Source organism: Mesorhizobium sp. B2-9-1 (assembly GCF_006439455.1).
Classification (GTDB): domain Bacteria; phylum Pseudomonadota; class Alphaproteobacteria; order Rhizobiales; family Rhizobiaceae; genus Mesorhizobium.
On sequence record NZ_VFTP01000002.1, the window covers coordinates 283855 to 340220 of the forward strand.

Sequence of the window (56366 nt, forward strand, 5' to 3'; positions counted from 1 at the left end):
TCCATTCTCCGGATTCGATCCGGAGGGTGTTGGAAATGACGAAAAAGAAATATGCGGCGCCTTTGCTGCGCAAGGCTGGAAAACTGTCCAGCGTGGTGGCCGTGGCGTCACCGGCGTTTTGAGGCGTTCGGGCTTCGGTTTTGGCTGAAGCTGGCTACATCCCCCAGCGCAGCGCCGCCGTGTGTACCGGCGCGTCCCAAAATGCCGACGTTTCGTCGTCCAGCATGGTCAGCGTGATCGAGCATCCCGCCATGTCGAGCGAGGTCACATAGGACCCGACCAGCGAGCGGACCACTGTCACGCCCTGCCTCTCGAACATCCTGCGGGCGCTGTTGTACATCAGATAAAGCTCCATGGACGGCGTGCCGCCGAAGCCGTTGACGAACAGCAGCGCCGGTCCTTTGGCGCGATCGCCGAGGTCGCCGGCAATCGCCGCACAGACCTCCTCGGCGATGGCGTCGGCGCTCTTCAGCGCGTCGCGCCGCCGGCCGGGCTCGCCGTGGATGCCCACGCCGAATTCCATCTCGCCGTCGCCGATCTCGAAGGTCGGCCTGCCGGCGGCGGGCACCGTGCCGCTGGTCAGCGCCACGCCCATCGAGCGCGTCGCGGCGTTGACGCGGTCGCCCAGCGCCTTGAGCGCGGGCAGCGGCATGCCTTGCTCGGCGGCCGCGCCGACGATCTTTTCCACCACCAGCGTGCCGGCGACGCCGCGCCGTCCGGTCGTGTAGGACGAGTTCTCGACCGCGACGTCGTCATTCGTCACCACCTGCAGCACGCCATCCGCCATCTCTGCCGCCATGTCGAAATTCATCACATCGCCTTCGTAGTTCTTGACGATGAACAGGCAGCCGGCGCCGGTATCGACGTCCCGCACGGCCGCCAGCATCTGGTCGGGCGTGGGCGAGGTGAAGACCTGGCCGGGGCAGGCAGCGTCCAGCATGCCGTGGCCGACAAAACCGCCATGCAGCGGCTCGTGGCCGGAGCCGCCGCCCGAGATCAGCGCCACCTTGCCCGGCTTCAACGCCCTGCGGCGGATGAATTTGTGCTCGTCGCCAAGCACAAGGATATCGGCATGGGCGGCTGCGAAGCCATCGAGGCTCTCGGTCAGGACCGTGTCCACCGAATTGATGAATTTCTTCATGGCAGTCCTCCCGACGTCTTAGTTTACGCAATTCCGAACGGAAAACCGCTGGACACTTTTCCTGGAATTGCTCTTGCTCAGCCGCTGCCCTTGCCGGCGATGCTGGTTATTTTCTGGATGAATTCGTTGATCGCCCGGTCGAGCGCGGCGTTCTGCCTGTCGTCGCCGAAATCCGGCACGATGAGCGAGACGTGGCGCGTCTTGCGCGGCCCCGAGGCTACGGGCGCCTTGCCGGGATGCGCCTGGTGATAGGCGGCCATGAATTGGTCGCGCTCGGCCTGGCTGAAATGGCAGACCGAAAAGATCGACGGCAGATGCTTTGACGGGATCGGGATCGAATAGGCCGGGCTGGAGATCTGGGTGACGAAGCTGCGGTGCTTGCCGAGCGCGTCGGCAAGCCGCTGGCGCATGCCCGACGGACGCTGGTCGATCACCTGCGACAGGATCGTCTTATAGGCGCGGATCGCCTCCTCCGAGCCTGTTTCCGATATCTTCTCGGTCCTGGCCATGCCGCGTCTACACCGCAACGTCTGCGATGGCCGCCTTGGCCATGGCGAGTTGCGCAGGGGCGACCGACAGGTCGCGCAAGCCGGCCTCGAGCAGGGCCGGGATGGCTGCCGGATCGCCGCCCGCGTCGCCGCATAGGCTGACCGGAATACCTCTCTCACGTCCGAAGGCGGTGACCGCAGCGATCAGTCGCAGCACCGCCGGGTTGCGGACGGAGTTGAGATGCGCGACCGCCGCGTTGTCCCGCGCGGCCGCCATCACGTATTGCGTCAGGTCGTTGGAGCCGATCGAGAAGAAGGCGACATCGGCGAAGGCTTCCGGCGCCAGCGCGACGGACGGCACCTCGACCATGATGCCGAGCGGCGGAAGCCTGTGCGCGACGCCCTGCGCGGCAAGCGCGGCTTGTTCTTCCGCGAACAGCGCGGCGGCTTGGCTGTACTCCTCGGGCGTGGCGATCATCGGGAACATCACCTTCAGATTGCCGTGGATGGCGGCGCGCAGCAATGCCCGTATCTGCACGCGAAAAATGTCGCGCCGCTTAAGCGAAAGCCTTATGCCGCGCAGACCGAGAAACGGGTTGGTTTCCTCGACGGTGAAACCCGGCACCGGCTTGTCGCCGCCGGCATCGACGGTGCGGATGGTCACCGGCTTGTCGCCTGCCCATTCCAGCACGTTGCGATACGCACGGTATTGCGTCTCCTCATCCGGCACTGTCTTACCGAACAGGAACTCCGTGCGCATCAGGCCGACGCCGTCGCAGCTTTCGATTTCGATGCCGTCGACATCGGAAGGGTAGGCGATGTTGACCTGGACGCGCACGGAGGTGCCGGCCTTGGTCACCGCCGGCTCCGTCAGGAATGTCCGCGCAGCGCCCTGGCGATCGGCGAAGGTGGAGGCGGACTGCCGGAAGGCTTCGATCTCGGCCGGCGAGGGCGAAATGACGATTCCGCCGCGTTCGGCATCGAGCAGCGCGACACCGGTGCGCGTTTCAGCCTCGTCGCCAAGACCGACAACCATCGGCACGCCACGCGAGCGCGCCAGCATAGCGACATGGCTGGCGGTGCTGCCGCGCTTGAGCGCGATGCCGCCGCCCTTGCTCCAGTCGGTTTCGAGGAAGCGCGTCGGCGCGATGTCGTCGCCATAAAGGATCGCGCCCGGCGGCGTCGCGGCCTCGCTGTCCTCGCTCAACGCCCGCAGCACCTGGTCGCGGATGTCGCGCAAATCCGCGGCGCGGGCACGGAAATAGTCCTGGTCCGACGCTTCGTAGCCGGCGATCTCGCTGTCCAGCGCCGCGCGCCAGGCGGCGTCCGCCGGCTGTCCGGAACCGATCGCCGACAAGGCCGGACCGCTCAGCGCGTCGTCCTCCAGCATGGCGATGTGGAATTCGAGAATGCCGGCGGCGTCGCCATTGGCGGTTTCGACCAGCGCCGCCAGCCGGCCGACGGCCTTGCCGATTGCGCTCACCAATGCGGCTTGTTCTTCGTCGGCGCTCGCCTTGGCCATGTAGCTCGCCGGAGGCTGGTCGAGGTCGAACAGCGGGCCTTCGGCGTAGCCGGGAGAGGCGGGGATACCCTCAACCCGCATGGCTCGCATTCCTTGCGGACCTGGCGACATTCAGATCGGTCTCAAGCGGACCGGGCATGATCCGCGTCCTCGTCGAAGTCACGCTGCACCAGATCGACCAGCGCCTTCACCGCCTGGGTCGCGCCGTCGCCCTTGGCGCGGATATGCAGCATGGTCCCTTTCGGCGCCTTGGCCGCCATCACCTTGACGATGCTCTTGGCGTCGAACCAGGGGCCGTTGGCCGCCACCGCCACTTCCACCTCGGCCGCGAACGACTTGGCGAGCTTGGTGAACTTCACCGAAGGGCGCGCATGCAGCCCCACCGCGTGGGTGATCAGGACCGTTGCTTCGGCGGATGCGGACATTCAGTCGGTTCCCGTTCGTTCACGACGGCGACAATTCATGCGCCGTCGCCACCACTTCCTTGAGCGAGGCGCCGCCGGAGGATTCGGTCGCCGCCATCACCGCGCCCTCGACGATCGGCGCGTTGCAGACGACTATTCTGTGGGAGCGCGGCTCGCCGATCATCTCGACCGCCATCTCCGAGTTGGTCTCGGCGCCGCCGAGATCGACCAGTATGGCGACGCCCGCGTCCGACCAGGCCTTGTCGATCGCGTTCATGATCGCCTCGACGCTGGTGCCGAGGCCGCCATGGCCGTTTCCGCCGCACCATGCAAGCGGCACTTCGTCGCCCACCATCTGGCGCACCATGTCGGCCGTGCCCTCGGCGACCAGGGGCGAATGCGACACGATGACGATACCGACATTGCTCATCAAATGCCCTCGACAGTTTCGGCGACTGCGCGCACCAGCAGCGCGGTCGAGCGCGCTCCGGCGTCCATATGCCCGATCGAGCGCTCTCCCAGGAAGGAGGCGCGCCCGCGCAGGGCCTTCATCGGCACAGTGGCCTCCGCGGCCTTGTCGGCTGCGTCGGCGATTTCGCTTGCCGACTTGCCTTGCGCCAATGCCTCATACACCGGCGCCAGCACATCGAGCATGGTTTTTTGGCCAACTTGAGATTTACCCCGCGCGGCAACCGCCTCGATCGCCTTGCCGAGTGCCGCGGCCAAGCCGCTTCGATCGGGTGCTGCCGGCAATTCCTTGCCGAGCGCCATGAACAGCGTGCCGAAGAGAGGCCCGGACGCGCCGCCGACGGTCATTACCAGCTTGGTGCCGACGGCCTTCAGCGCCTCGGGCAGCGGTTTTGCTGAAAAGGCGTCGGCCTCGGCGCGCACGGCCTCGAAGCCGCGCTTCATGTTCAGCCCGTGGTCGCCGTCGCCGATCGCCTGGTCGAGCGCGGTCAACTCCTCGGCATGCGCCGCGATCGTATCGGCCGCCGCCGCGATCAATCGGGAGAAATCGGCTGCGGCCATTTCCTGTCCTTCATGCCGGGGCGAACAGAGCCGCCACGGCGGCGAAAACTTCGGCGACCGCGAAGGCGCCGGGATCCGCGACGTCAAGCTGTCTGCCGATATAGGCGGAACGCCCGGCCTTCGCCTTCCGCATCGCGGCGGTTGCCTCGGCGCCTTGCCGCGCTGCTTCTGCCGCTGCTTCCGGCCCGCTTGCGTCCAGAGCTTTCAGCGCCGGCTCCAGTGCATCGACCATCGTGCGGTCGCCGATCCTGGCGCCGCCATAGAAGGTCATCCGGTCGAGCCCGGCAAGCAACGCCTTGCCGAGCGACGCGCCGGTGCCGAGCGATTGCGACGCGGCGGTGAAGAAGATCGACAACAGCACGCCGCTGGAGCCGCCCATCGACGTGCCCAACGTATCGCCGATTGCGGCAAATGTCGCGGCCCTGTCGGCGAGCGGCAGCGTCTCGATTCGCTCGAGAATGCTGCGCGCTCCCGTCGCCACGGTCGAGCCGGTGTCGCCGTCGCCGGCCTTGGCGTCGAGCGCATTGAGCGGCTCTTCGAGCGCGATCAGCTTTTGGCAGACGGCTTTGATCAGCCGCTCGGCGGCCGCATCGCGGCTAGCGGGCTTTGTGGCTGTGCCTATCCCAGGCTTGGCCATCGCGATGACGACCGGCTGCCGAACCGGCTTTGCCGGCAGCCAGGCATGCGGGCCGACCGGCGCCAGCAGCGCCGCCTCGCGCTCCGCGTCGAGCCTGAGCAGCGACAGCGAGAAGCCGTTCATGTTGAGCGCCGTCATCAAATGTCCGGGGCCGACCGTCAGCGCCACGGCTTTCGCCAGCGGTGAGGCGAGCACCGCATTGGCGATCAAGGACATTTCGAGCGGCGGCACTGAGCCGAGATTGTTGATCAGCAAGGCGTAGCGGCTGCCGGGGTCGAGCCGCGCCGCGAGGCGTTCGGCCATGACAGCGACAAATGCGCCGGCGCTCTGCAGCGCTATGCGCTCGACGCCCGGCTCGCCATGGATGCCGAGGCCGAGCTCGCCATCATCCGCGCCGAAGCGCTCCTCATGCGCCTGCCCCGGGATCGAGCAGGAGGAAAGCGAGATGCCGAGCGAGATGATATCGGTTGCCGCCGTCCGCGCCGCGGCAGCGACCGATGCAAGGTCATGGCCGCTTTCGGAAAAAAATCCGGCGATCTTGTGCACGAACAGCGTGCCGGCAACGCCACGCGGCTGCGCGATGTCGGGCAGCGCGATGTCGTCGCCGACGATCACCATCTCGACCGCAAGGCCCTCGGCGCGCGCCTTCTCGGCGGCGAGGCCGAAATTGAGCCGGTCGCCGGTGTAGTTCTTGACGATCAGCAGGCAGCCGGCGGGGCCGGTCGTCGCGCGGATCGCCGCCAGCACCGCCTCGACACTGGGCGAGGCGAAGATCTCGCCGGAGACGGCCGCCGTCAGCATGCCGGCGCCGACGAAGCCGGCATGCGAGGGTTCATGCCCCGCGCCGCCGCCCGAAACGATCGCCACCTTCGTCTTGTCCCACTCGGCGCGTAGCACGACCTTGATCTCGGGATAGCCGTCGAGGCGGGCCAGCGCGCCCGAACCCGTCGTGGCGAGAAAGCCGTCGAGCGCCTCGGTGACGATCGTGTCCTTGCGGTTGAAAAAGTGCTTCATGGATTTGGTCCAGTCCGTATCTGCGGTCGTCAATCGGTTTGCAAATTTGTCGTGCGAGCTGACTACATCAATCTTTGCCCGTCCGAGCCGAAATAGAGCGGCGCCATGTAGCGAATCGTCACTCTGTCCCCCTTTGCGAGCGGCGTGTCAGGATCGGTGAGCGTCACCAGCTTCTTCGGCCCCACCGCCACATGCAGGTGATTCTGATCGCCGAGATGCTCGACCCAGTCGACGACGCCGTTGGCATGTCCGTTCGCTGCCTTCTCGATCGCGAGATGCTCGGTCCGCGCGCCGATCGTCGTCGTTCCGGTCGGGGCGCCGCCGTCGGGCAGCAGTCCGGCCGGCAGAAGGTTGATCGCCGGCTGGCCGAGGCGCGCCGCGACATGAAGGTTTGCCGGCTCAGAATAGATCGCGCGCGGCGTGCCGATCTGCACCAGCATGCCGTCGGCGAGGATGCCGATGCGGTCGGCCATGGTCATCGCCTCGATCTGGTCGTGCGTGACATAGAGCATGGTGGCGCCGAGCTCGGACTGGATGCGCTTGAGCTCGAGCCGGAGATCGGCGCGCAGCTTGGCGTCGAGCGAGGACAGCGGCTCGTCCATCAGGTAGATCGCGGGCTTCCTCACAAGGGCGCGGCCGATGGCGACGCGCTGCATCTCGCCGCCGGACAATTTCGTCGAGCGGTTGTCGAGCTTGTGGTCGATGCGCACCATGCGCGCGACTTCCTCGACGCGCCGCCGCACAGCCTCTTCGGGAAACCGCCGCGCCGGCGAGCGCAGCGGGAAGGCGAGATTGTCGAACACCGAAAGATGCGGATAGAGCGAATATTGCTGGAAGACGAAGGCGGTGTCGCGTTCGGCCGGCGACAGCGCCGTCGCGTCTTGGCCGCCGATGTGGATCGTGCCGCTATCCGGCCGTTCCAGCCCGGCGATCAGCCGCAGCGTCGTCGTCTTGCCGGCGCCGGTCGGCCCGAGCAGCACGACGAATTCGCCGTCCTTGATCGCGAGGTCGAGATCGTTGATCGCGACGGTGTCGCCAAAACTCTTGGTCACGCCCTGGATACGGACATCAGCCATGGCGCGCCTCCGCTGCCTGATCATGCATGGCGGTCCTGACCGCGCGGCCGGAACCCTTCTCGAACAGCGACAGCCGGGCGCCGTTCAGCGCCAGCCCGACCTGTTCGCCAGGGCTGAGATGGATGCCGGCCGGCACCCGCGCCTTGATGATGCCGTCGGCCGTCTCGACCGCAACGATCTGCGTGGTGCCGAGATATTCGGTGCCGTAAATCGCGCCGCGCAGCTTCGAGCCGTCGTCAAAGCGGATATGCTCGGGCCGGATGCCAAGCGCCATGTCGGCGGGCGCGACGTCCTCGCGGACTTCCGGCACCGCCACCTTTGCGCCCTGCACGACGATCTCCTTCGCGCCCCTGGCGAGCCCGCCGCCGAAGCGCAGGAAATTCATTGGCGGCGAGCCGATGAAATCGGCGACGAACATGGTTGCGGGCCGGTCGTAGATTTCGCGCGGCGTGCCGAACTGCTCGATGACGCCGTGATTCATCACCGCAATTTTGTCGGCCATCGACATCGCTTCCATCTGGTCGTGCGTGACATAGACGGTCGTTGCGTGGATGCGGTTGTGCAGCTCGCGCAGCTCATGCACCATCAAATCGCGGAATTCGGTGTCGAGGGTCCCAAGCGGCTCGTCCATGAGGAAACATTTCGGCCGCCGCACAATGGCGCGGCCGAGCGCGACGCGCTGCCGGTCGCCGCCGGCAAGGCCGGAGACGGACTTGTCGAGCAGATGGTCGATGCGCAAGAGCTTCGCCGTCTCCTCGACGCGGCCGCGGATCTCGGCCGACGGCATGCCCTGCGCCAAAAGCGGAAAGCCGATGTTCCGGCGCACATTCATATGCGGGTAGAGCGCGAAGAGCTGGAAGACGAAGGCGATGTCGCGCTCGCGCGCCCGGCGCATGGTGACGTCCTCGCCGCCAAGCAGGATCTTGCCGCCGGTGGGCAGTTCAAGCCCGGCGATCATGCGCAGCGTCGTCGTCTTGCCGCAGCCTGACGGTCCGAGCATGACGAAGAACTCGCCGTCCTCGACGACGAAATTGGAATCCTGGACGGCGACGAATGCGCCGAAGGCCTTCCTCAGATTCTGAACACGGATCTCGGCCATCGTTATTCCGGGAATTTCGAGACGATGATGAACATCACCGTGCCGGCAAGCATGGTGACGAAGGAATAGGTATAGAGCGACAGCGCGAAGGGCTGGAACAGCATCAGGAAGCCGATCGCGATGATCGCGGTCGCGATGTTTTCCATCAGGCCGCGCCTTGCCCAGACGGGCCATGAGGAGCGCTTGGTGGCAACAGAGCGGTTCATGCGTTCCTCCCTTCCTTCCCGTTCAAGGGGAGAAATGGTTGCCAGGTGGTTCCCCCACTCCGTCGCTGCTTCGCAGCGCCACCTCTCCCCCCTCCGGAGGGAGAGGAAGGGAGTCTGGCTGAATGAAGTTCGCGCCCTTCCTCTCCCCCGTCGATCGGGGGAGAGGTGTCGAGCGAAGCTCGACGGAGTGGGGGTCGACTTATTCCCACACTAGTCATTTGCGCACCGCGCCGAAGGTGATGCCGCGCAGCAACTGCTTGCGCAGCAGGATGGTGAAGACGAGGATCGGCACCAGGAAGATGGTCGTGCCCGCCGCCACTGCCGGCCAGTCCTGGCCGCCTTCGCCGATGATGGTCGGGATGAAGGGCGGAGCGGTCTGCGCGGTGCCGGAAGTAAGCAGCGCTGCGAAGGCATATTCGTTCCAGGCAAAGATCAGGCAGAAGATGGCGGTCGCGGCGATGCCGGTGGTCGCCTGCGGCAGCACAGTGCGCCAGAAGGCCTGCAGCCGCGTATAGCCGTCGATCATCGCGGCCTCTTCATATTCGCGCGGGATCTCGTCGATGAAGCCCTTGAGCAGCCACACGGCCAAAGAGACGTTGACCGCGGTATAGAGCAGGATCATGCCGAGCGCGGTGTCGGACAGGCCGAGCTCGCGATACATAAGATAGATCGGGATCGCCACCGCGATCGGCGGCATGAAACGCGTCGACAGGATGAAGAACAGAAGGTCGTCGGCCAGAGGCACCTTGAAGCGCGAGAAACCATAGGCCGAGAGCGTGCCGAGGAACACGGCGCAGAAGGTCGAGCCGAAGGCGATGATCAGCGAATTGACGAAGCGCGGCAGGAAGTTCGACGGCCCGGCGATCACCATGTTGCGCTTGCGCACGGTCTCGTCGCAGAAGCCGGTCGCCGGTCCGAGCGACTTGATATAGTCCGGCGTCTGCCTTGTGCGGGTCGTGAACAGGTTGCAATAGCCCTCGATGCTCGGCTGGAAGACGATCTTGGGCGGATAGGCGATCGAATCCGGCGGCGTCTTGAAGCTGGTGGCGAAGATCCACAGCAGCGGCACGATCGAGATCAGCGCATAGGCTATGATGATCGTGCCGGCGATCAGCTTCGCGTTCGACGAGGGCGCAACGACGGAATGGGCAGTGGTCAGGCTCATCTCTGCTTCACCTTGTTGAGCGCCTTGACGTAGATGTTGGCCAGCCCGAACACCGCAACGAACAGGATGATGGCGAAGGCCGAGGAATAGCCGGTGCGCCAGCTTTCGAAAGCCTGCCGCTTCAGCGTGATCGAGGCGACTTCCGTGGTCGAGCCGGGTCCGCCGCCGGTGAGCAGGTTGACCATGTCGAACATCTTGAAATTCTCGATGCCGCGAAACAACACCGCCAGCATGATGAAGGGCAGCGCCATCGGCAGCGTGATCGACCAAAACTGCCGCCAGTTGGAGGCGCGGTCGACCTCGGCCGCCTCATAGATGTATTCGGGAATGGAACGCAGGCCGGCGAGGCAGATCAGCATCACGTAAGGCGTCCACATCCAGGTGTCGACGATGATGATCGCCCACGGCGCCAGCTCGACATTGGACAGCATCTGCACATTCGTCGGCGGAATGCCGGTGACGAATGAGACGACATAGGAAAACAGCCCGATCTGCGGCTCGTAGAGGAAGCGCCAGAAATTGCCGACCACCGCCGGCGACAACATCATCGGTACCAGGATGATGGTGGTCCAGAAGCCGTGGCCGCGAAACTTGCGGTCGATCAGCCAAGCCAGCGTGAAGCCGATGACGGTCTGCAAGAGGATCGTCCAGAACACGAAATGCGCCGTCGTCTGCATGGCGATCCAGATGTCCTGGTCGCCGAGGATGCGCTGGTAATTGGCGAGCCCAAGGTTCTTCACCGCCTCGTTCGGCCGGTTGGCGCGGAAATTGGTGAAGGAGAGATAGATCGCCCAGAACAGCGGGAAGATGTTGATGGCCAACAGCAAAAGGATCGTCGGCGAGATGAACAGCCAGGCGAGGCCCTTGTCGCTGATGCCCCGGATCTTCTTGGCCAACGGTTCCGGTGTTGCCCGGGCAACGTTGTCCGCAGTCCGATCGAGCATGGTAAGTCCTGCTTCGGTCACGGGTAAGTCTCGACTGTGGAATTTATCTGAACTGCGTCCCGTGCCAAGGGCGGCACGGGACGCTGCGGTTGGGCTCGGGAGGAGCCTACATCTTGCCGTCGTCCTGGAAGACCTGCGTCCAGTCCTTGACCAGCCCGTTGAGCGCGTCCTTGGGCGAGCCCTGGCCGGCCACGACATAGTCATGGAAGCGCTTCTGCGAGGCCTGCAGCAGCGGCGCGTAGCTGGGTTCCGCCCAGAAATCCTTCACGATTGCCATCGAGTCGAGGAAGGCCTGCGCATAGGGCTGGCTGGACGGGAATTTCGGATCCTTGACGACGGAGTTCAGGCAGGAATAGCCGCCGAGCGACCACCACTTGGCCTGCACGTCTTTGTTGGCGAACCACTTGATGTATTTCAGCGCCGATTCCTGCTTGTCGGAATAGGAAACCACCGAAATGCCCTGGCCGCCGAGCTGCGCGAACTGGTCGCCGTCGGGACCCTTCGGATTGACGAAGTAACCGATCTTGTCGCCGCCGACATTCTCGTCCTTCTGCAGACCGGGCCAAGTGAAGGCGAAGTTCATGTGCATCGCCACCTGGCCGGATTTGAAGGCGTCGACACCTTCGCCCATGTAGCTGTTTGAGGCGCCGGGCGGCGTGCAGCAGTCATAGAGCGACTTGTAGAATTCCAGCCCCTTCACCGATTTCTCGGAATTGACGAAGCCTTCCATCTCGTAGGGCTTCTTCGGGTTCTCATATTGGAAGCCGTAGCTGTAGAGCACGTCCATGGCACCCATGGTGATGCCTTCCGAGCCGCGCTCGGTATAGATGGAGGCGCCGTAGACGGTCTTGCCGTCGATCTGCCGCTTCTGGAAGAATTCGGCGATCTGCTTCAGCTGGTCGAAGGTGGTCGGCGGGGCGAGGTCCCAGCCATACTTCTCCTTGAATTCCTTCTGCAGCTCGGGCCGCGAGAACCAGTCCTTGCGATAGGTCCAGCCGACGACGTCGCCCATGGCCGGCAGGGCCCAGTAGTTCGGCGTGTTCTTCGGCCATTCCGAATAGCCGACCACGGTCGCCGGCACGAAGTCGTCCATGCTGATCTTCTCCTTGTCGAAGAAGTCGTTCAGCTTCACGTAATGGCCGTTCTCGGCGGCGCCGCCGATCCACTGGCTGTCGCCGATTATCAGGTCGCAGAGCTTGCCATGCGAGTTGAGCTCGTTGAGGAAGCGGTCGGCGTAATTGGTCCACGGCACGAACTCGAATTTCATGCCGATGCCGGTTTCCTTGGTGAAGTCCTTGGACAGTTCCACGAGCGCGTTGGCCGGATCCCAGGCCGCCCAGCACAGCGTCAGGTCTTCCGCATGCGCGACGTTCGAGACGGCTGTCGACGCAAAGATCGCCGAGGCCAGTCCCAACGCCAGTTTCAAGGTCGATTTCATGCCTTACCTCCCATTTGCGAAACGCGTCCGGATGACGGTTTCAAGAGCCCTCGACCCTCGCTCCTCCGAGGGCCCAAACACGGCGGGCGAACGCGCCGTCCGATGTTTAGTAATTTGTTTAGTGATGCGCTTTTTACTAAACAACGCAAGCGAATTCGTTGCTGCGCCGCAGCATGGCGAAACGCGTCATTGAAATCGTTGGAAAATGATCGCCGGACCTGCGTGCTGCCGACGTCAGCTGGCCGCGTTGGCGGGGCCCGGACTTGTCGTCACCGGCCGGATCGGCGGCGCCGGCGGCAGGAGCGCGCGTATGTCGGCGAAGGGGAAGGTCGGCTCGAAGCGAAAGGCCTCGGCCAGCGCGCCGGGTGCGCCGTTGCACTGTCCGGCGCGAAACTCGTTCTGAAGGCGCGCCCTGTGCACATAGTGCTCCGGACCCTGCGACTGGTGCGCGAGGATTGCTTTCGCCTTGATGTCCCAATGATGCGAGATTTCGACATAATGCGTCGGCGAAAAGCCGGTGCCGCCGAGCGTATCGGCATGCAGCACCGGCACCGCGAAGGATGCGGCGAGCCGCACGCCGTCGGACAGGGCGCGGTGGTCGCCGTGATAATCATAGGGCGCATGGGTGATGGCGAGGTCGGGCTTCGCCTCGCCGATCAGTGCCTTCAGCGCCGCAATGAACGCGGCATCGGCGACGAGCTCCCCGTCGGGAAAGTCGAGGAAGCGCGGCTCGACGCCGAGCAGGCCCGCCGCCTTGGCCGCTTCCTTGTGCCGCAAGCGGGCAAGCGCCTTGGGGTCGCCCATGCCGCCTCTGGCACCATCGGTGGCTATGGCGAAAGTCAGTTCTGCGCCTTGCGCGGCATAGGCGGCCAGCGTACCGAACATGAATATCTCGATATCGTCGGGATGTGCCCCCAGCGCCAGTATCTTCACGTCTTTCTCCCGGAATGGAATCGTGCCGAACGGAATCCTGCTCGCTCTTCTCGCTTACGCAAACTATTCGTTCAGCGACGCCGTCATCAAGGGTCTGGGCGGGCAGTTCACCGTCTTCGAGATCGGCTTCTTCATGACCTTGTTTGCCGGCTGTTTCCTCTTCTTCACCCGGCCGAAGGAGGAGCGCTGGCGCGATTTCTGGCGCACCGGGCGGCCCTGGGCCGTGCAGGCACGCGCCTGGGCCGGCATCGCCTCGGGCGTGCTCAGCGTCTATGCCTTCACCAGCATTCCGCTGGCGGAGGTTTATGCGCTGCTCTTCCTGGCCCCGTTGCTCGTCACCGTGCTTTCGACCGTCATCCTGAAGGAGGAGGTCGGCCCCTGGCGGTGGCTTGCCGTGGTCTCGGGCTTCGCCGGTGTCATGCTGGTGGTGAGGCCGGGCTTCCGCGAATTGCATCTTGGCCATCTCGCCGCCTTCGCCAATGCCTTCGTCGCGGCGACCATCGTCATCCTGATGCGCTCGCTTGCCCAGCAGGAAAAGCGCACGACCATGCTGGGCTCGCTGATCGGCTATGGCCTGCTCTTCAACGGGGTCGGCGCGGTCGCGACGTCATTTGCGCTCCCCAATCTGTGGCAATTGGGCTGGCTGGTCCTGGGCGGCCTGTTCACCGCCGGCGGCCAGTTGCTGCATCTCCTGGCGGCCAAATACGCCCCGGCCAATCGCATCGCCCCGACGCATTATTCGCAGATCGTCTGGGCGGTTATTCTCGGCGCGATGTTCTTCAGGGAATATCCCGACGCGATGACGCTGGTCGGCCTTGCCGTCGTCGGCGCCTCGGGCCTCCTCACCATGGTGCGCGAGGAAGTGCGGCTTGGCACAGTGCGCTGGAACCCGTTTACGCGTGCGCGGCTTTGACCTGCATGGGCCCGACACGTTGCACGGCGACCGCGACCGCTGATATGCGGGCAAAATGACGACGAAACCCTTGCCGGACCTTCCGGTCACAGCCGTGCTGCCGGCGCTCGGCGAAGCGCTCGCGCGGTGCAGCAGCGCCGTGCTGGTGGCGCCGCCCGGCGCCGGCAAGACAACGCTGGTGCCGCTGGCGCTGCTCGACGCGCCTTGGCTCGGCGAGGGCCGGATCGTGCTCCTCGAGCCGCGGCGGCTCGCCGCCCGCGCCGCCGCGCGCCGCATGGCCGAATTGCTGGGCGAGGAGCCCGGCGGCACGGTGGGCTACGCCATGCGCATGGAGAACCGCACCTCGGCGCGTACCAAGATCCTGGTCGTCACCGAAGGCGTGCTCTCGCGCATGATTCTCGACGATCCGGAGCTGCCCGGCGTCTCGGCGGTGATCTTCGACGAATTCCATGAACGCTCGCTCGACGGCGATGTCGGCCTGGCGCTGGCGCTCGACGTGCAGGGCGCGTTGCGGCCGGACCTGCGTCTGCTGGTCATGTCGGCGACGCTCGACGGCGCGCGCGTGGCGAAGCTTTTGTCGGAGGCGCCGGTGATCGAAAGCGAGGGTCGCGCTTATCCGGTCGAGATCCGCTACGAAGAACGGCCAGCCGGAGTCGCGATTGAGGACGCCATGGCCAAAGCCGTGCGCGCGGCTTTGGCCGGCGAGCCGGGCAGCGTGCTTGCCTTCCTGCCCGGACAGCGCGAGATCGAGCGCACCGCCGAGCGGCTCGCGGGCAACGTCGCGGCCGACACCGACATCGTTCCGCTCTATGGTCAGCTCGACAACAGGGCGCAGGACGCGGCGATCAGGCCGGCGCCGGCCGGCCGCCGCAAGGTGGTGCTGGCGACCTCAATCGCCGAGACCTCGATCACCATCGACGGCGTGCGCGTCGTCATCGATTCCGGCCTGTCGCGGCTGCCGCGCTATGAGCCGGCGAGCGGCCTGACCAGGCTTGAGACGGTGCGTGTCAGCAAGGCTTCGGCCGACCAGCGCGCCGGCCGCGCCGGCCGCACTCAAGCCGGCGTGGCGGTTCGCCTGTGGCGGGCCGAGCAGACCGCGTCGCTTCCCGCCTTCACGCCGCCGGAAATCCTTGAGGCCGATCTGTCTGGATTGCTGCTCGACTGCGCCGCCTTCGGTGTCGCCGATCCGTCGAGCCTCTCCTTTCTCGATCCGCCGCCGGCCCCGGCGCTCAACGAGGCGAGGGAGCTGCTCAAGGCGCTGCATGCCATTGACGATGCCGGCAGGCTGACCGAGGCGGGCGCCGCCATGCGCAAGCTGGCGCTGCCGGTGCGCCTGGCGCATATGGTGGCCGAAGCGGCGAAGAGCGGCCACCCGCTCGAAGCAACGACGCTTGCCGTGCTTTTGACGGAGCGTGGGCTGGGCGGCGACAGCGCCGATCTGGAGCGGCGTCTGATCCGGTTTCGCGGCGAGAAATCCCCTCGCGCCAATGCCGCGCGGCAATTGGCGGAGCGTCTGGCCGGGCAGGCCGGCGGAGACAGAAGCGACGCGCCGGCCGGCGCTGGCTCGCTCCTCATCCATGCCTGGCCGGATCGCGTGGCAAGGGCGCGCGGCGAGCGCGGCCGCTTCGTGCTCGCCAATGGTTCGGGCGCCATGATCGATGCCGCGGATGCGCTCGCCAATGAAACCTGGCTTGTGGTCGCCGACCTGCAGGGCAAGGCGCAGAACGCCCGCATCACCGCCGCCGCGCCGGTCGGCGAAGTCGATATCCGCACCGCCCTTGCCGACCGCATCGAGACAAAGCGTGAGACGAGTTTCGACCGCGAGCGCCGCGCCGTGCGCGTGCGCGAGACCGCGCGTCTCGGCGCCATCACGCTTTCCGAGCGCATGCTGCCCGCGCCGTCCGGCGCCGATGCCGACCGCGCTATTATCGATGCCTTGTGCGAGCACGGCCTGTCGCTGCTCGACTGGGGCAAGGAAGCGGAGGCTCTCCGCCAGCGGCTCGGCTGGCTGCATCGCGGCTTGGGGGCGCCCTGGCCCGACGTTTCCGATGAAGCGCTTGTCGAGGGCCTCGACGATTGGCTCCTGCCGTTTCTCTCCGGCGATGCCTATTTCGGCGCCGTCAAGCCGGCGATTTTGTCGTCGGCACTGATGGCGCTTGTCCCGCACGACCTGCAGCGCAAGGTCGACGCATTGGCGCCGACCCATTTCGACGCGCCGTCGGGCAGTCACGTGCCGATCCGCTATGACGGCGAATGGCCGGTGCTTTCGATCCGCGTGCAGGAACTGTTCGGCCTCGACCGTCATCCGGCGATCGCAAACGGAACCGTTCCGCTGACGCTTGAATTGCTCTCGCCGGCGCACCGCCCGATCCAGACGACGCGCGATCTCCCCGGCTTCTGGCGCGGCTCCTGGGCGGATGTGCGCGCCGACATGCGCGGTCGCTATCCAAAACATGTCTGGCCGGAAAACCCGCTGCTGGCCGCCGCCACCAGCCGCGCCAAGCCGCGCGGGACGTAGTGGCAGGCTCACGGCAGTGAACCGCATACCTTTGCGATTGGCGCAGACGCTCATCACGTCGTCATCCACGGGCGGAGCAAGGAGCGGAGCGACGCGCGCAGACCCGAGGATCCATTCCGGGACGTCGACGCGTTGCCACGGTTCAGAATTCCGCTCCGCTGCGCTCTACGATCGAGGTAACGGAACGGATCCTCGGATCTGCGCTCCGCTTCGCGTTGCTCCGCCCGTAGATGACGAAGTCGCGAAGCCTCAGCCAATGGGCCGAGAAAACGATGAAATACCGGCTGCCAACCGGCCAAGTCGCTCTTATGGGGCTACTAGCGCTTACCCTCTCGCGGCTATAATCGTAAGTCGATGATCAACATTCTGCGCGCGCCCGATACCCAGCAAAGCCAGCGGTTGCGGCTCAACACGCTGATCCGTCTGCGCTGGCTGGCCATCGTCGGCCAGAGCCTGACCGTGCTTGTCGTCGCCTATGGCCTGAAATTCCCGCTGCCGGTGTCGATGTGCTTTGCGCTGATTGCCTGCTCGGCCTGGATGAACCTGTGGCTCACCTTCCGCTATCCGGCGGCGCATCGCCTGACCCCGCTTTCGGCCTTCGCGATCCTCACCTTCGACGGCGTCCAGCTCACCGGCCTGCTCTACATGACCGGCGGCCTCACCAATCCGTTTTGCGTGCTGCTTTCCGTGCCGGTCGTCATCTCGGCCGCTTCGCTGCCGCTGCGCATGACCGCGGTGCTGGGCGCGCTGATTATAATTGCCGCCACGCTGCTGGTGTTTTTCCACCTGCCGCTGCCCTGGTACGAGCACGCGCCTCTGCCGATGCCGTTCATCTATGTCGCCGGCATGTGGATGGCCGTCTTCGCCTCGATCGCCTTCACCGCCATCTATGCCTTCCGCGTGGCGGCGGAAGCGCGCCTGCTCGCCAACGCGCTGGCCGCCACCGAGCTCGTGCTGCAGCGCGAGCAGCATCTGTCGGCGCTGGACGGGCTGGCGGCTGCGGCCGCGCACGAGCTCGGCACGCCCTTGGCCACCATCACCGTCGTCGCCAAGGAGATGGAAAAGGCGCTCGGCAAGGACCCGAAATACGGCGAGGACGTGAAGCTCCTGCGCTCGCAGAGCGAGCGCTGCCGCGAAATCCTGAAGCGGCTGACCAGCCTTTCCTCGGAAGGCGAAGCGCACCTGTCGCGCATGCCGCTAACCTCGCTGGTCGAGGAGGTGACGGCGCCGCATCGCGACTTCGGCATCTCGATCCGGCTGCGGCCCGGCGAGCGCATCGGCCCCGAGCCGGTCGGCCAGCGCAGCCCCGGCGTCATCTATGGGCTCGGCAACCTGGTCGAGAATGCCGTCGATTTCGCCCGCAAGTCGGTCACCGTCAGCTGGAGCTGGGACAATGAGAAGGTCATCTTCTCGATCACCGATGACGGGCCGGGCTTTCCGGCCGAGATCATCGACCGCATCGGCGAGCCCTATGTGTCGACGCGCCAGGGCACCGAGGCCGGCGGCGGCCTGGGGTTGGGGCTGTTTATCGCCAAGACCTTGCTGGAACGGTCGGGCGCCACCATCGATTTCCGCAATTCGAGCGGGCTCGGCGAAGGCGCGGTGGTGCAGATCGCCTGGCCGCGCGGCGTCTTCCTCAACCAGGACCAGGCCTCGGCCACAATGTTCGACAATGCCTGAACCTTGGTTGGATAGCGTAAACCTTGCATTTACCGCATGGCAGCTCTGTTGCCGGCTCTAAAAATTGGACATTGCTCTTGCAGGACTGTATCTGCGTAAAAGTGAGGCATGTCGCCCAAAACTGTGCAGCGATTTCAGGAAGTCGACATGCCCGGAAACAAGGATTTGAAGGGCCTTCGCCAGAATGGGTCTCGGCGCGGCGCGCTTTGGATCGGTAGGATGCCGATAAGATGAACGGAGACGAAACGACGGGCGCAATGGTCGAGGGCGAGGACACCTCCTTGCTCATCGTCGAGGACGACAAGCCGTTCCTCACCCGGCTTGCCCGGGCCATGGAGACCCGGGGTTTTGTGGTCGAGACGGCGGAGAGCGTCGAAGAGGCGGTCGCCAAGGCGCGCGCTCATCCGCCGGCTTATGCCGTGGTCGACATGCGCCTCGGCGACGGCAACGGCCTCGATGTCGTGGCAGTCATCCGCGAAAAGCGCAACGACGCCCGCGCCATCATCCTGACCGGCTACGGCAACATTGCCACGGCGGTGACCGCGGTGAAGCTCGGCGCCATCGACTACCTGTCCAAGCCCGCCGACGCCGACGACGTCTTCGCCGCGCTTACCCGCACCTCCGGCGAGCGCGCCGCGCCTCCGGAAAACCCGATGTCGGCCGATCGCGTGCGCTGGGAGCACATCCAGCGCGTCTACGAAATGTGCGACCGCAACGTCTCCGAAACGGCGCGCCGCCTCAACATGCACCGCCGGACCCTGCAGCGGATTCTGGCAAAGCGCGCGCCGCGTTAAACGAGCGTCGTCAATCCTCGGGTCTGCGCCGCGTCGCTTCGCTCCTTGCTTCGCCCGTGGATGACGAAGCGACGGGCGTTTCGGCCAACTTCCGAAGCAGGCGATCTGTCAATGTGAACTCGAACGCTTGCTTCGCCAGCCGGGCTGCGCATCATTAGGTTATAGGTTTCCGGCCGTCAGGTCGGGGTGACGGGACGGAGCGACCATGCAAGATAAGCGGCCGAAATCGATCCTGCGTGAATTCCTCGACGGCGAGGCCGCCGGCGGCATCATCCTGATGGTGGCCGCAGCACTTGCGCTGATCGTCGCCAACTCGCCTTTGGCCGAAACTTATTTCGCCGTCCTGCACGCCTATCTCGGGCCGCTCAGCGTATCGCATTGGATCAATGACGGGCTGATGGCGGTGTTCTTCCTGCTGGTTGGGCTCGAGATCAAGCGCGAGATGCTGGACGGACAGCTTTCGACCTGGCCGCGCCGCGTGCTGCCCGGCATCGCCGCCGCCGGCGGCATGGTGGCGCCGGCGCTGGTCTATGTCTTGATCAATCGTGACAATGCGGCAGCGCTCTCCGGCTGGGCGATCCCCACCGCCACCGACATCGCCTTCGCGCTCGGTGTGCTCTCGCTGCTGGGCAGCCGCGTGCCGGCCTCGCTGAAGGTCTTCCTCACCGCTCTGGCCATCATCGACGATCTCGGCGCCGTCATCATCATCGCGCTGTTCTACACCAGCGGCCTGTCGCTCGCTTATCTGGCCGCCGCCTTCGTCGTCATCGCGCTGCTCGTCGTGCTCAACCGAATGCAGGCCATGAAGCTCTGGCCGTATCTCTTGCTTGGCGCATTGCTATGGGTGCTGGTGCTCAAGTCGGGCGTGCATGCGACGCTCGCCGGCGTGGCGCTGGCGCTCACCATCCCGCTGGAGCGGTCTCCCGGCATCAGCCGCGATATCGAGCATTCGCCGCTGCACCGGCTGGAACACGGCTTGCATAGGCTGGTGCCTTTCCTCGTCATCCCGATCTTCGGCTTCGCCAATGCCGGCGTCTCGCTCGGCGGCCTGAGCCTTGCAGCACTGGTTGAGCCGCTGACGCTTGGCGTCGCCGCCGGTCTGGTGCTCGGCAAGCTGGTCGGCGTCTTCGGCTCCTCGGCCCTGGCCATCCGGTTTGGCCTCGCCGACCTGCCGGCCAATGCCGGCTGGCTGCACATGCTGGGCATTTCGCTGCTTTGCGGCATCGGCTTCACCATGAGCCTGTTCATCGGCCTGCTCGCCTTCGCCGGCGACCCGGCGCTGCAGGACGCGGTGAAGGTCGGCATCCTCGCCGGCTCGCTGATTGCCGCCCTCTTGGGCGCCGCCATCCTGCTCATGGCGCCGGCGGCGAGTGGGGTGGACGAAGAGGTGGACTAGGTCAGGCCGCGACGCCCGTCTTCTCACGCAGCCCGGCGCTACTCGCTCTCGCCATCCAGCGCCGGCACCGCCACGCCGGCAAGCTCGGCCGCCAGCAGCCGCGCGGCGCCCGCACGGGCAATCCGCAGCATCAGCGCCTTGCGCGTCGCTGCCGCCATGCGGTGCTCGGGTGCATCGCGCAGGATCTCCGCGCCATAGCCGTCGGAGAGGATGAAGCCGCATTCCTCGGGAAAGATGTCCTGTGGAACGCCGGGATGGGTGGCGAAGAAGAAGCGGTCGGAATGCAGCCGGTAGTCCGGCCATTTGCGGTCGACCCTGAAATCCTCGATCGAAGATTTGATCTCGATGATCCAGATATCGCCCTGCCTGGTCAGCGCCACGAGATCGGCGCGCCGCCCGGTGGCCAAAGACAGCTCCGGCAGCACATGCGCGCCCATTTCGGTGAGCAGCCGCTGCACGCCGCGCCGCACCAGCATGGCGCGCTCCGACTGGCGGCCGTCGATCAACGGGTTAAGGGGAATCGGGGAAACGAGTGGCATGGGAGGCACCATGCCAGATTTTGTTCACGGTTTGAACCCGCCCGTCAATCGTTGTAGTCGATTATAAGGTGGCAGACCGGCAGATTGGACTCGTGGCGTACGAAGTTATATATTTGGGCCACTTGGCGACATGCTCGCACAAGGTTGATGGCCCACTATCAGTGATGACAGCTTCTGTCAGTTGGGCTGGCAATGTGGAAAACTTATAACCTCTTTACCGGTTGATAAGCAGGCCCGCTTATGGTCTGAGTAACGCAGATTCGTTACGAAAATTCGGGAGATTTGCCATGACCGCTGCGCTCGAAACTCTGGTTGCAAAAGCTCAAAAGATTCAAATGACTGAGGGCCAAATGCGTGAGCAGAGGCTGAGCTTTGTTTACGGCAACACGCACATTGAGAATGACCGGATTACCCGTGAGATGGTCGCCGCTGCCGACGAGAAAGTTTCCCGAGAGGAAGCCGCTAAAGCCCGTTAATGAGCGAGGATCGTCACAGCCAAGCCGACCCCGTTGAACTCATAACGGACCCCACCGAAAAGGCCCAGCGCGAGGCCGAGAATGGGGTCCGGCAGTTCAAAGAGGCGTTAGAAATAATCCGGTCATCCATTGGGGATCACGGAGGCAAGTTCCGGCTTACGCAATCAATAATTTTGCGCCTCCATCAAAAGGCGTTGGAGGGGATTCACCCTCTAGCCGGAACCTACAGAAATTCGCCCGTCTACATAGGCAAGAGCAATCACTTCCCGCCGGCACACACTGAGGTGCCTGATTTGGTCGCTGAAATGTGCGCCTACGTCAACGATAACTGGCATATGTCCGGGATCTACCTAGCGGCCTATTTGCTCTGGCGCATGAATTGGATTCATCCCTTTGCAGACGGCAATGGGCGAACGGCGCGGGTTGTGTCGTATTTGGTACTAAGTGTAAAACTGGGCAGCCTTTTGCCTGGAACTCCGACGATCCCGGATCAGATCGCCGCAGGTAAAACGCCCTACTATAAAGCTCTTGAAGGGGCTGACGACTCGTGGAAGCGAGGCATTGTTGCTATTGCCGATATGGAAGCGATGCTCGAAGGCATGCTTGCGATGCAGCTTCTGAAGGCTACTGAAGAAGCCGCGATATAGGCTAACCACCCGCGATCTACCTCGCGCTTCCGTCGCACCAGTTCCTTTATCTGCTCATTGGTGAGTTTCGGCGCATGGGCGATTCTGTTGACCACAGCCTCAAAGGCTTCGTCTAACTGGTCGGTTTTCAGTTCGCGCGCGGCTTCCTCGAATTTCTCGCGTTGGGTTTCGATCTCTCACCCATCAATCTCTCACCCATCAATCGTCCTCTAGGACCAATTTCTGAGCCTCTAGCAGCTTGATCAGCTTGCCAATCTCTTTGGGCCCCATTTCGCCCTTCACCATAAGCCGAACGTTTGTTTCTTGGCCAACTCGATTGCGCATCCACTCAACCTCCCCCTGTTCCGGTGCCGCAACATGGGCATCTTGGGCGTAGGCAAAAATGGGGGCAGACGGTGGGGCGGGAACTGCCTTGGATTCTACGATAACTTCGCCCATGGGAATTCCTGTCTGGCTTCCCTCTACCGCGATCCAATTTCCGTCATCGGAAACCAAACGCACGCGGAGAGGCTTTGGCAGTTGAAGCGCTCCCTGCGATTCCCACTGGACGAAATCGCCGACCTTCGCTCCGCCAAACGTCTTGCCTTCGGTCGTTACCGGGGTTTGCACGTTCGGTAGATCTAATTCTTCACCAGCATCGGCCGAAGCGCCACCACTTTCGAAAGCTTGCTCTTGCTCCAAATATCGGCAAGTTTCCATGTATGAGGCCACAACCGGGCCTATGGCACGGTCGAGGAAATTTTCTCGCATAAGCCACGATTTAAGAGCGCCTTCAGATGGGTGACCGTCGGGAAATCGATCCCGTATTTCGGAAAAAATATCTGGCTTGTAAGCGGCCTCTAGAAGGGCCTTCTTTCGCGAGCTGTCAGAATCGGGGTGCAGAATGTCCACAGCTAGCTGCGTCACCCGCGTCTGCCCTTTCCCGGCCTTTTCCAGTAGACCGTAGTGAGCAAGCGAGCCAAGCGCCTTGTCTGACGCTCCGCTTAGCCCACTATAACCCATGTGCTTAACGGCCACTTCGCGATCTATGGCATTGCGGCGGTCCGCCGTGTGAATACTGCGGGTGTGGGCCAATGCCTTCGGCAGGCTCATGTTCGGGTATCCCGGGCTCTGTGCGCGTGCCATCTGCGATAACTCCTTGTTGGGAGTTGGCTTATAGCAGAAGCAATCGTTCTAAGCAATTGGAGCAATCGTCGGCAGCTTTGTGCGGAGAGCGTAGCTTAGCAATCGAAGCTGTGGGATCGCCTCGGAGGCTGCGATAGGGCATATTCCGATTCGGCCATTTCCGGCCCGGAGAGGAAAAACGGTGTCTACCAGGAGAGTTCCCCTAGCCTGTGTCACGGTCCACGGACACGGCACGGGATAAACGAAGAGGCTCTACAACCGGCAGGGTCGCAGAGCCTCGAAGTGGGCCCACCAAGTCGAAACTGGGAGCGGCGGTGAAGATATCACCGCCGCTTTCGTTTGTGAATCCCTTTGAGTTTTTGCCGGGGGCTGGCGGGTTTCGAATATCGCCAAAGCGGAAGTTCAATGAATGCTGCACCCCTACTGCGAGTCCCCCGCTCGAAATTCATCCGCCAGAAGCCTGGCCAGGTGGTCGCGGCTCAGGCTCAATGTCTCTTTCAGGAACCACAGAAAATTGCTCGGGCCGTCGGTCGGCAGGCCGTTTTCTTCGGCCTGGGTGATGACCGCGCGCTGGCGCTCGATCCGCTGTTCGATCTCGCGGATGTGCTGCTCGACCCGTTCGATGTCATCCTGGATGGCCATGGCCGGCAATCTCATTGTAGGCGATCATCAAAATAGCACCAAACCAGAAATGCATGGAGCGTAAAGCCAAGCGGGTGTTTGAGCCGTGGTCCAGAGAAGACTTAGTTCTTGCTGATCGAATCCCTTGGCAGCAATCTCGCCGTGAAAGGAATTTCCCCATGACCCGCGACCACATGCTCGCCCACCTCCGGTCCGCCGATGCCGTCGCGCGCGAGGCGGCGGCGCATGGGCATCATCCGTTCGGCTGCGTGCTGGTCGCGCCGGACGATCGCATTTTGATGCGACAGGGCAATCTCGACACGGTGCGCCATGCCGAGACCGAGTTGGCCCGCCGCGCCGCGGCGGCCTATGAGCCGGAGTTCCTGTGGCAATGCACGCTGGTCTCGACCTTCGAACCATGCGCGATGTGCGCTGGCACGATGTATTGGGCGAATATCGGACGCCTGGTCTACGGGGTCGAGGAAACCAGCCTCCTGGCGCTCACCGGCGATCATGCGGAGAATCCGACGATGAACCTCGCCTCGCGCACCGTCTTCGCCTCCGGCCAGAAGCGGATCGAGGTGTTCGGCCCCTTTCCCGAAATCGCGGACGAGATGCTCGCTCCGCACCGCGATTTCTGGAAGCGCTGAGGCAGTTTCTCAGAAGCCGGTGCTTCCCGCCTCGTTGAATCGGTAGACGAGCGAGAACGAAAGCGTCTGCACCGTTGGCTTGAACGCGATCGCGTTGTCCGGAACGCCGGTGGGAACGACATACATCTGCGCGTTTTTACGGCTGTAGTTGGCGAAACGGTATTCGGTTTTCATGGACCAACCGGGGGAGGAGATACCGGTGAAGTCGAGCGAGTTTTCGATGCCGGCGCCTACGAACCAGCCGTCGTAGTGTTGTCCGGCGACATTGATGGCGGGCGGCAGCGGAAGCGGGTTCAGGCCTGAACCGGTGAACTCGGCATGGCTGTAACCGCCATCGACATAGATCAGCGCGTTTGGCGTTGCGAGCACGCCGAGACGAAGACCGGCAGCATAGTTCAGCCTGTTGCTCGTGGTGCCGTAATATTGCTCGAAGGGCGCCCTTATCGTGCCCCTGATGTCGCCGAACTGAACGTCGGCGAAGACGCCGGCCACCCAACTGGGAGCAAATTGCCAGTCGAAGCCGCCACCTACCGTGCCGAAGCCGCCGTTGCCCGAGGTGCCCTCGGATGGTCCGGGCGCGGGAAAGCCCCCGAAATCCGTGTACTGATCAGCGCTCCACCATCCGAACCCGCCGCCTGCTGAAAGATAGAACCCGCTCCAGTCCCGGGCCGGTTCTTGCGCCGCGGCGTTCATGTCGGCCGCCATTGCCGCCGGCGGCAACATGCTCACGATGACGATTCCAGCCGCGCACAAAAGTCTCATGCAAAAGTCCTCGAAGTTTGATCCTGGCCCGTGCAGCCATGGCTGATTTCGCGGCTACCGTCTTGGACCGACGGGCTCCGGCATTGGATGGGCGGGCTGGGTTTGAAAATCGATTCGCAATGTGGCGCCGCTGCAACGAGCGCCGACCCAAATGATCGCGGCTTGGACCGGGTGGCTCTGGAATTGGACTGGGCGGCCTGATTGCCTCTTTTTTTGCCGATCCGAGTCTGTGGCGGCCGTGCTAGGCTGAAGGCGGGGCAAACAGATTTCCGTCAAATGCAGAAGATTGATTTTTCGTCGGACAGCTTGCCAGCGCATCTGAGCGACAAGGATCGCTTTCGCCTCTGGCGCGACATGTGGATGGAGCAGCTTGGCGATGCCGAGATCAGGCATGCCGAGGACAAGCGGTTCGCGACGGCGACCAAGATGCGCTTCCTCGGCGAGCTTCGCGTCGGCCTGTTCGAGACCACGACCGAGTACTATGTGCGCACCCGCCGGCATGTCGCCAACGACCGCGACGATATCTTCGTGGGATTTTACCGCAGCCCCAAGCCGCAGATATGGTCGGTTGCCGATTGCGACCTGTCGCTGCAGCGGGGCAACGGCATCGCCTACAACGTCGCCCAACCCTGCCAAAGTTTCACGAACGGCGTCACTTCCTGGATCTTGGCCTCCATCCCCCGCGCCTCGTTGCTGAGACAGGTGCCGCGTGCCGACGACCGCCCGGTAACGCGGCTCGACCCGGCAAACCCCGCCGTGCGGCATCTGGAACGCACGATCGATTTCCTGCTTCAATCCGACGAGGTTGACGCGGAGCCGGCGCTGTCGCGGCAGGCCGGGGCGGCGCTGGCCGACCTGATCGTGCTGGCGCTGGGGGCCAAGGGCGATGCCGCGGAAATCGCGACCGGCCGCGGGCTGCGCGCGGCGCGGCTGCGCGAGGCGGTGGCAGTGATCGAGGCACGCTTCGCCGACCCCGGCCTATCGACGGAGATGGTCGCTCGCGCCGTCGGGCTTTCGCGTCGATATCTCAACACGCTTCTGCTCGAGAGTGGCAGCACCTTTGCCGAGCGCGTGCTGGAGCTTCGGCTGCGCAAGGCATGTGCCATGCTGTCGGACATCCGCAACGACGCGACCAAGGTAAGCGACATCGCGCTCGCCGCGGGGTTCAACGACGTGTCCTACTTCAACCGGCGGTTCCGGGCCCGCTTCGGCGCTTCGCCCACGCAATATCGCGGCGGGTAGTTTCTGTCAGGCGGATACCTGGTCCGCCGCGCCCGCCATGTCGTCCAGGATTGGGCAGTCCGGGCGGTCGTCGCCGTGACAGGCGTGGATCAGCTTCTGAAGCGTCGAGCGCATCGACTGCAATTCGCGTACCTTTTCCTCGATCGCCCTGACATGGGCGGCGGCGATCTCGCGCACATCGTGGCTGGCGCGGTCGCGATCCTGATAGAGCGCCATAAGCTGCCTGCAATCGTCGATTGAGAAGCCGAGATTGCGCGCACGGCGCAGGAAGGCGAGCCGGTGGATATCGTCGCCGGAATAATCGCGATAGCCATTCTCGGCCCGCGCCGGGCGGATCAGTCCGATCTCCTCATAGTAGCGGATGGTCTTGGCCGGCAAGCCGGAACGCTCGGCGGCATCACCGACATTCATGGCGCTCTCCTCGCATCGCAGGCGGCTCTCCGAGTCGCCCCATTGATTTTGCTTCACAATCCTGTAAGGCCTGTTGCGAAAATGCCGCAGTCGGGCACTTACCGGCGCGTAAGGTCCTGCATATAAGCAGTGCGCGCTTGGCAAGCAAAAGAAATGCCAGCATGAATGGTGGCAACAAAGCGGCCGACTCGTGCCGCTGGTATAGAGGCGGGGCGTCGGACCTTTTCATGCGCTTGAAGTCATTTGCAATCCTCGCCGCTCTTGCGCTGTCGACCGCGATCAGCGGGTGCAGCACCATCGGTGGGCAAATGTTCACCAACAACTATGGCGCGATGACCGATGCCGGCTATCAACTGCCGCGCATCCCGATCGAGAAGGTCCCCGCCAGGTACCACCGCCAGGAAGTGCGGTACGACTCGTCGGAAAGGCCGGGCACGATCATCGTCGATACGCAGAACAAGTTCCTCTATTTCATCGAGGGCGACGGCATGGCGATGCGCTACGGCATCGGCGTCGGCCGGGAGGGTTTTGAGTGGCACGGCACAGCCCATATCGCGCTGAAGCGCGAATGGCCGACCTGGACGCCGCCCTCGCAGATGATCAAGCGCCAGCCCGAACTCGCCAAATTCGCCAGCGGCATGGAGCCGGGCCTGAAGAACCCGCTCGGCGCGCGCGCCATGTATCTCTTCAACAAGGGCGGCGACATGGGCTACCGCCTGCATGGCAGCCCGGAATGGTTCTCGATCGGCAAGGCGATGTCGTCGGGCTGCATCCGGCTGATGAACCAGGACATTATCGACCTCTACGACCGCACGTCGGTCGGCGCCAAGGTCATCGTGATGTGATCACGAAGGCCGAGGCCAAAAGCTTTCGCAAGCGGACCGTCTAGGCAACAACAAGACGTCCAAAAACAGAAAACCGGGCTGTTGGGGCCCGGTTTTTTGTTTTTGCGTCTTGGATCGGAATTCGCTTCGCCGCACGACGCGGCCGGCGAAGTGGGTTCTCAGGCGACCTGCTCGACCTGCTGTACTTCCGGAACAAAGTGGCGAAGCAGGTTCTGGATGCCGTGCTTCAGCGTTGCCGTCGATGACGGGCAGCCGGCGCAGGCGCCCTTCATGTGCAGGAACACGGTGCCATTCTCGAAGCCGCGGAAGGTGATGTCGCCGCCGTCCTGGGCGACGGCCGGGCGCACGCGCGTGTCGAGCAGTTCCTTGATGGTCAGCACCAGCTCTTCGTCGGCCTTGTCATAGAACTCGCCGGTCTCGCCGGCCTGGCTCGCCGGAGCGGTCGCGGCCATGACCGGCGCACCGGACATGAAATGCTCCATGATGGCGCCGAGGATCGCCGGCTTCAGGTGCTGCCAGTCCGGACCGTCCTTGGTCACGGTAATGAAATCGTAGCCGAAGAAGACGCCGGTGACGCCCGGGATCTCGAACAGGCGGCCAGCCAGCGGCGACGCCTCCGCCGCGGCTTCGGCGTTGCGGAAATCGGCTGTGCCTTCGCGCAGCACTTCCTTGCCCGGCAGGAATTTCAGCGTCGCCGGGTTCGGCGTCGATTCGGTCTGGATGAACATGGGTATCTCCAGGCCCTTCCCGGGCCGATAGTTTGGAATAATTCTAAATAGGCTCTATCGGCTGGACATTCAAGCGAAACGCGTCGCTCGAACGGCTGGCTGGCGGAATGTTTTGCCATGGCGGGTATCCGAACCGCGGCAGCCGTCATCCTCCAACTTCGACGGTCAGTTGTCCACTCGTCTGCAATATATCGACCTCGGCGCCGGTATTCGTTCGCCTGAATTCGAGATCGGCGGTGCCCTTGCCGACGCGCAGTCCGCGAAGCTCGACATGGTTCACGAAACCGGGCAGTCGCGGCCGCACGATCCGCAGCTTGTTCGCGAAGGCGTCGGGTTCCAGGCCGAGGCACACCGTCAGCATGAAGGGCACGGCGCCGGCCGCCCAGGCCTGAGGGTGACAAGCCACCGGATAGTGTACCGGCACCTGGAAATCCGCGCGTGGAAAGCCTGCCATCGCTTCAGGCAGCCTGTGATGGCGAAAATGCATCGCCGCCTCGGCGATGCCCGTAAAAATCCGCAGCGCCGCGTCGTCCTCGCCATATTGCCTGCAACCGGCGGCCACGAGCGCATTGTCATGTGGCCAGACCGTTCCCAGATGATAACCGACGGGATTGTAGCGCCGCTCCGAGGCGGCAAGCGTACGCACTCCCCAGCCATTGAACACGTCGTCCCGCATCAGCCGCGCGATCGACCGGCGAGCCTTGTCGCGGTCCGCGATACCGCACCACAGCGCGTGGCCGGGGTTCGATGAAACGACGGCGGCTTGCCGGCCTCTCGCTTCGAGCGCGAGCGCGAAGATGCTCTTTTCCTCACACCAGAAATCGTGATTGAAGCGTCTTCGAAGCCTGTCGGCCTCCTGGCGAAGCTGTTTGGCGCGACCGGGTTCGCCATCGCGCTCATAGAGATCGGCGATGGCCTGTTTGGCTGCAAAGACATAGCCCTGCGCCTCGACGAGCGCGATCGGCGGCTTGGCGAGATCGCCATCGGCCCTGACGATGGCATCGCCCGAATCCTTCCATCCCTGGTTGACGAGGCCCTCGGCGGACATGCTCCGATACTTCAGATACCCCTTGCCGTGATCGTCTCCGGCCTTGGCGATCCAGTCCAATGCCTTTTCCACCGGCACCTGCAATTCGCGGAACAGGTCGAGATCGCCGGTCCAGGCGGCGTGGCGGCCGAGAAGCAGCAGGAAAAGCGGGGTGGCGTCCACCGTGCAGTAGAACCTGGCATGAGGGACATCGCCGGCGCGCGCGAGCTCGCCGACCCGCAGCTCGTGCAGGATCTTGCCGGGCTGTTCCTCCCGCCACCGATCCGTCCGGCTTCCCTGATAGCTGGCCAGGAGGCGCAGCGTCTGGGCGGCGATCTCAGGCTGAAAGGCGAGCATCTCCAATGCGACGATCAGGCTGTCGCGGCCGAACAGGGCAGCGAACCAGGGCACGCCGGCGGCAAAATATTCACGGCTTCCCAACTCCGAGCGCAGCATCGCCACATCGCGCAGCGATCTGTCCATGATGCTGTTGAGCAGAAAGCTGTCGCTGTCGAGCTTCGTATGCCGCTCCAGCCATTCTTCAGAGCTTTTCCGGAGTTTGCCGGCAAGGCCGTCGAGCGTGGCCGCCGGGCGCTGGTTCAGTCGGTCCGCCGCGGCGTCCTCCGGCTGTTCCTTCAACTCGATCGTGAGCGCGATCGTTCGCGTGGCTCCCGCCGGCACGTCGATCTGGAATTCGGCCGTCGTCTTGTATGAAGCATCGGGTCGGGGCGAGAACGCAATCGTCGCCATCCTGCGGAGCCGGTCGGCGCCGTGATAGACGAAATGCAGCCTGCCGTCCCGCCACGCGGGCCGCTCGGCCCTGCCGAGATTTTGCTGCACCAGCCCACGCACGTTGAAGATGTCCTCGAAGCCGGCGCCGAATTGCAAGGTCAGCGGAAAGTCGTGCGCCTCGTGTCCCAGGTTCTGGATGGTCAGGACTTCTCTGACGCATGTCTGTTCGGCGTCCAGGATGCGTTCCCAGCGAATGCCGAGTTCGTCCTTGGGGATCAACCGGCCCCGCTTGGAATGAAGGTCTGGGTTGGTCAGTTCAAAAAGCGCCGCGTAACCCTTCTGCGCGGTCGAGGCCAAGACGACCGGCGCCAGACCGGCCAAGGTCATCTGATAGCCCCCGACGAACCGGCAGTCGTGAAAATAGAGTCCGAAACCGTGCCCGTCCTTCACGGGGATCTGCGCGTCGGAGGCGATGACGTAATAGATGTCGAGGTTCTTGACGGTAATCGCGCCGGCGATGCTGTCGACCATCGCCGGATGGCCCTTGGCCAGCACGCGCTGCTTGCGCTCCTGTTGCGCATGAGGCGCCTGCCGGGCTTTCTCCTGGGCTCGTGCCGGCGCCGAGCGCGGCTGCGCCCCGCCATCCTTGCTCTTCGCCCTCGATCTTCCGCTTCGGGCTGCCTTCTGCGTTGGCTTGTCCACAGGCTCTCCATTGGAATGTCGCATATGACGATTCCAAATGGCGCGCCGCAAATGCCGGCCAAGGGTAGCATTGTTCTTGGATTGGCTTGGGTCGCCGCGAATTCAGGCAAGCCCGGCTCCGGCCGGAAGGCCTCCAAGTCAGGCCAGGCTGTCGATCTCTTCGTCGGACAGGTTCTGCGGCACCACCGTGACGGGGATCGGGAAGGCGGCTCCCCGGCCGGCGACCGCGCTGACCAGCGGCCCTGGGCCTTCCTTGCCGGCGCCGGCGGCCAGCACCAGGATGGCGATGTCCTGGTCTTCCTCGATCAGCTTGTGGATTTCTTCCGGCGGCTTGCCTTCGCGCACCACCAGCTCCGGTTCGATCCCCGCATGCTGGCGCACTTTGTTGGCGTAGCCGTCGAGCGCCGCGCGCGCCGTCGCCGTGGCTTCCTCGCGCATGATCTTTTCCACGCCCAGCCAGTGCTGGAAGTCGTCCGGCTCGATGACGTAGAGCAGCACCAGCACGCCGCCGGTGCTTTGCGCCCGTTTCGAGGCATAGGCGACGGCGCGCTCGCATTCGGGCGTGTCGTCGATGATCGCCAGGAACTTGCGGCGATGGCCGGCTTCGCGGCTGAGGCGTTTGGAGACCATGTCTATCTGCTCGGTATGGTTTCGGTCGCAATCTGCCACTGCCGCGAACCGGCGGCAAGCCGCCGGCCTGCGCGGCAATGGTCCGAGGAGGTCGCTGGGTCAGTCCTGCAGAAGGCCGATAATGTCGCGCACCGTCTTCATCGTGCCCTCGGCGATTGCGCGGGCCCGGTCGCCGCCATCCTTGAGCACGGCGTCGACATAGGCGCCGTCGCCCTCGATGCGGCGCATCTCGGAAGCGATCGGCGCCAGCTTCTCCACGGCAAGATCGGCAAGCGCCGGCTTGAACACGGAAAACTGTTGCCCGCCATACTCCTTCAGCACCTCTTCCTTCGAGATTTCCGCGAGGCCGGCATAGATGCCGACGAGATTTTCCGCTTCGGGCCGGCTTTCCAGCCCGTCGATCTCGCTCGGCAAGGCCTCCGGATCGGTCTTGGCCTTGCGGATCTTCTTCGAGATCGTGTCGGCATCGTCGGTCAGGTTGATGCGCGAGAGATCCGACGGATCCGACTTCGACATCTTCTTCGAGCCGTCGCGCAGGCTCATGATGCGCGCCGCCGGGCCGCCGATCACCGGTTCGGTAATCGGGAAATAGCCGTTCACCGTCTCTTCGCCGACCTGCATTTCGACGCCGACGCCAAGGGCGGCGATCTTCTCGGAGAAGTCGTTGTTGAATTTCTGGGCGATGTCGCGGGTCAGCTCCAGATGCTGCTTCTGGTCCTCGCCCACCGGCACATGGGTTGCGCGGTAGAGCAGGATGTCGGCGGCCATCAGGCTCGGATAGGCGAGCAGGCCGAGCGAGGCGTTCTCGCGGTCCTTGCCGGCCTTGTCCTTGAACTGCGTCATCCGGTACATCCAGCCGATGCGCGCCACACAGTTGAGGATCCAGGCGAGCTCGGCGTGCTGCATGACCCGCGACTGGTTGAAGACGATGTGCTTCTTGGGGTCGATGCCGGAGGCCAGGAACGCCGCAGTGATCGAGCGCGTCTGGTCGCCCAGATCCTGATACACGAGCTGCGCCGTCAGCGAATGCAGATCGACGACGCAATAGATGCAGTCGGACTGATCCTGGAGGGCGACGAATTTCTTGATGGCGCCGAGATAGTTGCCGAGATGCAGGTTGCCGGTCGGCTGGACGCCCGAAAAGACGAGTGGCTTGAAGGCGGACATTAATTCCTCATGGCTTGTGGAGGGCCGTTAAGCGTGCTTCCAAAAAGTTGCAGACTTTTTGGAGCCAACATGCGGCTGGATACCGCGCGCGGGGAAAGTCTTGCGACGGCGCGCTTATGGACGAAGCCGGTTGCGGGATCAAGAGGCGCGGACGAGCTGGCATGGGGGCATCGGTACGTTGACATTGTCGTACATAGGCTACATATTTCTAACTACATAAAGGAATGTAGCGGTGACTATCAATATCAACAACAAGGAAGCCGACAGGCTGACGCGCGCTTTCGCCAAAGCTGAAGGGGTCGGCATCACCGAGGCAATCGTGATCGCCATGCGCGAAGCCCTGGAGCGGCGGCGCAATCGCGAGACGCCGCTGGAAACGGCGGCACGACTGCGAGCCGAGTTTGGAATCAAGCTTAGCGAACAAGCGCGCAAACCGCTGCCGCAGTCCGTTTATGATGAACTTTCCGGCGACGACTGATGTTTGTCGACGCCGCCGCCATCGTCGCGATCCTGAGCAACGAGACGGAAGCCGAGCGATGCGCGCAGGCCGTCATGAAGGCATCGGCACCGTTCACGTCGGCGATAGCCGTTTGGGAGGCGGCGATGGCGCTCGCGCGACCAGAAAAGCTGGCGATTCCGGTCGCCAGAAGCGCGGAGATTGTAGACCGCTTTCTGGAAGAGCGGGCAATTGCCTTGCGCGAGCTTCCGCCTGCATCCGAGGCAACATCCCTGTCCGTCGAGGCCGCTGCGCGGTTTCGCAACAATGCTGTCCGCCTAAACATGGCGGACTGCTTCCACTACGCTTGCGCCCGATATTACGCCGTTCCGATACTTTCTACCGCCAACGAATTCCGACTCACGGATCTGGAGACTGTTCCCTGACGGGCGGTAGCGCCTTGGGTGAACGACGTTTCACGTTCCGCCGGATCATGCCGAAATCGGCGCCGCCCGTGACAAAGGCGGCGATGAAGTAGAGCGCCGCGCCTCCGGCGACCAGCCCAAGCACCGTCGTCGCCTTCACCACGAGCGGCGAGCCAGGCGCAATCTGCGCGGCAAAATGGCGCTCCGCGAAGTAAAGCGCCACGGCCATGATCACGGCGCAGAGCACCAGACGGGGAATGCGTCGCAAGAGCGGCACGTCGCGGCCCCAATGCCCGCGCCTGATCAGCATGGCGAGCAGCATCAGCGCGTTGACCCAGCCGGCGACGGCCGAGGCGACCGCGATGCCCGGCGCGCCCATCGACGGGAACAGGCTCAGCGCCGTCGCGACATTCACGCCGACCGAGATGGCGGCAAAAATCATCGGCGTGCGCGTGTCCTCGCGGGCGAAATAGCCGGGCGTGAACGCCTTGATCAAAACGAAGGCGGGCAGGCCGAGGCCGAAGATCGCCAGAATCGAGGCGACGATCGGCGTCGAGTGGTTGGCGGCGAAGGCGCCGCGCTCATAGACCAGCCGCACGATTGGCTCGGACATCACCCAGAGTGCCGCGGCCGCGGGCAGCGTCATGAACAAGGTGAACTCGACCGAGCGGTTCTGCAAATTGGCTGCCTCGACCAAATTGCCCGATTTCAGCGCCCGCGACAGTTCCGGCAACAGCACGATGGCGACGGCCACACCGACGACGCCGAGCGGCAGCTGGTAGATGCGGTCGGCATAGGCGAGCGACGATACGGCGCTGTTCTGCGCCGACGCGATCGCCGTGCCGATCAGCTGGTTGATCTGCGTGATGCCGCCGGTGATCGCCGCCGGCAGCGCCAGGATCAGCAGCCGCTTGACGTTGGGCGTCATCTTCGGCCGGCGAAAGCCGATCGAGATGCCGGCATTGCGCACCGCGATCCAGACGATGGCGAGTTGCACGATGCCTGCCGCCAGCACGCCCCAGGACAGGCCGAAACCGACATCATGCGCGTCCAGCCCGTGATACCAGGCATAGGCGAGCACGCCGATCAGGATGATGTTGAGGAAGGCGGGCGCGATCGCCGCCGCGAAATAGCGGCGCAGCGAGTTCAGCATGCCGGCCATCATGGCGCCGAGCGACATGCAGATGAGATACGGGAACATGATCGTCGCAAGCCGGACGGTCGTCTCGAACTTGCCTGGAATGTCGGCAAAGCCCGGCGCCACCAGGTAGCGCACGATCAGCGGCATCGCCAGTTCCATCGCGATGGTCAGCGCCAGAAGCGCTGAGAACAGCACGCCGAACACTTCCTCCGAGAAGCGCTTGGCGCCGTCGGTGCCATGCTGCTCGATCTCCTTGGCGAACAGCGGCACGAAAGCGGCGTTGAAGGCGCCCTCGGCGAACAGCCTGCGGAAGGTGTTGGGAAACTGGAAGGCGGCGTTGAAGGCGTCGGCGACCGGTCCGGTGCCGAGTGCTGCCGCCATCAGCATCTCGCGGCCGAAGCCCAGCGCACGGCTCATCAGCGTGCCGGAGGCGACGGTGGCGAATTTCTTGACTAGGCTCATGCTGGGAACGACTGCCAGAAAAATTGCGTCAAATGGATGTCACTCGGCGGCCGCCTTGGCCTTGCCGTTGCGTTCGGACGAATTGCCTTCAAGCGTATCGATCAGCCGCTTGTGGATGGTGGCGGTGCGCGTCGGGCTGTCGATCTTCTGTCCGGTCAGGTCGGTGACGTAGAACGTGTCGATGACCTTCTCGCCGAACGTCGTGATATGCGCCGAGGCGATGTCGAGCGAAAGGTCGGAGAGCGTCCCGGTGATCTCGGACAGCAGGCCCGGCCGGTCCAGCCCCTCGACCTCGATCACCGAAAAACGGTTCGACAGCGTGTTGCGGATCTCGGCGCGCGGCGGAATCCGGAACGCCTTGGCGCCGCGCTTCGGCTTGGTGCGCTTCTCGATCATCTCGGGCAGCCAGCTCTTGCCCGAAAGCACGTCCTCGATCAGCCGGCCGACGCGCTCGGCGCGGCGGCGCTCGTCCTCGTCGCGGTCGAACTCCCTGGAGATCAGGATGGAGTCCAGCGCGCGGCCGTCCGAGGTGGTGAAGATCTGCGCGTCGACGATGTTGCCGCCCGCCGCGGCGCAAGCTCCCGCAATGATCGAAAGCAGGCGCGGATGGTCCGGCGCCAGCACGGTGATCTCCGTCACCGCCTCGAACTCATGCGTCTTGACCATGGTGGCGAGCTTCTTGCCGGCCGCATCCGCCTCGCGGATGAATTCGGCATGGCGAAGCTGGTCGGCAAGGTCAACCGCCAGAAGGTAATTCTCGTAGTGCTGCGCGACATAGCGCTTGCGCTCCTTCGCCGGCCAGGCGGACAGCGCCTCGGCCAGCCGCTCGCGCGCCGCGGCCGTGCGCTCGGCGCGCGAGACTTCCGAAAAGCCGCCCGTGAGGAGCAGTTCGGTCTCGTAATAGAGCGTGCGCAGCAACTGCCCCTTCCAGCCGTTCCACACGCCCGGCCCGACGCCCCTGATGTCGCAGACGGTGAGGATCAAAAGCAGCTTCAGCCGCTCGGCCGATTGCACGATCGAAGCAAAATCCTCGATCGTCTTGCGGTCGTTGAGGTCGCGCGTCTGCGCCGTCATCGACATCACGAGGTGGTTCTCGACCAGCCAGGCGACCGTCTCGGTGTCGGCGGCCGACAGCCCCATATGCGGGCAGATGCGCCGCGCTATCCTGGCGCCGGCTTCCGAATGGTCTTCCGGCCGGCCCTTGGCGATGTCGTGCAGCAGCACCGCGACATAGAGCGCCTCCCGGCTCTTTCTCAGGCTAGGCATCAGCGTGTGCGACAGCGGATGCACCTTCGCGCCGTCGCCGCGCTCGATCTCGGCCAGCACGCCGATGCAGCGGATCAAATGCTCGTCCACCGTATAGTGGTGGTACATCGAGAACTGCATCATGGCGACGATCTTGCCGAAGTCCGGGATCAGCCTGCCGAGCAGCCCCGCCTCGTTCATGCGCCTGAGATTGAGCTCGGCATTGCGGTCCGATGTCAGGATGTCGAGGAACAGCCGGTTGGCTTCCTCGTCGCGGCGGAGCGACTTGTTGACGAGCCCGAGCGAGCGGGTGAGCAGCTTCAGCGCGTCGGGGTGGAACTCCAGCCCGTGCTTGTCGGCGAACCAGAACAGCCTGAGCAGATTGACCGGATCGCGCTCGAACACGCTGTCGTCGGCGATGTTGATGCGGTGATTGTCGACGATGAAGTCGGAGGTGCCGGCAAGCTTGCGCTTGCGCCGCGAGAAGGTGAGGAAGATGCGGTTGAAGCCCGGCACGTGCTTGGCCTGCTCTTCCTCGAGCGCCGCGCAGAAGATGCGGGTGAGGTCGCCGACATCCTTGGCGACGAGGAAATAGTGCTTCATGAAGCGCTCGACCGCCGACAGGCCGGGATGCGTCGTATAGCCCAGACGCTCTGCGATCTCGCGCTGGATGTCGAAATGCAGCCGCTCTTCCGCCTTGCCGGTAAGGAAATGCATGTGGCAGCGCACCGCCCAGAGAAAATCCTCGGCCTTCTGGAATTCGCGATATTCGGCCTCGGTGAAGACGCCCTTCTCGACCAGTTCCTCGCCGGTGCGCACGCGATAGAAATATTTGCCGATCCAAAACAGCGTTTGCAGGTCGCGCAGGCCGCCCTTGCCGTCCTTGACATTGGGCTCGACCAGATAGCGGCTTTCGCCGGCCTTGGCGTGGCGCTCGTCGCGCTCGGCAAGCTTGGCCTGCACATATTCTGGCCCGGTGGTGCGCACCACTTCATGGTCGAAGCGGGTGAGCAGTTCTTCGTAGAGCTTCTGTTCGCCCCACAGGAAGCGTGCCTCGAGGATCGACGTGCGGATGGTGATGTCGCCGCGCGACAGCCTGAGGCACTCGTCGATGTTGCGGGTGGCGTGGCCGACCTTCAGCCCCATGTCCCACAGCATGTAGAGCATGTATTCGACGATCTGCTCGCCCCATGGGGTCTGCTTGTAGGGCAGCAGGAAAAGCAGGTCGATGTCGGAGCCCGGCGCCAGCGTGCCGCGGCCGTAGCCGCCGACGGCAACGACCGCCATGCGCTCGGCCGCGGACCGGTTCTTGACCCGGTAGACATGGGTGGCGGCGAAATCATAGAGCGCCCGGATCAGATCATCCATCAGATGCGACAGCCGCTCGGCGCAGGCATTGCCGCCGCCGTCCTGCTTGAGCATGGTCTCGGCGATCTTTCGCCCTTCGGCCATCCTGGCCTTGAGCAGCTGGAGGACGGCCGTGCGGACAGCCGGTCCTGAACCGTCGCCGGCGCTCGCCGCCGTCAACGCGGTCAAGTCGCGGCGCAGCGCGTCGCCATCGATGATTTCGTCGAGTTTCAGGGAAATCTTTGCCATTCGGCGGCGTCTATAGCGCGTTTTCGCGGCGCTGTGTATGGGGCGGGCGGCGCGTTTCCGGCAGCGCACGATGACGCCACGCGAAGCCGGATGGCGAAAGCCGGAAAAATTCAAACCATCCCTTGACCTTCCAGTTACTGGAAGCACTACCTCCGCCTCAAGTTTGAAATTCAGAGGCCTGGCATGACCCATTCCGACCACCACCACCATCATGCGCATGGCGGCGGCTGCTGCTCTGCGAAGGATGTCGCGCCCGACACCGAAGCGGTGATTCGCGATCCTGTCTGCGGCATGACGGTCGATCCGGCGGCCGGCAAGCCGACGGCCGAGCATGGCGGCCGGACGTTTCATTTCTGCAGCGAGCGCTGCCGCACGAAATTCCAGGCCGAACCGGAAACGTATCTTTCCGCCACCGACCCCGTCTGCGGCATGAATGTCGATCGGGCAAGCGCCAGACACTTTCTGCGCCATGAAGGGCAGGGCTTCTATTTCTGCTCCGCCGGTTGCAAGGCCAAGTTCGAGGCGGAGCCGGCAAAATACCTCGCTGGCCGGCCCGAGCCGCAGCCGATGCCCAAGGGCACGCAATACACCTGCCCGATGCATCCCGAGATCGTCCGCGACAAGCCAGGCTCCTGTCCGATCTGCGGCATGGCGCTGGAGCCGATGGGCGTGCCGACAGGCGAGGAAGGCCCGAATCCCGAGCTCATCGATTTCACGCGCCGGTTCTGGGTCAGCGCGGTGCTCTCCGTGCCGCTCCTGATCATTGCCATGGCGCCGATGCTGGGCTTCAGCTTCGAAACCCTCATCAACGGCCGCGCCAAGACCTGGGTGGAGCTGGGACTGGCGAGCCCGGTGGTGCTGTGGGCGGCGTTTCCGTTCTTCCATCGCGGCTGGGAATCGATCCTTAACCGCAGCCCCAATATGTGGACTCTGATCTCGCTGGGCGTCGGGGCCGCCTACTTCTACAGCGTGGTCGCCGCCCTGTTCCCGGACATCTTCCCGCATCAGTTCCGCGGTCATGACGGCGCAGTCCCGGTCTATTTCGAGGCCGCCGCTGTCATCGTCGCGCTGGTCTTTCTCGGCCAGGTGCTGGAACTCAAGGCCCGCGAGCGCACCGGATCGGCCATCCGCGCGCTTTTGGACCTTGCCCCGAAAACGGCGCGGCTGATCGGCGCCGACGGCTCCGAGAAGGACGTGCCGCTCGACAGCGTCAAGTCCGGCGACCGCTTGCGCATCCGCCCCGGCGATGCCGTCCCGGTCGACGGCATCGTGCTCGAGGGTCGCTCGGCGATCGATGAATCCATGATCACCGGCGAACCGCTGCCGGTTGAGAAGACGGAAGGCGACACGCTCACCGGCGGCACGCTGAACAAGAACGGCTCGCTGGTCATGCGTGCCGAGAAGGTCGGCGCCGAGACCACGCTGTCGCGCATTGTCGAGCTGGTCGCCAAGGCGCAGCGTTCGCGGGCGCCGATCCAGGGTCTTGCCGACCGCGTGTCCTTCTATTTTGTCCCGGCCGTCGTTCTGGTCGCGGTCATGGCCTTCATCGCCTGGTCGATCGTTGGCCCCGAGCCGAGCCTGATCTTCGCCATCGTCTCGGCGGTGTCGGTGCTGATCATCGCCTGTCCCTGCGCGCTCGGTCTTGCGACGCCGATGTCGATCATGACCGCGACCGGGCGCGGCGCGCATGCCGGCGTGCTGATCAAGGAAGCGGCGGCATTGGAACGTTTCGCCTCGGTCGACACGCTGATCGTCGATAAGACCGGCACGCTGACCGAGGGTAAGCCGCGGCTTACCGACGTCGTTGCCACCGACGGCATCGACGAGAACGAGCTGCTGGGCCTCGCGGCCTCGCTGGAAAAGGGCTCCGAACATCCGCTGGCCGAGGCGATCGTCGAGGGCGCCGCCGCGCGCGGCCTGAAGCTGGCCGACGCGGTCGATTTCGAAGCCATCACCGGCAAGGGCGTTTCGGGCACGGTTTCGGGCAGGAAGGTCGCGCTCGGTAATGCGGCCATGATGGCGGACCTCCGTGTCGCAACGTCGGCGGCCAATGCCGAGGCGCTGCAGGCCGAAGGCAAGACGGTCATGTTCGTGGCTGTCGAGGGCAGTTTCGCCGGTATTGTCGCCGTCGCCGATCCCGTAAAGGCGACGACAGCCGAGGCGATAAGGGCGCTGCACGACAAGGGGCTGCGCATCATCATGGCGACAGGCGACAACGAGCGCACGGCACGAGCGATCGCCGGCAGGCTCGGCATCGACGAGGTCCGCGCCGGGTTGCTGCCGGATGAGAAGGGCCAGCTGGTCGAGGAGCTGCGTGCCAAGGGCGCCGGCGTCGCCATGGCCGGCGACGGTGTCAACGACGCGCCGGCGCTGGCCGGCGCCGATGTCGGCATCGCCATGGGCACCGGCGCCGATGTCGCGGTCGAAAGCGCCGGCATCACGCTGGTCAAGGGCGACTTGAATGGCATCGTCAGGGCACGCACGCTCGCCCAGGCGACGATCCGCAACATCCGCCAGAACCTGTTCTTTGCCTTCCTCTATAACGTGCTCGGCGTGCCGGTCGCGGCCGGCGTGCTGTATCCGCTCACCGGCACGCTTTTGTCGCCGATGCTGGCGGCGGCGGCGATGAGCCTGTCATCGGTCTCCGTGATCGGCAACGCGCTGCGGCTGAGAACGTTGAAACTCTGAGCAAGACCCCCAGATACGAAATCCAACAGAAGGAGACCTGAATGACCCTGGCCAAGAAAATCGTGCTGCTTTTGATGGCGGCCGGAATGCTGCTCGCCGTGTTCCTCGAGAGCGTGCCGGCCTCGTCGGAGGAGATGAAGCACGACATGTCCAAGATGGCGATGGGCGCCCAGAGCCCGGCCACCGTCGGCTACGAGAAGGCGATGAAGAAGATGCACAAGGACATGACGATCAAATACACCGGCAATGCCGATGTCGATTTCGTCCGCGGCATGATCCCGCATCATCAGGGCGCCATCGACATGGCCAAGGTGGTAATCGCCAATGGCAAGGATCCGGAAATCCGCAAGCTCGCCGAAGGCGTCGTTACGGCACAGGAAGCCGAGATCAAGCAGATGCAGGACTGGCTCGCCAAGCATCCGGCGAAATAGTCACTGCGGGAAATCCGGGCGGCCAGCCGGCGTCGGTCTGGATTTCCGGCTGTGGCTGTGCTGCGATCCAGCCTTACGCGGAGAACGCCATGCCCTCGTCGATCAGAACCTTGAAGCTGCCGTCGGGCGAAACCGTCCCGGTGCTGGGCCAAGGCACCTGGAAGATGGGTGAGGATCGATGGCGCCATGCCGATGATGTCGCGGCGCTGAAGCTTGGGCTGGACCTCGGCATGAAGCTGATCGACACGGCGGAAATGTATGCCGATGGCGGCGCCGAGGAGGTGGTGGCGCAAGCCATCGCCGGGCGCCGCGACGAGACCTTCCTGGTCTCCAAGGTGCTGCCCTCCAACGCCTCGCGCGCCGGCGTGAAGCGCGCCTGCGAGAGCAGCCTGAAGCGCCTCGCTACCGACCGCATCGATCTCTATCTGCTGCATTGGCCCGGCAGCGTGCCGCTGTCCGAAACCGTGGAGGCGTTCGAGGCGCTGAAGTCGCAAGGCAAGATCCGCCACTGGGGCGTCAGCAATTTCGACACCGACGAGATGGAGGACCTTGTCGGGCTGCCGTCCGGCGCCAACGTCCAGACCAATCAGGTGCTCTACAACCTGTCGCGGCGCGGCCCGGAATTCGACCTTGCGCCGTGGTGCGTGAAGCGCGGCATCCCGCTGATGGCTTATTCGCCGGTCGAGCAGGGCGCGCTGGCTCGCAATGCCCGGCTCGAGGCGGTCGCTGCCCGCCACGACGCAACGGCCGCGCAGATCGCGCTTGCCTGGATAATGATGCAGGACGGCGTCATCGCCATCCCGAAGGCCGGCCGCCAGGAGCATGTCCGCCAGAACGCCGCCGCGCTCGATATCCAATTGACTGCGGAGGATTTCGCCGAGCTCGATCGCGCATTCCCGCCGCCGACGCGCAAGCGCGGCCTGGAAATGATCTAGTGGCACTGCACAGGGATGTTGATCGGCCGGCTCTGTTTTATGGCAGGCGGCATGCGCTGGAGATTGGCCGAAACGCCCATCGCGATCGTCATTCCAGGGCGGAGCAGCCGCGAAGCGGCGTCGCGGAGACCCTGGAATCCATTCCGTGACCTGGGCCGTGGGATGCGGCGAAGCAGAATTCTGCACCCTTGCTACGCCTCGATGTCACGGATTCTATGGTCTGCGCCGCGTCGCTTCGCTCCTTGCTCCGCCATAGAATGACGAGGTGGCGGCGGCTTCAACCAATCCCCGGCGTTTGCGCTGATTTCACAGAAATGAACGGAAAATCTTGCACCAAGACAGACCTCAACCCTTCAAATCCCTGTGTCGAGGGAACTAACCAAAAACCTCGCGACGGAATGCGCGGTTGAAAGAGAGCAAGCGTGGAACGAATTTCAGCCGGACCTCATTACACGGCCTATAAAATCGGCGACTTGACCGTTACCTCGCTGCGCGACGGTTACGTCGATATGCCGGTCCGTCGACTGCGCCAGCCGGGAGACAAGCCTTTCGGCGACGATCTGCCGCCGCAGGTGCCGCTCTTCGACGGCGCGCTCCGATTGTCGGTCAATGCCTTTGCCATCGACGACGGCGAAGACATCACGCTGATCGATACCGGATCCTCGAATGCATGGCACCCGACGATGGGCTTTCTGCCGCAGGCGCTGAGCGAAGCGAAGATCGCCGTCGATCGGATACGAACGGTCGCCTTCACCCACACCCATCTCGACCATAGCCAAGGGCTCGTCCGTCCGGATGGCGGGGACGGTTTCCCGCAGCTCTCCCGCTTGCTTGTCCCTCGAGCCGAGCTCGACATGTTCCGGTCGGAAGCGAGGTTGAGCCGCTTCCATGACCGAGCGCAGCCCCTGGACCCGGGACAGCACTTGAGCGCGAACATCGAGGCGGTCGCCGCCCCGGGTCATGAAATCGGCCATACCTGCTTTCGTGCCACGAGCCGCGGCGAAACATTGCTGGCCTGGGGCGACCTTGTGCACGTGCCGTCGCTTCAGTTCGATCGGCCGGACATCACATGGGAATTCGACGCCGACAAGGAGCAGGCACGGGCAACGCGGCTGCAGATATTGGCTCTTGCCGCCGACAACGCCTGGTGCGTTGCAGGGGCGCATCTCGACTCACCGGGCATCGGCCGGGTTTCCCGAACCGAGACGGGCTTCCGCTTCGAACCTTTGTAGGAACCCGAGTTAGGCCTTGACCGGCAGCCCAAGCCGCATGCGCAGCCGGCGCAGCGTACGGGAGAATACCCCGGCATCGTCAGCGGCACGGGCAAGGGTGAGCGCGCCCTGGATTGCGGCAACGGTTTCCTCGGCCAGCTCGACTGCTTCGGTTTTCCCATGCCCAACTCGCGCCAGCGCATCGGCGAGGTGCGCGACCCAGCGGCCGAAATAGTCCCTGATTTGGCTGGCGAAGACGTCGCGGGATGCCTCCAGCGCGAAGGCGCCGACGAGACAGACCCGGCGCCCGGAGCGGAAGTAGCTGTCAGTCGCCGCGAGCATCTGCTCGATCCCGGCCGACGGATCGGCGCCGTCGCGCAGCGGCGCAAAGACATTATCCTCGAACCAGCCGTCGATATGGGCAATGACGGCCCTGGCCATCTCCTCCTTGCCGCCCGGAAAGAAGTGGTAGAGGCTCCCCTTGCCGAGCCCCGCCGCCTCGCCGATCAGGGCCAGGCTGGCGCCGTCATAGCCGTTCTCGCGGAAGACTTCCGCCACGATCGCCAGCAACTGGTCGCGGTCCGGAGCGATGCGTCGCATGCTTAGTGTTCTTGTTTGAGCATGATCTTTTCCAAAAACCGCTACGCACTTTTTGAGGTCATGTTCTAAAGCCCGAGTTCCGAAAGGCCGGGATGGTCGTCCGGCCGGCGGCCGAGCGGCCAGTGATATTTCCGCTCGCGCTCCGTGATCGGCAGGTCGTTGATGCTCGCCACGCGACGGCGCATCAGCCCGGCCTCGTCGAATTCCCAGTTCTCGTTGCCGTAGGAGCGGAACCAGTGGCCGCTATCGTCGCGCCATTCATAGGCGAAGCGCACCGCGATGCGGTTGTCGTTCCAGGTCCAGACCTCCTTGATCAGGCGATAATCCAGCTCGCGCGCCCATTTGCGCTTGAGGAAATCGACGATCTCGCCGCGACCCGAGATGAATTCGGCCCGGTTGCGCCAGCTGCTGTCCTCGGTATAGGCGAGCGAAACGCGTTCCGGGTCGCGGCTGTTCCAGGCATCCTCGGCGAGGCGCGCCTTTTGCGCCGCTGTCTCGGCCGTGAAGGGCGGCAATGGCGGACGGCTCATGAAATCTCCTGTCGGTTCCGATCGTCGATAACCGACATTGTACCGACCGGTACAATCAGTCAAGGCCACGCCTGGTTCTACTGCTTCGTTGCCAGACCCTTCAGCCGGTAGAGCGCCTCCAGCGCCTCGCGCGGCGTCATCTCATCGGGATTGATCGCGCCAAGCGCTTCGCCCAGCGCATCGCTTTTGGCGGGTTTCGGGGCTTCGCGTTTCACCGCCACCGAAAACAGCGGCAGGTCGTCGACGAGCCGATTGGTCTTGCCCGAGACTTCGCCTTCTTCGAGCTGGTGCAGCACTTCCTTGGCGCGGGCGACGACCGCTTCCGGCAGGCCGGCGAGCCGCGCCACCTGCACGCCGTAGGAGCGGTCGGCCGCGCCCTTGCCGACCTCGTGCAGGAAGACGACGTCGCCTTCCCATTCCTTGACGCGCATGGTGACATTGTGAAGCCGGGGGAGCTTGCCGGCCAGCGCCGTCATCTCGTGGAAATGCGTGGCAAAGATCGCCCGGCAGCGGTTCTTCTCATGCAGATATTCGACGGCCGCCCAGGCGATCGACAGGCCATCGAAAGTTGCCGTGCCGCGGCCGATCTCGTCGAGGATGACCAGCGCCCGCTCGCCGGCCTGGTTGAGGATCGCCGCCGTCTCGACCATTTCGACCATGAAGGTCGAGCGGCCGCGCGCCAGGTCGTCCGAAGCGCCGACGCGCGAGAACAGCCGGTCGACGACGCCGATATGGGCGCTTTGCGCCGGCACGAAGGAGCCGGTCTGAGCGAGTATGGCGATCAGCGCGTTCTGCCTGAGGAACGTCGACTTACCGCCCATATTCGGGCCGGTGAGCAGCCAGATCGCGCCGGCCTTGGCGCCGCCCTGGGGCGACAGGTCGCAATCATTGGCCACGAACGGGCCTTCGCCGGAACGTCTGAGCGCCTGTTCGACCACCGGGTGACGCCCACCGGCAATTTCGAAGGCGAGGCTCGAATCCACCAGCGGCCGGCACCAGCCCTCGCTTTCGGAAAGCAATGCCAGAGCCGATGAAACATCCAGAGCCGCAAGCGCGTCGGCGCCGGCGCGGATCCGTTCGGCCTCTCCCACCACTTCCGCCGTCAGCCGTTCGAAGGCGGCAAGCTCGATGCCGAGCGCCCGGTCGGCGGCGTTGGCGATCTTCGATTCCAGCTCCGCCAGTTCGGTCGTGGTGAAGCGCATGGCGTTGGCCATGGTCTGGCGATGGATGAAGCGCGCCTTGGCGGTGTCGCTGCCGGTCATGATCGAATGGTGATTGGCCGTCACCTCGATGTAATAGCCGAGCACATTGTTGTGCCGGATCTTCAGCGAACGGATGCCGGTTTCCTCGATCAGCGAGCGCTCAAGTCCGGCGATCACTTTGCGCGATTCGTCGCGCAATGCCCGCATCTCGTCGAGCTCGGCATTGTAGCCAGACCGCACGAAGCCGCCGTCGCGCTTGATCAGCGGCAGCTCGTCGTCGAGCGCCTCGCTGAGGTGGCGGGCAAGCGCCTCCGGCAAGGCGTGGATCGCGGCCAGTGCCGCGGCGAGTTCGGCGGGCAGGACGGCCGCTGCGAACAATTCGGCGATCGCGCCGGCCGCCTCGAAGCCGGCGCGCAGCGCGCCCAGATCGCGCGGTCCGCCGCGGTTGAGCGCCAGCCTGGACAGCGCGCGCGGCATGTCGGCGACGCTTTTGAGACTCGCGCGCAGGCCCTGGCAAAGCCGCGTCTCGGAGCGGAAGAACGACACCGAATCCAGTCGGGCCGCAATCGCCGCCGGGTCGGTCAGCGGCGCCATCAGACGGTCGGCGAGCAATCGCGCGCCGCCGCCGGTCACGGTGCGGTCGATCGCCTTGAACAGCGAGCCGTCGCGATTGCCGGACAGCGTGCGCAAAAGTTCCAGATTGGCGCGGGTCGCCGGATCGATGAAGAGCGTCGAGCCCTGCTCCTCGCGCTCGGGGCGCGACAGCGGCGGCCGCTCCGCTTTCTGCGTTTTTTCGACATAGGCGATGGCGCCCGAGATCGCCGACAGCTCGGCGCGCGAAAACGTGCCGAAACTGTCCGGCGTCGCGACGTCGAAGAAGCGGGCGATGCGTCCGGTGGCTGAGGCCGAATCGAACAGCGACGGCGGCTGCGGATTGGCGACGCGGCCCAGCACGTCGAACACGGGCCTGAGCTCCGGATCATGGAAAACCGGCTCGGCGACGATCAGCTCGCGCGGGTCGACGCGGAAGATGTCGGCAAGCAGCCGCTCGGCGCTCGTCTCGGCGACGCGGAAGGCGCCGGTCGAAATGTCGATCCAGGCCAGCGCAAAGCCGGCCTGGCTGGTCGCGCCCCCCTTCACGCGGCCGAGCGCCATCAGGAAGCTCGATTCCGAGGGCGCGAGCAGCTTGTCCTCGGTGATGGTGCCCGGCGTGACCAGCCGCACCACGTCGCGCCGCACCACCGATTTGGAGCCGCGTTTCTTGGCTTCGGCCGGGTCCTCGATCTGCTCGCAGACGGCGACGCGAAAACCTTGCGCGATCAGCTTCTGCAGATAGTCGTCCGCCGCATGCACCGGCACGCCGCACATCGGGATGTCATTGCCCTGGTGCTTGCCGCGCTTGGTCAAGACGATGCCCAGCGCCTGGCTCGCCTTCTCTGCATCGTCGAAGAACAGCTCGTAGAAATCGCCCATACGGTAGAACAGCAGCGAATCCGGGTTCGCCGCTTTGATCTCGATGAATTGCTCCATCATCGGCGTGACGCCGCCCGTGACAAAAGCTGCCGGTGCCGCCGTGGCGTTGTGTTCTTCCGGGGTACGCATATTCATCCCGGCACGCTAGCAGATGTGGGCGGGCGGTTTAATGCCGGCGGCTGCAAAAACGGGGGACGAGCGGGCCGTTGCCGCCACCAGCAGGACGGGCGCGCAGGGCGTGTTGCCTCATGCCGCCGGCCGACATATGGATCGTTCGGGTGTCATGAGAAGACAGCGGGCGATGAAGAAGGACGGACACGAGACGTTCGAGGAGATGGTCGGCCCTGTCGGCTCGCCGCTCGGGCGGGTGCGGCTTCTTGCCACCAACCGCGCCAACCGTACCAAAACCAAAATCAGGGCGTGGGTGCGGACACGGTTTCCCTTCATCCTGCCGACGCGCGGGCCGCTCTCCGGCCTCGATGGCGGCATCGACATACCCGTCCATATCTTCAGTCGCGATCCGTTGATCCTCTACATACCTGTCGGCGGCCGGCGCCCGCTCTACGCACTCGCTGCTCTCTGCCGGCGGATGGTGCCACGGCGCGCTACCTTCCTTCTGATGCCGAACTGGACGCTGGAGAGGCCCAGCGTCGTCGAGCAGATACGCAAGGATCTCGCGTGGTTCGCCGCGGTCTGCCCCAACCATGACCTGATCTTTCTCTGCAACACAGAGGAAGAGCGCCGTCTGATTGCAGGCGTTGGCGGCACAGCGATCTTCTCCAACCACAATCTGATGATCTCGGAAGACGTCTTCCAGCCGCTGCCGGACGTGCCGGTCGAGTACGATGCCGTCTACAATGGCCGCATCTCGCACACCAAGCGGCACCACCTCGCCTTCGAGATCGAAAGACTGGTCCATGTGACGTCCTCGATCGGCGAATTGCCGCCGGCCGGCGACCGCGCCTTCATCCACCGGCTGCAGGCGCAATCGCCGCTTCACAGCATCGCCAATCCGCTCGTTGACGGCCTGCCCGGGCGGATGCCGCCTTACGAGGTCAACCGCGTCTACAACCGGGCCGCGGTCGGGCTCTGCCTGTCGGCGGTGGAAGGGGCGATGTATTCCAGCATGGAGTATCTGCTGGCCGGTCTGCCGATCGTCTCGACGCCGAGCATCGGCGGCCGCGATGTCTATTTCGATCCGGACTATTGCCTTATCGCCGAGCCGGAGCCGGCCGCAATCCGCCGTGCGGTCGAGCGACTTCGCGACCGCGCTATCCCGCGCGAGGAGATTCGCGGCCGCACGCTGGAACGGGTGCGGGCGGAACGGCTGGAACTGATGGCCTATCTCTCGGCGCTTAAGCAGCGCATGGGAAGCTACGATCCGCCTTTCTCCGAATGGCCGTTCGCCGGCACCTCCGGGCTGACGCGGTGGGCCCCGGTAGGCGAGCACCTGCGCGAGATTGCCGCGATCTCATCGGGCAAGATCTGACTGCTTGTCTCTGCCAACGGAAGAACAAAATCGCTGGATCGCTTGGCGGTTTACAGCGGCGGCGTGTACCCTTAAGCGGGTAATTCAAAACAATGCGCCTCAAGAGCGCGAAATGGTGGGAGAAACGTCAGCGACATGGCCAGGAAAACGGAAAGCAGCGGCCCCTCCGTCAGCCCCGAGGAGGCGCTGGAGTTCCACGCCATGGGACGGCCCGGCAAGCTGGAGATCGTCGCCACCAAGCCGATGGCGACGCAACGCGATCTGAGCCTCGCCTATTCGCCGGGCGTCGCCGTTCCCGTGCGCGCCATCGCCGAGGATCCGAGCCGCGCCTTCGACTATACGACGCGCGGCAACATGGTCGCCGTCATCTCCAACGGCACCGCCATCCTCGGTCTCGGCAATCTCGGCGCGCTGGCCTCGAAGCCGGTGATGGAAGGCAAGGCGGTGCTGTTCAAGCGCTTCGCCGATGTCGATTCGATCGACCTCGAAGTGGCGACCGAGGACGCCGAAGAGTTCATCAATTGCGTGCGCTTCCTCGGGCCGTCCTTCGGCGGCATCAACCTGGAGGATATCAAGGCGCCGGAGTGCTTCATCATCGAGCAGCGGCTGCGCGAGCTGATGGACATCCCGGTCTTCCATGACGATCAGCATGGCACGGCCATCATCTCGGCCGCCGGGCTGATCAACGCGTTGGAGATCACCGGCCGCGACATGAAGACCACGAAGATGGTCTGCAACGGCGCTGGCGCCGCCGGCATCGCCTGCATCGAATTGATGAAGGCGATGGGTTTTTCGCCGGAAAACATCATCCTGTGCGACACCAAGGGCGTGGTCTTCCAGGGCCGTACCGAAGGCATGAACCAGTGGAAGTCGGCGCATGCGGTCAAGACCGAGGCGCGCAGCCTGGCCGAAGCGCTGGACGGCGCAGACGTCTTCCTCGGCCTGTCCGCCAAGGGCGCGCTCACCACCGCCATGGTGCAGTCGATGGCCAAGAACCCGATCATCTTCGCCATGGCCAATCCCGATCCGGAGATCACGCCGGAGGAAGTGGCCGAGATCCGCACCGACGCCATCATGGCCACCGGCCGCTCCGACTACCCCAACCAGGTCAACAATGTTCTGGGCTTCCCCTATATCTTCCGCGGCGCGCTGGATGTGCGCGCCACCACCATCAATGACGAGATGAAGATCGCGGCCGCCAGGGCGCTTGCCGAGCTGGCGCGTCAGGACGTGCCGGACGACGTCGCCGCCGCCTATCAGGGCAACCGGCCGAAATTCGGCCCCAACTACATCATCCCGGTGCCGTTCGATCCGCGCCTGATCTCGGCGATCCCGCTGGCGGTGGCCAAGGCGGCAATGGAATCCGGTGTCGCCCGCAAGCCGATCCTCGACCTCGACCGCTATGCGCAGGAACTGTCCGCCCGCCGCGACCCGATCGCCTCGACCTTGCAGCGCATCTACGACCGCGTGCGCCGCCAGCCCAAGCGCATCGTCTTCGCTGAGGGCGAGGAGGAGCAGGTGATGCGCGCCGCCGTCTCCTATGTGAACCAGAGGCTCGGCACGGCGATCCTGCTCGGCCGCGACGACGTCATCAAGGACAATGCCCGAAATGCCGGCATCGACTTGAACAAGCCGGGCCTCGAGATCATCAACGCCAGGCTGTCGCGCCGCAACGGCATCTACACCGACTATCTCTACGAGCGCATGCAGCGGAAGGGTTTCCTGTTCCGCGACTGCCAGCGGCTGATCAACAACGACCGCAACCATTTCGCCGCCTGCATGGTGGCGCTGGGCGACGCCGACGGCATCGTCACGGGTGTGACGCGCAACTATTCCACCGCGCTCGACGACGTGCGCCGCATCATCGACGCCAAGCCGGGCCACCGGGTCATCGGCGTCTCGATCGTGCTCGCTCGGGGCAGGACGGTGCTGGTCGCCGACACCGCCGTGCACGACATGCCGAACGCCGAGCAGATCGCCGACATCGCCGAGGAGGCGGCCGGCTTCGCCCGCCGCATGGGTTACGAGCCGAGACTTGCCATGCTCGCCTACTCGACCTTCGGCCATCCGCAGGGCGAGCGTTCCGAGCGCGTGCAGGAGGCGGTGCGCATCCTCGACAAGCGCCGCGTCGATTTCGAGTATGACGGCGAGATGGCGGCCGACGTGGCGCTGAACCCGCGCGCCATGGCGCAGTATCCTTTCATTCGCCTGACCGGCCCGGCCAATGTGCTGGTGATGCCCGCCTTCCACTCGGCCTCGATCTCGACCAAGATGCTGCAGGAACTTGGCGGCTCGACCGTCATCGGCCCGCTGCTGGTCGGCCTCAACAAGCCGGTCCAGATCGTCTCGCTCAACGCCAAGGACTCAGATATCGTCAACATGGCGGCGATCGCGGCCTATACGGCGGGGAATTGACGCGCCGCTGGGCGCACCGGTTTTCGCCGAACCGAAAAGGCAGAAGGCCCGCGGCGATGCCGCAGGCCTTCTTTTTGCTTTTTAGGATCGATCAGAAATTGCGCTGGAAACGGACGATGCCGCCGACGCTGTTCTTCTTGTCGGCCTTGGTCCAGTCGACGACATTGGTGTCACCGAGCCCATCGTCAAACCTGCCGAAATGGTCCCAATCAACTTCGCCTGTGATCGTGAAGCCCGGAACGATGGTGTAGGCGATGTTCGCAGCCACGGCGTAGTTCTTGTCGTCGTCAGCCGAAGCCTGGAGGTTGAACGAAGTCTTGGCGTCGAACTTGTAGGTGCCGCCACCCCAGACAGCCCAATTGCCGCCCCACGGCTTGTAGAAGCCCCGGCCATGGGTGTTGATGGTGTTACCCGTGTCGCGGAAGTTATCATCGGTACCGTAGCCGCCCATGATGAACAACGTCAGTTCCTTGGTGACATTGACGTCCAGGCGAACCTTGCCGGCCACTTCCTCATAGGCGCTGTCGTAGGCGACGACGCCGGTGACCGCGCCCCAGTCGCCTTTGTACTTCACGCCGCCGACGACATGCGGAACATAGCTGTCGATCGTGCCGGAAATAATGCCCGTACCCGTGCCGGTGACAAGACCTGTAACGTCAGAACCTTCTTCAAGCGAGATGACGCCCGAGAAGCCGTTGCCAGCGTCGAAGTAGTAGCTGACGAGGTCGGTGTCCTTGATGCCGTACGGGATGATCGTGTCCTGGATGACGTTACCGGCGTAGCCGATGAACGAGTCGTAAACCGATTCGTCCTTACCGACGCGCAGGCCGCCGAGCTGGATCCATGCGAAGTTCAGCGACACGTTCGACGGACCGCCATTCGGGAAGTTGAAGCGCGTCTCGGTATAGGTCTTCAAGGTGCCGAGCTCGGTCTCCTGACCGGTCCAGGTCTTCAGCGCAAAACGGGCGTTCTTCTTCCAAGTGCTCTGCAGGTCGCCGTCCTGAACGTCTCTGGTCTTGCGGCCGTCGAGGGAGCCGATGTCGCCGAAGCCGGCGTCATAGCGGATGTAGCCGCCGACGCGCAGGCAGGTCTCGGTGCCGGGGATGTAGAAGTAGCCGGCGCCGTAGACGTCGCAGATCTTCACGTATTCGGCCGGTTCCGGCTCGGCAACGGTCACCGCGTCGGCGGCGCGGGCGCCCGAAACTGCGATCAGAGCCGCAGCGGAGCCGAGTAGAAGGCTCTTGATGTTCATTTTCTTGAATCTCCAGTCAAAGGTTCAAGACAGGCCTGACGTGCCGTTCGGCTTTGCCACCCCCGTCCCCATCGTTGAAAAAGCACGCGCACCGGCGCCGCTTCTTCGCCTTGGACATGGCCTAATCGTTGGCCTCACACAACAGGGATTGTGTCGGAAAGGCGGCCTTTTGAACGCTTGTGGAAGTCTTGTTGCGCAAATATCACGTCACATAAATGCAAAGATGGGACATTCTGAACAATAAGTACAATCGGAACACAGGATAACCTGTGTAATGTGCCAAATGTGCCAATTATTACAGTTTTATGACGGATAATTTGCCGGCTAAATTTCTGAGAATCCGGGTAAACATAGAAAAAATTGACTCCGCGAAACGGGAGTCAGGATAGAGTGCGGGCGGCGCGGATGACGTCCTCGACCGTGTCTTGCCGTAACATCTCGATGGGGATGCGGCCGTCGAGCTCGGGCGAGGGTCGGGTTAGCCAGAACCAGGCAAGCCTCGGATTGGCGATCGCCGAAAGCACGCCGCTGATCCCCGGAACCGGCCTGCCGTCGACGAACTGGGCCAATGGGAAGACATGCTTGCGGCCGCCCTTGCGCAGCGCGACGACCTCGCCGCGCCTTTGCCAGCGATGCAGCGTGGACCGCGGGATACGGAGCTTGTCCTCGAGATAGGTGGAGCCGGCGACTTCGCCGGCCCAATCCTCGATCAGCATCGACTGGAGATCCGCGGCGCGCTCGGCGATCTGCGGTGCAATCGGCCTTCCTGCTTCCGGTTTCGGCGGGGTCTCGAAGCTGCGGTCGGGGAGGGTCGAATCCCCCCTCGCTATCTTTTCCGCAATTGCGCGCAGAAAATCGGAGGCAAGGCCGGTCCAATCGCCCTTGAAGGAATCGATTGCAAGGCGCTGCGCAGATGGCAGGAAGGGAAGGGCAGCGGCCACATGGCCGGCAATCTTGCCGGCTGAAGTCAGCGCCTCGGTGTCAAGCAGGACGCCCTGCCGCATCAGCGCCTGCTGCACCGCCTCGGCGACCAGGCCTGCCAATGCCTCTTGTGAAATCCCGTCGGACGAGTTCTGGAATCTGGTCATGAATCTGTCTTGTGGCCCGCGCTCCTCCCAGGCGCCGGCGGATGCTGAAATTCTTATTGCGGAAAGCAAAAGCTGCGGCGGCAACGAACGCCGCGGCCCGGCAGGTTGCTGGCATGCATCTTCACACCCCTAGTTAAGCGTGCCGCAATGTCAGTCGCAGTACGCCTCAGTTTGCGTGTAGGAGCGCTTTGTGACAGGGGCGCGACAGAGAAGCCAGTTTCGACCCTGTTGGCGGTGACGCAACGGTACTTATTGGGCAGCTCTAAAGAAGCCCCGCTTGCTCGGCCTCGCGACGTAGGTTCTGGCGCGGGCGCGGGCCGATCTGCTGGATCACCAGCCCAGCCGACAGCGAGCCGAGATCGCCGCAGTCCTTGAGGCTGCGGCCGGTCGTGTAGCCGTAAAGGAAGCCGGCAGCGTAGAGATCGCCGGCGCCGGTCGTGTCGACCAGCTCCTTGATCTTCGTCGCCTGGATGACGACGGTCTCGTCGCCGCGCACGATGACCGAGCCTTTTTCAGAACGGGTGACGGCGGCTATTCTGCAATCCTTGCGGATGGCGGCGAGCGCTTCCTCGAAGGAGGCGGTCTGATAGAGCGACTTGATCTCGTGGCTGTTGGCAAAGACGATGTCGACGGTGCCCGAACGCATCAGGTCGAGAAACTCGTCGCGGTAGCGGTCGACGCAGAAGGAATCCGATAGTGTCATCGACACTTCGCGGCCCGCCGCATGCGCCAGCTTGGCCGTCTGCCGAATGGCCTCCTTGGCGCGCGGCGGATCCCACAGATAGCCTTCGAAATAAGTCACCTTGGCGCCGGCGGCTTTGTCGGCCTCGACATCCTCGGGGCCAAGCTCGATGCAGGCGCCGAGATAGGTGTTCATCGAACGCTCGCCGTCGGGCGTGACGAAGATCATCGAGCGCGCCGTCGGCGGTTCGCCCTTGAGCGGTGCGGTATCGAAGGCCACGCCCTGGGCGTGGATGTCATGGGTGTAGATTTCGCCCAGCGCGTCGTTCGACACCTTGCCGAAGAAGGCGGCCCGTCCGCCGAGGCTGGCGACGCCGGCCGCGGTGTTGCCGGCGCTGCCGCCGGAAGCCTCGATCGCCGGCCCCATGCGGCTGTAAAGCAACTCGGCGCGCCTGGCGTCGATGAGGTTCATCGCGCCCTTGATGATGCCGTTGGTCTCGAGAAAAGCTTCGTCGCACTGCGCGATGATGTCGACAATGGCATTGCCGATGCAAAGCACGTCATATTCCGGCATCAAAATCTCCGCCAAGGACCTAGCCGGCTATCTGGCATGCCGGCCGGGCGCGGGTCTAGCGACTTGGCATTGCTTTGCCTACCCCGAAAATCGCCATTGTCTTGCGAAGCACCGGCTGCGGCAGCGTTCGTGTCGAACTGGCCCATATCGACCGCGGCCTTCGCCGCTATGGTTTCACGGCGATCGAAACATTTCCGCGCCGCCATGGGCTAGAAGCAATTCCAGGAAAAGTGCGTGGCGGGTCCGGAATTGCGTAACAACAAAGCGGATCGTTCCCGCAGCAGAAGGCGCAGAAATGTCCGAGAAGACCGAAATGTCCACCGAGCTGGCGCTGCTTGGCGTTTTGGCGGTGCTGTGGGGCGCCTCCTACACATTCATCAAGATCGGCGTCGAGACAATCCCGCCTGTGACCTTCATCGCCGGACGCACGCTGATTGCCGGCGCCATTCTGCTTGGCCTCATCCGCTGGCGCGGCCTTGCCATGCCGCGGGATATGGTCAATTGGCGCCGCTTCATGTTCCAGGCCTGCCTCAACAGCGTCATCCCTTTCACGCTGATTGCCGCCGCCGAGCGCTCGATCGACGCCGGTCTTGCGACGATCCTGAACGCGACGTCGCCGATCTTCACCTTCCTGCTGACGGCGCTGATCACCCGTCACGAGCCGGTGAACCTGCGCAAGCTCGTCGGCGTCGGCGCCGGCATCGCCGGCATTTGCCTCATCGTCGGCACCGAGGCCCTTGGCGGCATCGGCCGCCAGCTCTGGGCGCAGCTTGCCGTGGTCGCCGCCACCGTCTGCTACGCGGGCGCCGCCATCTTTGGCCGTAACTTCCGCGGGCTCGATCCGATGGTGCCGGCGGCCGGCTCGATGATCTGCGGCGCCGTGATCCTGATTCCCTTGAGCCTCGTCTTCGACCGGCCCTGGACGTTGACGCCGTCGCCGGCATCGATGCTGGCTCTTTTCGGGCTTTCGGTCTTCTCCACCGCGCTCGCATTCTCGATCTTCTTCCGCCTCATCCACACGCTGGGCTCGGTCGGCACCACCTCGCAGGCCTATCTGCGCGTGCCGATCGGCGTCGGCATCGGCGCCGTCTTCCTCGGCGAAAGCCTCGGGCCGACGGCCTGGCTCGGCATGGCCTTCGTCGTCGCCGGCGTCGCGGCGATGACCATTCCGGCGAGACAGGCCAGGCTTGCGCAATAGTTGCGCCTGGCATCCAGCCTGCTTATCTGCGAAGCGTCTTTCTCGATGAAGGGTTTGAAGACGCTGTGATCCTCGACGCCGCCCGCGCCGCCGCCAGCCGGTTGTTCTCTCCCGAATTCCGTTCCGTTTTTCTGAAGACGCTGGGGCTGACGCTGCTCGCTCTGCTGGCGCTGTGGGTCGGTTTGGAGAGCCTGCTCGAATGGCTGGCCTGGCCATGGCTGCAAACGCTGCTTCCGGGCCTGCCGTCCTGGGCCGGGTGGCTGGGCGGCATCATCGCCGGCATCGTTCTGGCTGTCGGCTTGGCCTTGCTCATCGCGCCGGTGACGGCGATCGTCGCCGGCCTGTTCCTCGACGATGTCGCCCAAGTGGTCGAACGTACCGACTACCCCGACGATCCGCCCGGCCGCGCCGTGCCGGCGCTGCATTCGCTTGCGCTGGCCGTCAAATTCTTCGGCGTGGTCGTCCTCGGCAACATCGTCGCGCTGCTGCTGTTGCTGGTGCCGGGCATCAACATTGCCGCCTTCTTCATCGTCAACGGCTATCTGCTGGGCCGCGAATTCTTCGAGTTCGCCGCCATGCGGTTTCGTCCCGAG

51 protein-coding genes (1 of these 51 running past the window's edge) are annotated in these 56366 nt (G+C 64.2%); 20 read left to right on the top strand and 31 right to left on the bottom strand.

All coding sequences use genetic code 11. The features are described from left to right. Positions 1-154 precede the first annotated feature (154 nt). The 14 genes from dhaK to FJW05_RS05630 all read right to left on the bottom strand — a co-directional run bounded on the left by dhaK (position 155) and on the right by FJW05_RS05630 (position 13096). Entirely contained in the window at positions 155-1141 is a 987-nt protein-coding gene (dhaK, locus tag FJW05_RS05565; RefSeq protein WP_140628939.1) for a dihydroxyacetone kinase subunit DhaK, read from the bottom strand. Positions 1142-1218: 77 nt separating this feature from the next. Further along, the gene (locus FJW05_RS05570) at positions 1219-1650 is read right to left on the bottom strand and encodes a hypothetical protein (RefSeq protein ID WP_140628942.1); all 432 of its coding nucleotides are present in this window, start codon (positions 1648-1650) and stop codon (positions 1219-1221) included. Between the two features lie 7 nt (positions 1651-1657). Next, entirely contained in the window at positions 1658-3232 is a 1575-nt protein-coding gene (gene ptsP, locus FJW05_RS05575) for a phosphoenolpyruvate--protein phosphotransferase (protein WP_181164854.1), read from the bottom strand. A 41-nt stretch (positions 3233-3273) separates the two neighbouring features. Continuing rightward, positions 3274-3576: an HPr family phosphocarrier protein gene (locus FJW05_RS05580; protein ID WP_095766133.1), complete on the bottom strand. Its 303-nt coding sequence runs from the start codon at positions 3574-3576 to the stop codon at positions 3274-3276. A 19-nt stretch (positions 3577-3595) separates the two neighbouring features. Next, positions 3596-3985, bottom strand: a complete 390-nt coding sequence (gene dhaM / locus FJW05_RS05585) for a dihydroxyacetone kinase phosphoryl donor subunit DhaM (protein WP_140628950.1) — start codon at positions 3983-3985, stop codon at positions 3596-3598. Then, positions 3985-4584 carry a dihydroxyacetone kinase subunit DhaL gene (gene dhaL, locus FJW05_RS05590; RefSeq protein ID WP_140628953.1) on the bottom strand — a complete coding sequence of 200 codons (600 nt, stop codon included), beginning with the start codon at positions 4582-4584 and terminating at the stop codon, positions 3985-3987. Before dhaL ends, dhaM begins: the two co-directional genes overlap by 1 nt. A 10-nt stretch (positions 4585-4594) precedes the next feature. Further along, positions 4595-6235, bottom strand: coding sequence for a dihydroxyacetone kinase subunit DhaK (locus tag FJW05_RS05595; RefSeq protein WP_140628956.1), 1641 nt, complete (start codon positions 6233-6235; stop codon positions 4595-4597). 62 nt (positions 6236-6297) lie between these two features. Continuing rightward, positions 6298-7311, bottom strand: a complete 1014-nt coding sequence (locus tag FJW05_RS05600) for an ABC transporter ATP-binding protein (RefSeq protein WP_140628959.1) — start codon at positions 7309-7311, stop codon at positions 6298-6300. Next, positions 7304-8410: an ABC transporter ATP-binding protein gene (locus FJW05_RS05605; RefSeq protein WP_140628963.1), complete on the bottom strand. Its 1107-nt coding sequence runs from the start codon at positions 8408-8410 to the stop codon at positions 7304-7306. Before FJW05_RS05605 ends, FJW05_RS05600 begins: the two co-directional genes overlap by 8 nt. Positions 8411-8412: 2 nt before the next feature. Then, positions 8413-8616, bottom strand: coding sequence for a hypothetical protein (locus FJW05_RS05610; RefSeq protein WP_140628966.1), 204 nt, complete (start codon positions 8614-8616; stop codon positions 8413-8415). 214 nt (positions 8617-8830) lie between these two features. Continuing rightward, a complete protein-coding gene (locus tag FJW05_RS05615; RefSeq protein WP_140544069.1) occupies positions 8831-9781 on the bottom strand; it encodes a carbohydrate ABC transporter permease in 951 nt (316 codons plus the stop codon). Then, positions 9778-10725, bottom strand: coding sequence for a sugar ABC transporter permease (locus tag FJW05_RS05620; RefSeq protein WP_140629735.1), 948 nt, complete (start codon positions 10723-10725; stop codon positions 9778-9780). The genes FJW05_RS05615 and FJW05_RS05620 overlap by 4 nt, the downstream gene beginning before the upstream one ends. Positions 10726-10831: 106 nt before the next feature. Then, positions 10832-12163 (bottom strand): ABC transporter substrate-binding protein, encoded by a 1332-nt coding sequence (locus tag FJW05_RS05625; RefSeq protein ID WP_140628969.1) that lies wholly within the window; start codon positions 12161-12163, stop codon positions 10832-10834. A 234-nt stretch (positions 12164-12397) separates the two neighbouring features. Continuing rightward, positions 12398-13096, bottom strand: a complete 699-nt coding sequence (locus FJW05_RS05630) for a PIG-L deacetylase family protein (protein ID WP_140628972.1) — start codon at positions 13094-13096, stop codon at positions 12398-12400. Positions 13097-13118: 22 nt separating this feature from the next. On the opposite strand from FJW05_RS05630, the gene FJW05_RS05635 reads away from it, so the two are divergent. From FJW05_RS05635 to nhaA, 5 genes are all read left to right on the top strand, one after another. After that, positions 13119-14009, top strand: coding sequence for a DMT family transporter (locus FJW05_RS05635; RefSeq protein ID WP_140628977.1), 891 nt, complete (start codon positions 13119-13121; stop codon positions 14007-14009). 55 nt (positions 14010-14064) lie between these two features. Further along, positions 14065-16527, top strand: a complete 2463-nt coding sequence (gene hrpB, locus FJW05_RS05640) for an ATP-dependent helicase HrpB (RefSeq protein WP_140628982.1) — start codon at positions 14065-14067, stop codon at positions 16525-16527. Positions 16528-16881: 354 nt separating this feature from the next. After that, positions 16882-18207: an ActS/PrrB/RegB family redox-sensitive histidine kinase gene (locus FJW05_RS05645; protein WP_140628987.1), complete on the top strand. Its 1326-nt coding sequence runs from the start codon at positions 16882-16884 to the stop codon at positions 18205-18207. Positions 18208-18437: 230 nt separating this feature from the next. Then, positions 18438-19001: an ActR/PrrA/RegA family redox response regulator transcription factor gene (locus tag FJW05_RS05650; protein WP_140546716.1), complete on the top strand. Its 564-nt coding sequence runs from the start codon at positions 18438-18440 to the stop codon at positions 18999-19001. Between the two features lie 205 nt (positions 19002-19206). Next, positions 19207-20397: a Na+/H+ antiporter NhaA gene (gene nhaA, locus FJW05_RS05655; RefSeq protein ID WP_140628990.1), complete on the top strand. Its 1191-nt coding sequence runs from the start codon at positions 19207-19209 to the stop codon at positions 20395-20397. A 38-nt stretch (positions 20398-20435) separates the two neighbouring features. Here nhaA and FJW05_RS05660 read toward each other — a convergent pair whose 3' ends face one another. After that, positions 20436-20936 carry an MmcB family DNA repair protein gene (locus FJW05_RS05660; protein ID WP_181164855.1) on the bottom strand — a complete coding sequence of 167 codons (501 nt, stop codon included), beginning with the start codon at positions 20934-20936 and terminating at the stop codon, positions 20436-20438. Positions 20937-21223: 287 nt separating this feature from the next. On the opposite strand from FJW05_RS05660, the gene FJW05_RS05665 reads away from it, so the two are divergent. Together FJW05_RS05665 and FJW05_RS05670 are read left to right on the top strand one after the other, a co-directional pair. Beyond that, positions 21224-21412, top strand: a complete 189-nt coding sequence (locus FJW05_RS05665; RefSeq protein ID WP_140628996.1) for a hypothetical protein — start codon at positions 21224-21226, stop codon at positions 21410-21412. Beyond that, the gene (locus FJW05_RS05670) at positions 21412-22059 is read left to right on the top strand and encodes a Fic family protein (RefSeq protein WP_140628999.1); all 648 of its coding nucleotides are present in this window, start codon (positions 21412-21414) and stop codon (positions 22057-22059) included. Before FJW05_RS05665 ends, FJW05_RS05670 begins: the two co-directional genes overlap by 1 nt. A 198-nt stretch (positions 22060-22257) precedes the next feature. Here the strand turns inward: FJW05_RS05670 and FJW05_RS05675 are convergent, their stop codons facing one another. Then, on the bottom strand, positions 22258-23151 hold the full coding sequence (locus FJW05_RS05675; protein WP_140629002.1) for a hypothetical protein: 894 nt from the start codon (positions 23149-23151) through the stop codon (positions 22258-22260). 453 nt (positions 23152-23604) lie between these two features. Continuing rightward, entirely contained in the window at positions 23605-23826 is a 222-nt protein-coding gene (locus FJW05_RS05680; protein ID WP_140629005.1) for a hypothetical protein, read from the bottom strand. Between the two features lie 158 nt (positions 23827-23984). On the opposite strand from FJW05_RS05680, the gene FJW05_RS05685 reads away from it, so the two are divergent. Then, the gene (locus FJW05_RS05685) at positions 23985-24455 is read left to right on the top strand and encodes a nucleoside deaminase (protein ID WP_140629008.1); all 471 of its coding nucleotides are present in this window, start codon (positions 23985-23987) and stop codon (positions 24453-24455) included. A 9-nt stretch (positions 24456-24464) separates the two neighbouring features. Here FJW05_RS05685 and FJW05_RS05690 read toward each other — a convergent pair whose 3' ends face one another. Then, positions 24465-25178: an outer membrane beta-barrel protein gene (locus FJW05_RS05690; protein ID WP_246673251.1), complete on the bottom strand. Its 714-nt coding sequence runs from the start codon at positions 25176-25178 to the stop codon at positions 24465-24467. 315 nt (positions 25179-25493) lie between these two features. Between FJW05_RS05690 and FJW05_RS05695 the strand changes: the two genes are divergently transcribed. Then, a complete protein-coding gene (locus tag FJW05_RS05695; protein ID WP_140629014.1) occupies positions 25494-26459 on the top strand; it encodes a helix-turn-helix domain-containing protein in 966 nt (321 codons plus the stop codon). A gap of 6 nt (positions 26460-26465) precedes the next feature. Here the strand turns inward: FJW05_RS05695 and cueR are convergent, their stop codons facing one another. After that, positions 26466-26870: a Cu(I)-responsive transcriptional regulator gene (gene cueR, locus FJW05_RS05700; RefSeq protein ID WP_140546709.1), complete on the bottom strand. Its 405-nt coding sequence runs from the start codon at positions 26868-26870 to the stop codon at positions 26466-26468. 227 nt (positions 26871-27097) lie between these two features. Here cueR and FJW05_RS05705 point away from each other — a divergent pair, with 227 nt between their 5' ends. After that, positions 27098-27715 (top strand): L,D-transpeptidase, encoded by a 618-nt coding sequence (locus FJW05_RS05705; protein WP_140546708.1) that lies wholly within the window; start codon positions 27098-27100, stop codon positions 27713-27715. Positions 27716-27873: 158 nt separating this feature from the next. Here the strand turns inward: FJW05_RS05705 and FJW05_RS05710 are convergent, their stop codons facing one another. From FJW05_RS05710 to trpS, 4 genes are all read right to left on the bottom strand, one after another. After that, entirely contained in the window at positions 27874-28443 is a 570-nt protein-coding gene (locus FJW05_RS05710; protein ID WP_140546707.1) for a NifU family protein, read from the bottom strand. Positions 28444-28588: 145 nt separating this feature from the next. Next, entirely contained in the window at positions 28589-30904 is a 2316-nt protein-coding gene (locus tag FJW05_RS05715) for an amylo-alpha-1,6-glucosidase (protein ID WP_181164856.1), read from the bottom strand. A gap of 138 nt (positions 30905-31042) precedes the next feature. Beyond that, on the bottom strand, positions 31043-31534 hold the full coding sequence (locus FJW05_RS05720; RefSeq protein WP_140629021.1) for a universal stress protein: 492 nt from the start codon (positions 31532-31534) through the stop codon (positions 31043-31045). Positions 31535-31633: 99 nt separating this feature from the next. Then, entirely contained in the window at positions 31634-32701 is a 1068-nt protein-coding gene (trpS, locus tag FJW05_RS05725; RefSeq protein WP_140629024.1) for a tryptophan--tRNA ligase, read from the bottom strand. A 232-nt stretch (positions 32702-32933) separates the two neighbouring features. On the opposite strand from trpS, the gene FJW05_RS05730 reads away from it, so the two are divergent. Both FJW05_RS05730 and FJW05_RS05735 read left to right on the top strand, forming a co-directional pair. Further along, a complete protein-coding gene (locus tag FJW05_RS05730; protein ID WP_095766111.1) occupies positions 32934-33179 on the top strand; it encodes a type II toxin-antitoxin system VapB family antitoxin in 246 nt (81 codons plus the stop codon). Further along, entirely contained in the window at positions 33179-33583 is a 405-nt protein-coding gene (locus FJW05_RS05735; protein WP_140546776.1) for a type II toxin-antitoxin system VapC family toxin, read from the top strand. The genes FJW05_RS05730 and FJW05_RS05735 overlap by 1 nt, the downstream gene beginning before the upstream one ends. On the opposite strand, the gene murJ is transcribed toward FJW05_RS05735, so the two are convergent. Together murJ and FJW05_RS05745 are read right to left on the bottom strand one after the other, a co-directional pair. Further along, the gene (gene murJ / locus FJW05_RS05740) at positions 33558-35165 is read right to left on the bottom strand and encodes a murein biosynthesis integral membrane protein MurJ (RefSeq protein WP_140629027.1); all 1608 of its coding nucleotides are present in this window, start codon (positions 35163-35165) and stop codon (positions 33558-33560) included. The two genes, FJW05_RS05735 and murJ, sit on opposite strands and share 26 nt — an antisense overlap. A 39-nt stretch (positions 35166-35204) precedes the next feature. Beyond that, positions 35205-38006: a [protein-PII] uridylyltransferase gene (locus tag FJW05_RS05745; protein WP_140629030.1), complete on the bottom strand. Its 2802-nt coding sequence runs from the start codon at positions 38004-38006 to the stop codon at positions 35205-35207. A 183-nt stretch (positions 38007-38189) separates the two neighbouring features. Here FJW05_RS05745 and FJW05_RS05750 point away from each other — a divergent pair, with 183 nt between their 5' ends. From FJW05_RS05750 to FJW05_RS05765, 4 genes are all read left to right on the top strand, one after another. Further along, positions 38190-40694: a heavy metal translocating P-type ATPase gene (locus tag FJW05_RS05750; protein ID WP_140629033.1), complete on the top strand. Its 2505-nt coding sequence runs from the start codon at positions 38190-38192 to the stop codon at positions 40692-40694. Positions 40695-40735: 41 nt separating this feature from the next. Continuing rightward, positions 40736-41125: a DUF305 domain-containing protein gene (locus FJW05_RS05755; RefSeq protein WP_140629036.1), complete on the top strand. Its 390-nt coding sequence runs from the start codon at positions 40736-40738 to the stop codon at positions 41123-41125. A gap of 89 nt (positions 41126-41214) precedes the next feature. Beyond that, entirely contained in the window at positions 41215-42060 is an 846-nt protein-coding gene (locus FJW05_RS05760; RefSeq protein ID WP_140629039.1) for an aldo/keto reductase, read from the top strand. A gap of 473 nt (positions 42061-42533) precedes the next feature. Then, positions 42534-43292, top strand: a complete 759-nt coding sequence (locus FJW05_RS05765) for an MBL fold metallo-hydrolase (RefSeq protein WP_246673228.1) — start codon at positions 42534-42536, stop codon at positions 43290-43292. Between the two features lie 9 nt (positions 43293-43301). Here the strand turns inward: FJW05_RS05765 and FJW05_RS05770 are convergent, their stop codons facing one another. From FJW05_RS05770 to mutS, 3 genes are all read right to left on the bottom strand, one after another. Then, positions 43302-43871, bottom strand: coding sequence for a TetR/AcrR family transcriptional regulator (locus FJW05_RS05770; RefSeq protein ID WP_140629045.1), 570 nt, complete (start codon positions 43869-43871; stop codon positions 43302-43304). Between the two features lie 65 nt (positions 43872-43936). Further along, positions 43937-44401, bottom strand: a complete 465-nt coding sequence (locus FJW05_RS05775) for a nuclear transport factor 2 family protein (RefSeq protein ID WP_140545414.1) — start codon at positions 44399-44401, stop codon at positions 43937-43939. Between the two features lie 77 nt (positions 44402-44478). Beyond that, a complete protein-coding gene (gene mutS / locus FJW05_RS05780; protein WP_140629048.1) occupies positions 44479-47211 on the bottom strand; it encodes a DNA mismatch repair protein MutS in 2733 nt (910 codons plus the stop codon). Between the two features lie 148 nt (positions 47212-47359). Here mutS and FJW05_RS05785 point away from each other — a divergent pair, with 148 nt between their 5' ends. Both FJW05_RS05785 and FJW05_RS05790 read left to right on the top strand, forming a co-directional pair. Next, complete coding sequence (locus FJW05_RS05785) at positions 47360-48565, top strand: glycosyltransferase (RefSeq protein ID WP_246673229.1); 1206 nt, start codon at positions 47360-47362, stop codon at positions 48563-48565. Positions 48566-48700: 135 nt separating this feature from the next. After that, positions 48701-50980: an NADP-dependent malic enzyme gene (locus FJW05_RS05790; RefSeq protein WP_140629054.1), complete on the top strand. Its 2280-nt coding sequence runs from the start codon at positions 48701-48703 to the stop codon at positions 50978-50980. 91 nt (positions 50981-51071) lie between these two features. On the opposite strand, the gene FJW05_RS05795 is transcribed toward FJW05_RS05790, so the two are convergent. The 3 genes from FJW05_RS05795 to FJW05_RS05805 all read right to left on the bottom strand — a co-directional run bounded on the left by FJW05_RS05795 (position 51072) and on the right by FJW05_RS05805 (position 54575). Next, a complete protein-coding gene (locus FJW05_RS05795) occupies positions 51072-52232 on the bottom strand; it encodes a porin (RefSeq protein WP_140629057.1) in 1161 nt (386 codons plus the stop codon). A gap of 380 nt (positions 52233-52612) precedes the next feature. Beyond that, positions 52613-53320, bottom strand: coding sequence for an antitoxin Xre/MbcA/ParS toxin-binding domain-containing protein (locus FJW05_RS05800; protein ID WP_140629061.1), 708 nt, complete (start codon positions 53318-53320; stop codon positions 52613-52615). 262 nt (positions 53321-53582) lie between these two features. Further along, a complete protein-coding gene (locus tag FJW05_RS05805; protein WP_140629064.1) occupies positions 53583-54575 on the bottom strand; it encodes an adenosine kinase in 993 nt (330 codons plus the stop codon). Positions 54576-54870: 295 nt separating this feature from the next. Between FJW05_RS05805 and FJW05_RS05810 the strand changes: the two genes are divergently transcribed. Next, complete coding sequence (locus FJW05_RS05810) at positions 54871-55773, top strand: EamA family transporter (protein WP_140629067.1); 903 nt, start codon at positions 54871-54873, stop codon at positions 55771-55773. 65 nt (positions 55774-55838) lie between these two features. Next, positions 55839-56366: the 5' portion of a sulfate transporter family protein gene (locus tag FJW05_RS05815; RefSeq protein WP_140629070.1), read on the top strand. 168 nt of this gene lie beyond the right edge of the window; the window shows 528 of its 696 coding nt (coding positions 1-528); the start codon lies at positions 55839-55841; the stop codon falls past the right edge of the window.

Excerpts from the sequence above, each read along its gene's own strand:
- dhaK (WP_140628939.1), bottom strand. The coding sequence starts at position 1,141 with ATGAAGAAATTCATCAATTCGGTGGACACGGTCCTGACCGAGAGCCTC.
- FJW05_RS05570 (WP_140628942.1), bottom strand. The coding sequence starts at position 1,650 with ATGGCCAGGACCGAGAAGATATCGGAAACAGGCTCGGAGGAGGCGATC.
- ptsP (WP_181164854.1), bottom strand. The coding sequence starts at position 3,232 with ATGCGGGTTGAGGGTATCCCCGCCTCTCCCGGCTACGCCGAAGGCCCG.
- FJW05_RS05580 (WP_095766133.1), bottom strand. The coding sequence starts at position 3,576 with ATGTCCGCATCCGCCGAAGCAACGGTCCTGATCACCCACGCGGTGGGG.
- dhaM (WP_140628950.1), bottom strand. The coding sequence starts at position 3,985 with ATGAGCAATGTCGGTATCGTCATCGTGTCGCATTCGCCCCTGGTCGCC.
- dhaL (WP_140628953.1), bottom strand. The coding sequence starts at position 4,584 with ATGGCCGCAGCCGATTTCTCCCGATTGATCGCGGCGGCGGCCGATACG.
- FJW05_RS05595 (WP_140628956.1), bottom strand. The coding sequence starts at position 6,235 with ATGAAGCACTTTTTCAACCGCAAGGACACGATCGTCACCGAGGCGCTC.
- FJW05_RS05600 (WP_140628959.1), bottom strand. The coding sequence starts at position 7,311 with ATGGCTGATGTCCGTATCCAGGGCGTGACCAAGAGTTTTGGCGACACC.
- FJW05_RS05605 (WP_140628963.1), bottom strand. The coding sequence starts at position 8,410 with ATGGCCGAGATCCGTGTTCAGAATCTGAGGAAGGCCTTCGGCGCATTC.
- FJW05_RS05610 (WP_140628966.1), bottom strand. The coding sequence starts at position 8,616 with ATGAACCGCTCTGTTGCCACCAAGCGCTCCTCATGGCCCGTCTGGGCA.
- FJW05_RS05615 (WP_140544069.1), bottom strand. The coding sequence starts at position 9,781 with ATGAGCCTGACCACTGCCCATTCCGTCGTTGCGCCCTCGTCGAACGCG.
- FJW05_RS05620 (WP_140629735.1), bottom strand. The coding sequence starts at position 10,725 with ATGCTCGATCGGACTGCGGACAACGTTGCCCGGGCAACACCGGAACCG.
- FJW05_RS05625 (WP_140628969.1), bottom strand. The coding sequence starts at position 12,163 with ATGAAATCGACCTTGAAACTGGCGTTGGGACTGGCCTCGGCGATCTTT.
- hrpB (WP_140628982.1), top strand. The coding sequence starts at position 14,065 with ATGACGACGAAACCCTTGCCGGACCTTCCGGTCACAGCCGTGCTGCCG.
- FJW05_RS05645 (WP_140628987.1), top strand. The coding sequence starts at position 16,882 with ATGATCAACATTCTGCGCGCGCCCGATACCCAGCAAAGCCAGCGGTTG.
- FJW05_RS05650 (WP_140546716.1), top strand. The coding sequence starts at position 18,438 with ATGAACGGAGACGAAACGACGGGCGCAATGGTCGAGGGCGAGGACACC.
- nhaA (WP_140628990.1), top strand. The coding sequence starts at position 19,207 with ATGCAAGATAAGCGGCCGAAATCGATCCTGCGTGAATTCCTCGACGGC.
- FJW05_RS05660 (WP_181164855.1), bottom strand. The coding sequence starts at position 20,936 with ATGCCACTCGTTTCCCCGATTCCCCTTAACCCGTTGATCGACGGCCGC.
- FJW05_RS05665 (WP_140628996.1), top strand. The coding sequence starts at position 21,224 with ATGACCGCTGCGCTCGAAACTCTGGTTGCAAAAGCTCAAAAGATTCAA.
- FJW05_RS05670 (WP_140628999.1), top strand. The coding sequence starts at position 21,412 with ATGAGCGAGGATCGTCACAGCCAAGCCGACCCCGTTGAACTCATAACG.
- FJW05_RS05675 (WP_140629002.1), bottom strand. The coding sequence starts at position 23,151 with ATGAGCCTGCCGAAGGCATTGGCCCACACCCGCAGTATTCACACGGCG.
- FJW05_RS05680 (WP_140629005.1), bottom strand. The coding sequence starts at position 23,826 with ATGGCCATCCAGGATGACATCGAACGGGTCGAGCAGCACATCCGCGAG.
- FJW05_RS05685 (WP_140629008.1), top strand. The coding sequence starts at position 23,985 with ATGACCCGCGACCACATGCTCGCCCACCTCCGGTCCGCCGATGCCGTC.
- FJW05_RS05690 (WP_246673251.1), bottom strand. The coding sequence starts at position 25,178 with ATGTTGCCGCCGGCGGCAATGGCGGCCGACATGAACGCCGCGGCGCAA.
- FJW05_RS05695 (WP_140629014.1), top strand. The coding sequence starts at position 25,494 with ATGCAGAAGATTGATTTTTCGTCGGACAGCTTGCCAGCGCATCTGAGC.
- cueR (WP_140546709.1), bottom strand. The coding sequence starts at position 26,870 with ATGAATGTCGGTGATGCCGCCGAGCGTTCCGGCTTGCCGGCCAAGACC.
- FJW05_RS05705 (WP_140546708.1), top strand. The coding sequence starts at position 27,098 with ATGCGCTTGAAGTCATTTGCAATCCTCGCCGCTCTTGCGCTGTCGACC.
- FJW05_RS05710 (WP_140546707.1), bottom strand. The coding sequence starts at position 28,443 with ATGTTCATCCAGACCGAATCGACGCCGAACCCGGCGACGCTGAAATTC.
- FJW05_RS05720 (WP_140629021.1), bottom strand. The coding sequence starts at position 31,534 with ATGGTCTCCAAACGCCTCAGCCGCGAAGCCGGCCATCGCCGCAAGTTC.
- trpS (WP_140629024.1), bottom strand. The coding sequence starts at position 32,701 with ATGTCCGCCTTCAAGCCACTCGTCTTTTCGGGCGTCCAGCCGACCGGC.
- FJW05_RS05735 (WP_140546776.1), top strand. The coding sequence starts at position 33,179 with ATGTTTGTCGACGCCGCCGCCATCGTCGCGATCCTGAGCAACGAGACG.
- murJ (WP_140629027.1), bottom strand. The coding sequence starts at position 35,165 with ATGAGCCTAGTCAAGAAATTCGCCACCGTCGCCTCCGGCACGCTGATG.
- FJW05_RS05745 (WP_140629030.1), bottom strand. The coding sequence starts at position 38,006 with ATGGCAAAGATTTCCCTGAAACTCGACGAAATCATCGATGGCGACGCG.
- FJW05_RS05750 (WP_140629033.1), top strand. The coding sequence starts at position 38,190 with ATGACCCATTCCGACCACCACCACCATCATGCGCATGGCGGCGGCTGC.
- FJW05_RS05755 (WP_140629036.1), top strand. The coding sequence starts at position 40,736 with ATGACCCTGGCCAAGAAAATCGTGCTGCTTTTGATGGCGGCCGGAATG.
- FJW05_RS05760 (WP_140629039.1), top strand. The coding sequence starts at position 41,215 with ATGCCCTCGTCGATCAGAACCTTGAAGCTGCCGTCGGGCGAAACCGTC.
- FJW05_RS05770 (WP_140629045.1), bottom strand. The coding sequence starts at position 43,871 with ATGCGACGCATCGCTCCGGACCGCGACCAGTTGCTGGCGATCGTGGCG.
- FJW05_RS05775 (WP_140545414.1), bottom strand. The coding sequence starts at position 44,401 with ATGAGCCGTCCGCCATTGCCGCCCTTCACGGCCGAGACAGCGGCGCAA.
- mutS (WP_140629048.1), bottom strand. The coding sequence starts at position 47,211 with ATGAATATGCGTACCCCGGAAGAACACAACGCCACGGCGGCACCGGCA.
- FJW05_RS05785 (WP_246673229.1), top strand. The coding sequence starts at position 47,360 with ATGAGAAGACAGCGGGCGATGAAGAAGGACGGACACGAGACGTTCGAG.
- FJW05_RS05790 (WP_140629054.1), top strand. The coding sequence starts at position 48,701 with ATGGCCAGGAAAACGGAAAGCAGCGGCCCCTCCGTCAGCCCCGAGGAG.
- FJW05_RS05795 (WP_140629057.1), bottom strand. The coding sequence starts at position 52,232 with ATGAACATCAAGAGCCTTCTACTCGGCTCCGCTGCGGCTCTGATCGCA.
- FJW05_RS05800 (WP_140629061.1), bottom strand. The coding sequence starts at position 53,320 with ATGACCAGATTCCAGAACTCGTCCGACGGGATTTCACAAGAGGCATTG.
- FJW05_RS05805 (WP_140629064.1), bottom strand. The coding sequence starts at position 54,575 with ATGCCGGAATATGACGTGCTTTGCATCGGCAATGCCATTGTCGACATC.
- FJW05_RS05810 (WP_140629067.1), top strand. The coding sequence starts at position 54,871 with ATGTCCGAGAAGACCGAAATGTCCACCGAGCTGGCGCTGCTTGGCGTT.